This window comes from Lelliottia sp. RWM.1, assembly GCF_016859735.1.
Classification (GTDB): Bacteria; Pseudomonadota; Gammaproteobacteria; order Enterobacterales; family Enterobacteriaceae; genus Enterobacter.
Map to the genome: position 1 here is coordinate 1 of NZ_WLVC01000013.1, position 56,712 is coordinate 56,712.

A 56,712-nucleotide genomic window follows, 5' to 3' on the forward strand; every position below is an offset into this window, starting at 1 on the left:
TGCATTGGGGAAACATGGGACACAGTGCAATGAATTGATATAGAGCGATTTAGAAGTGATGGTGGTGGGGGAAGGATGACTCAGCGCGTTGCGCTTCGCCCTTCGGGTCGTTGCCTGCGGCAACGCTTTCTCGCTGCGCTCGAATCGAACCTTAGTCGAAGCTTCTCATCCTTCCCTGCATTGGGGAAACATGGGACACAGTGCAATGAATTGATATAGAGCGATTTAGAAGTGATGGTGGTGGGGGAAGGATTCGAACCTTCGAAGTCGATGACGGCAGATTTACAGTCTGCTCCCTTTGGCCGCTCGGGAACCCCACCAGGGGTAATTCAGATTTTCAGATGATGCTTAGAGATGGTGGTGGGGGAAGGATTCGAACCTTCGAAGTCGATGACGGCAGATTTACAGTCTGCTCCCTTTGGCCGCTCGGGAACCCCACCACGGGGTAATGCTTTTTAACTGGCCTGCTTCCTGCTGGAAGCGGGGCGCATCATATCAAATGACACGCCCCTGTAAAGCGTTACCATGATAAAAATAAACTGGTTGCCTGATTTTTACACGCAAAGGCGCAAAGCTAACCAATTCATTTCTCAGTCGATTAAAGAATGATCGTTCTGTTGCCGTAGACGAAGACGCGCTGTGCCAGCACCTGATACAGCGCGCGGCTCAATACGTTTTTCTCAACATCACGTCCGGCACGCATCATATCTTCGGCGGTATAAGTGTGATCGACATGAATAACGTCCTGCATGATGATTGGGCCTTCATCAAGATTGTCATTAACATAGTGCGCCGTTGCGCCGATGATCTTCACGCCACGTTCGTAGGCCTGGTGATAAGGCCGTGCACCAATAAAGGCTGGCAGGAACGAATGGTGAATATTGATGATTTTATTTGGGAAACGGGACACAAAGGATGGCGTCAGGACACGCATATATTTTGCCAGTACAACATAGTCCGGATTATGCGCTTCAATCGCTTGTGCCATCAGATCATCATGCTCTTCACGGGTATGACCTTCATGGCTGACCAGTTCAAACGGGATATCAAAGCGTTCAACCAGCGTGCGCAACGTATCGTGATTACCGATAACGGCGGCAATTTCAACATCCAGACCACCGTAATTAGCTTTCATCAAAAGATCGCCCAGGCAGTGGGCCTCTTTGGTGACCAGAATAACCACGCGGCGGCGGCCTGCAGGAGTCAGTTCGCGAACAGATCCCTCGGGCAGCGCACTATCGAGATCGGCAAGCAGAGTATTGTCGTTGAAAATACCTTCAAGCTCCGTACGCATGAAAAAACGGCCAGTACGGTGGTCAACGAACTCATTGTTCTGCACGATATTCAGTTCATGCTTGTAACAAATATTGGTAATTCGTGCGATAAGCCCTTTCTGGTCAGGGCAGATTGTGCGCAGAACTTTACGTTGTAGTGATTGCATCGCCGGGAAATCCTGTTTGAGTATTTGCGAAGTCTATGTTGTCGGACGTTACTGCCCGCAACACTTTTTAAATTTTTTACCTGAACCACACGGGCAGGGGTCATTACGACCAAATTGCGGACGCGTTCCGTCAATATAATACCACTGCCCGCTTTCCTTTAAGAACCGGGAGCGCTCGATGATGACTCCCGGTTTGTTCTGTTCAGTAAAACGCGCGACAAAACTGACATAACCTTCGGCATCATGACGGCCTTCCGCTGATTCAAAGAGGGTAAGACCTAGCCATTGCGTGTTGGCAAAACCGGCCTCAATCTCCTGGCGAAAATCCGCAGCATGGCAAGATGGATGCCAGCTCCTGATCAGGTAGTCTGCGTCTTTGATCACAAAAGCAGTATAACGTGAACGCATAAGGTGTGATGGGTCTGGAGCTACCTGCTCGCCAGAAAGATATCGCTGGCAACATAGGCTATACTCCAGAGCGCTACCACAAGGGCAGAGTTGAGACACAATTACTCTTCCTGGAACAAAAATAATGGCGTTTAAGCGCCTGGGTAGCACCATGTTAACTGAGCATTAGCGTTGACGCTATGTTGGGAATCCAGGGGAAGTAAAACAGGTCTAATGAGAAAGGTTAAAGTTGGTCTGGCGCTGGGCTCAGGTGCAGCCCGGGGATGGTCGCATATTGGCGTTATCAATGCCTTAAAAAAGTTAGGTATCGACGTTGATATCGTTGCAGGGTGTTCTATTGGTTCGCTGGTAGGGGCCGCATATGCCTGCGGAAAACTACCGGAGCTTGAAACATGGGTACGTTCCTTTAGTTACTGGGATGTGCTTCGGCTGATGGATCTCTCCTGGCAGCGCGGTGGCCTGTTACGCGGTGAACGCGTATTTAATCAATTCCGTCAGATTATGCCGCTTGATGACTTCAGCCATTGCCAAATGCCTTTCGGCGCGGTGGCGACAAACCTCAGTACGGGCAGAGAGTTGTGGTTTACCGAAGGGGATATTCACCTCGCTGTGCGTGCTTCCTGCAGTATGCCGGGTTTAATGGCTCCGGTCCCTCACAATGGCTACTGGTTAGTCGATGGTGGGGTGGTCAACCCAATTCCTATTTCTCTGACACGTGCCATGGGGGCGGATATTGTCATCGCTGTGGATCTCCAGCACGATGCTCACCTGATGCAACAAGATCTGATGCCCGTTAATCTGCAAAGTGATGAGGCTGAGAGTGAGAAACTGGCCTGGCATGAGCGCTTACGTGGACGAATTGGGCGTATAACCACGCGCCGTAGCGTGACCGCGCCGACCGCGATGGAAATTATGACGACCTCTATACAGGTGCTTGAAAATCGCCTGAAACGAAACCGTATGGCGGGAGACCCGCCAGACATTCTGATCCAACCGTACTGTCCGCAAATCGCAACGCTCGATTTTCATCGTGCGGAAGCAGCAATTACGGCAGGGGTGTTAGCTGTCGAAAAGAAAATGGATGAACTGTTACCGTTTGTGCGAATAGCAGATTAAACATCCTTTTTGATTACTTCAGCAAAGTCTGACAGGCGATAGTGCCGATCGCATGCCACTATGTAGTTATTGTCAGCCAGGGGAGGAACCATGACGCAACCATTGGCCGGAAAACAGATATTGATAGTGGAAGACGAGCCCGTTTTCCGCTCGCTGCTGGACTCGTGGTTATCCTCGCTGGGCGCGGTTACCTCTCTGGCCGAGGATGGTGTCGACGCGCTGGAAAAAATGACAAACTTCATACCCGATCTGATGATTTGTGATATTGCGATGCCGAGGATGAATGGCCTAAAACTGGTTGAACATCTGCGCAATGAAGGCGATCAAACTCCCATTCTGGTGATCTCTGCGACCGAGAATATGGCGGACATCGCCAAAGCCTTGCGTCTGGGGGTGCAGGATATTTTGCTTAAACCCGTTAAAGATCTGAGCCGATTGCGGGAAACCGTGTTGGCGTGCCTGTACCCCAATATGTTTAATTCTCGTGTCGAGGAAGAAGAGCGTCTTTTTCAGGACTGGGATGCGTTAGTCAGTAATCCGGCGGCTGCCGCAAAATTGTTACAAGAGCTTCAGCCACCAGTGCAACAACAGATTTCGCATTGCCGAATAAATTACCGGCAACTGGTCGCTGCGGATCAATCTGGACTGGTGCTGGATATTGCGCCTTTATCTGATACCGATCTTGCATTTTATTGTCTGGATGTGACGCGTGCGGGTGATAACGGTGTATTAGCGGCGTTATTACTCCGGGCGCTTTTTAATGGACTATTGCAGGAACAGCTATCGCACCAGGGTCAACGACTTCCTGAGTTGGGGAGTTTACTTAAACAGGTTAATCAGCTTTTTCGCCAGGCAAATCTGCCGGGGCAATTTCCGCTGCTGGTTGGTTATTATCACAGCGGTTTAAAAAACCTCATCCTCGTGTCTGCTGGTTTAAATGCTTCACTGAATACAGGGGAACACCATATACAGGTGAGTAATGGAGTGCCGTTAGGGACAATGGGTACGGCATATCTTAATCAAATAAGCCATCGTTGTGCCTCCTGGCAGTGCCAAATTTGGGGGGCGGGAGGGCGGTTACGCTTAATGTTGTCCACGGAATAAGCAGTTGAGATTTATTCTTCAGATTGCTTTTCCTGTGTTTTACAGGCAGTGCTACTATCACTGCCAGTTTCATACGTATTTATCCTAATTGATCGGCAACGCGTCCTTTTCAGACCCTGACTGTATGATGAGGCTGATATACTCAACGCGTTATTTATTGCATAAAAGTTCAAAACTTGAACAGCTCAGGAGAATTTCAATGGCTGCCCTAAATTCGAAAGTCAGAAAGGCCGTTATCCCGGTCGCGGGATTGGGAACCAGGATGCTGCCGGCAACAAAGGCAATCCCTAAAGAGATGCTGCCTTTGGTTGATAAGCCATTAATCCAGTATGTCGTCAATGAATGTATCGCCGCAGGCATTACCGAAATTGTGCTGGTGACACATTCATCCAAAAATTCTATCGAAAACCATTTCGATACCAGTTTTGAACTTGAAGCGATGCTGGAAAAACGTGTTAAGCGCCAACTGTTAGCCGAAGTTCAGTCTATTTGTCCTCCGCACGTTACCATTATGCAGGTACGTCAGGGGCTGGCTAAAGGTCTTGGCCACGCGGTATTGTGCGCGCACCCGGTTGTGGGTGATGAGCCTGTCGCGGTTATTCTGCCTGATGTTATCCTGGATGAGTTTGAGTCGGATCTGTCCCAGGACAACCTGGCTGATATGATTAGACGCTTTGATGAAACCGGCAGCAGCCAGATCATGGTTGAGCCTGTTGAAGATGTGACGGCTTACGGTGTTGTCGACTGCAAGGGCGTTAGCCTGAGTGCTGGCGAGAGCGTCCCAATGGTTGGGGTTGTTGAAAAACCGAAAGCCGACGTAGCGCCTTCAAATCTGGCTGTTGTGGGGCGTTATGTTCTGAGTGCTGAGATTTGGCCTCTGCTGGCGAAAACGCCTCCAGGAGCAGGTGATGAAATCCAATTGACCGATGCAATTGATATGCTGATCGAGAAAGAAACCGTCGAAGCCTATCATATGAAAGGTAAGAGTCACGATTGCGGCAATAAGCTTGGTTATATGCAGGCATTTGTTGAATACGGCATTCGCCACAATACCCTGGGTGAAGAATTTAAAGCCTGGTTGAAAGAAACGATGGGTATTACAAAATAATCTGTTGTTCAAACTGACATGACCGGTGTGGCATTGCCCACCGGTTTTTTTATGCCCACAACGACACATTATGATAAGCCAGAATGGTTTTGTCAGTTCCGGTAAATAGCTGTTTGTCGCAATATGGCTGAGTGTAAGAGGATGTTCAGTATAAATTGCAGACACAAAAAATCCCGCATTTAGCGGGATTTTTTAGAATCTATAATGATTAATCCTTGATCAGGAAATCATCCAGCTGTTTACCTTGCTCATCCATGGCTTTCTTGATAACAGCAGGAGTACGTCCCTGGCCAGTCCAGGTTTTAGTTTCGCCGTTCTCGTCAACGTAGCTATATTTAGCCGGACGAGCTGCACGTTTTGCTTTAGTGCCGGTTTTAGCTGCAGCCATGCTGTTCAGCAATTCGTTTGGATCGATACCATCAGCAATCAGCATTTCGCGATATTGCTGCAGTTTACGAGTGCGTTCTTCGATTTCAGCTGCAGCAGCGCTTTCTTCTTCACGACGTTCATTAACTACAACTTCTAATTTTTCCAGCATTTCTTCAAGCGTTTCAAGGGTACATTCTCTCGCCTGCGCACGAAGAGTACGGATGTTGTTCAGAATTTTAAGTGCTTCGCTCATTGTAGTAATCTCAAACTTATAATGGGGGGTGGTTTGTTGAAGTAATAATAGAGCGATAAATTGAGTTGTGCAATAGGTGAGAATGTAAGGAATTCAAAAAATACTGAATATTGGGCGCTATTATTAATTACGCTAACTTAAATTTCGATGGCTGTCTGGTCTGCACGTTATCACGCCAGGCGGTATAAACCTGTTGGCAGTATGTTTTTGTGACAACTCCCTCACGAATTATAGTTGCGTAGGATAAATATCAGCCTTTTGTATTACCTTGTTGGAGGGGATGAAAGTCAGAAATAGTTAATAAATAGTGAATTTTAATAGCCCTGAAATCCAGTATAAAAAGGAGTGTTATGTTTGGCTATGGACTTTCCCTTTTTGGGGCATCAAACGAGTTTACTGCATGTTTTAACGCATTATTTTCTGATGTGGATTGAACCCAGGATAACCATATGTCGCAGAGTATGTGCTGTCTGTCGCGGATAGCGAGACAAAATATGGTACAATGAATCATTGGGAATATTACACATTGATTAGGGTTTTACGGCCAATGGCAACTTTATTTCTACTATTCGGCAATGAATGCAGGGAAATCTACGGCGTTACTGCAGTCCTCTTACAATTATCAGGAAAGGGGCATGCGTAGTGTCGTATACACTGCTGAGATTGATGACCGCTTTGGCGCAGGTAAAGTGAGTTCGCGAATAGGTCTGTCATCGCCTGCAAAGCTGTATAACCCGCAAACCGACCTGTTCGAGGATATACGTGCAGAGCATGCTTCCCGGCCTGTACACTGCGTTCTGGTGGATGAAAGCCAGTTCCTGACGCGCCAACAGGTCCGTGCACTTTCTGACGTCGTCGATGATCTCGACATTCCTGTATTGTGTTACGGATTACGCACGGATTTTCGTGGCGAATTATTTGCCGGGAGTCAGTATTTGCTTGCGTGGTCGGATAAACTCGTCGAACTAAAAACGATTTGTTACTGCGGCCGTAAAGCCAGCATGGTGCTTCGTCTCGATCAATCAGGTAAGCCGTATGCGGATGGTGAACAAGTCGTTATAGGCGGAAATGAGCGGTATGTTTCTGTATGTCGTAAGCACTACAAAGAAGCGTTAGCTGTGGGGTCGTTGACGGCAATTCAGGACCATAATCGCTGTTAATTCGATACTGATATTTAATTGAATTCTGAACGCAGATATAAAAAAACCCGCCATTTGGCGGGTTTTTATTAGGCTGTCAATTAAGCGCTTTTCTTCGCTTTTTTGTCAGTTTTTGCTGCAGGTGCTTCAACTTTAGCAGCTACAACGTCGTTTTCTTTAAACTCACGACCGTAGTAGGTATCCAGCAGAATCTGTTTCAGCTCGGAGATCAGTGGGTAGCGCGGGTTAGCACCAGTACACTGATCATCGAAGGCATCTTCAGACAGCTTATCTACGTGAGCAAGGAAGTCTGCTTCCTGAACGCCTGCTTCGCGGATAGATTTAGGAATACCCAGTTCAGCTTTGATGCTGTCCAGCCATGCCAGCAATTTCTCGATTTTAGCAGCAGTACGGTCGCCCGCAGCGCTCAGACCCAGATGGTCTGCGATTTCAGCATAACGACGACGTGCCTGAGGGCGGTCATACTGGCTGAATGCAGTCTGCTTAGTTGGGTTGTCGTTGGCGTTATAACGGATAACGTTGCTGATCAACAGGGCGTTCGCCAGACCGTGAGGAATGTGGAACTGTGAACCCAGTTTGTGTGCCATAGAGTGGCAAACACCCAGGAATGCGTTAGCAAACGCGATACCTGCGATAGTTGCAGCACTGTGTACACGCTCACGCGCTACCGGGTTTTTAGCCCCTTCGTTATAAGACGCTGGCAGGTTTTCTTTCAGCAGTTTCAGTGCCTGCAGAGCCTGACCATCAGAGAATTCAGAAGCCAGGACGGAAACATACGCTTCAAGAGCATGAGTTACAGCATCCAGACCACCGAACGCACACAGCGATTTCGGCATATCCATCACCAGGTTGGCATCAACGATTGCCATATCTGGAGTCAGCGCATAGTCAGCCAGTGGGTATTTCTGACCTGTTGCATCGTCAGTTACAACCGCAAACGGTGTAACTTCTGAACCTGTACCGGAAGTGGTGGTCACTGCGATCATTTTCGCTTTTACACCCATTTTCGGGAACTTGTAGATACGTTTACGGATGTCCATAAAGCGCAGTGCCAGTTCTTCGAAGTGGGTTTCTGGGTGTTCGTACATGACCCACATGATTTTGGCTGCATCCATTGGGGAACCGCCACCCAGTGCGATGATCACATCCGGTTTGAAGGAGTTCGCCAGTTCAGCACCTTTACGTACAACCGTCAGCGTTGGGTCAGCTTCAACTTCGAAGAATACTTCGGTTTCCACACCAGCAGCTTTCAGAACTGAGGTGATCTGGTCTGCGTAGCCGTTGTTGAACAGGAAGCGGTCAGTCACGATGAGCGCACGTTTGTGGCCATCAGTAATCACTTCATCCAGCGCGATTGGCAGTGAGCCACGGCGGAAGTAGATAGATTTCGGAAGTTTGTGCCACAACATGTTTTCAGCTCGCTTAGCAACGGTTTTCTTGTTGATCAGGTGTTTAGGACCAACGTTTTCAGAGATGGAGTTACCACCCCATGAACCACAACCCAGAGTCAGGGAAGGTGCGAGTTTAAAGTTGTACAGGTCACCGATACCACCCTGAGACGCTGGGGTGTTAATCAGAATACGTGCGGTTTTCATCATCTGACCGAAATGAGCAACGCGTTCTGGCTGGTTGTCCTGGTCAGTGTACAGGCAAGAGGTGTGACCGATACCGCCCATCGCAACCAATTTTTCTGCTTTTACCACTGCATCTTCGAAATCTTTTGCACGGTACATTGCGAGAGTAGGGGACAGTTTTTCGTGAGCGAATGGTTCGCTCTCATCCACAACTTTCACTTCACCGATCAGGATTTTAGTTGTAGCAGGAACGGTAAAGCCGGCGAGCTCAGCGATTTTATACGCAGGCTGACCAACGATAGCGGCGTTCAATGCGCCATTTTTCAGGATGATGTCCTGAACGGCTTTCAGCTCTTTGCCCTGCAGCATGTAACCGCCGTGGCTTGCAAAGCGCTCACGTACTGCATCATATACGGAATCAACAACAACCACTGACTGCTCAGAAGCACAGATAACGCCGTTATCGAAGGTTTTAGACATCAGAACAGAAGCAACAGCGCGTTTGATATCAGCGGTTTCATCAATAACAACTGGGGTATTACCTGCGCCTACGCCGATGGCTGGTTTGCCGGAGCTGTATGCTGCTTTAACCATGCCAGGACCACCGGTCGCCAGGATCAGGTTAATGTCAGGGTGATGCATCAGTGCGTTGGACAATTCAACAGAAGGTTGATCAATCCAGCCAATCAGATCTTTTGGTGCACCAGCTGCGATAGCAGCCTGCAGAACGATATCTGCTGCTTTGTTGGTTGCATCTTTAGCACGTGGGTGCGGGGAGAAGATGATTGCGTTACGGGTTTTAAGGCTGATCAGCGATTTGAAGATAGCGGTAGAGGTTGGGTTGGTGGTCGGAACGATACCGCAGATAATGCCGATAGGTTCTGCAATGGTGATTGTCCCGAAGGTGTCGTCTTCAGACAGAACGCCACAGGTTTTCTCATCTTTATAGGCGTTGTAGATATACTCAGAAGCAAAGTGGTTTTTGATCACTTTATCTTCAACGATACCCATGCCGGATTCGGCAACGGCCATTTTAGCGAGAGGGATTCGAGCATCTGCAGCAGCCAGAGCGGCCGCGCGGAAGATTTTATCAACCTGTTCTTGGGTGAAATTGGCATATTCACGCTGGGCTTTTTTGACGCGCTCGACGAGTGCGTTCAGTTCAGCGATGTTGGTAACAGCCATAATGCTCTCCTGATAATGTTAAACTCTTTTAGTAAACCAGCGCTCAATAACGACAACAGTATAGTCAGAGTCGATTACCCTTGCGTAACACACATTAAAACAACGGGTTACTTTTCGTGCTTGTACACTAATTTACTAAAAGAGCCTGACCTTAGCATCATACCTTTTTGATGGTGATCTCCCTGGCGGCGTAATCAAGATTACTCACTTCTGAGTACGAAAATCATGATCTGCGTCAATTTCTCCCCAAGCTGATACCATTCAGCAGCGTTATTTCTTTGAGATTTTTCCAGTGTTAAATAATTAAGTAAGTATTGGAAGTGGCGCTATCATAGATACCACAAAAACTTAACATAGTGAAATGATAGCGTTTTGACATAGATTTCTGGTGAAGTGTGCTGATAAAAAGCGTATCTTCAGCGCGGTTTTATCATGACACAATTTATGTCCCTGGCCATGTGCATAGGCGGAGCTTAACGTGATTCAAACGCTCTTTGATTTCCCTACATATTTTAAGTTCTTTATTGGTCTGTTTGCACTGGTTAACCCAGTAGGCATCATTCCAGTCTTCATTAGTATGACCAGTTACCAGACAGCCGCTGCCAGGAATAAAACCAACCTGACGGCAAATCTGTCTGTGGGCATCATTTTGTTGACCTCTCTTTATCTTGGCGATGCGATTTTACAGATTTTCGGGATTTCAATTGATTCGTTTCGCATTGCTGGTGGGATCCTTGTCGTCACCATTGCGATGTCAATGATCAGCGGTAAGTTGGGTGAGGATAAGCAAAACAAGCAAGAGAAGTCAGAGACTGCGATTCGCGAAAGTATCGGGGTGGTCCCTTTAGCGCTGCCACTGATGGCCGGTCCAGGGGCGATCAGTTCTACCATTGTATGGGGCACGCGATACCACAATTTGATGCATCTTATTGGGTTCTCCGTAGCGATTGCGCTTTTTGCATTGTGCTGTTGGGGCGTTTTCCGCATTGCTCCCTGGCTTGTTCGTTTGCTTGGGCAAACAGGTATTAACGTGATAACACGTATCATGGGGCTGTTATTGATGGCTCTGGGGATCGAATTCATCGTCACCGGCATTAAAAGCATTTTCCCCGGGTTATTACACTGAACATTTCATTCGAAAGAACGGAGCCTGTGGCTCCGTTTTTTTACGTGATTATCAGCAAATCATATAAATAAAGTTGAAATGCACACAAGCCATAATAAATTCTACTAATAATATCCTTTACTTAAATTTCAATGAGTTAATATTTTGGGTGTCGTTGACCTGCACAGAAACCATGCAAACGGTCTGTTATTTTACTCACATGATACTCTGGGGCTTGCTGAGCGATAACCGAAATGATATTAGTAATTTCAACGTTCCGTTAGAAGAATGTGCTAAATAATAACCAGTTGTTAAATTTTCGTACAAAACCAGTCAATGATAGCGCAGCGACGCGCTTATAGGGATTTTTGTCTCTATCACATTGAATACCATAGGTTTCAATTGGTATCAGATGTGCGGCAAGGCTGCCCCCATAGAAACGACGATCGTCGTAAAAGAGAATTGCTTAACAAATTTGCAAAATGTATTGGCGCGAGATTACGCCATTTGATACTTTCCGGCCTTATATTTTGCGGCATTAAACAAGTAGATGAGAATTATTTTCATATAGAACTTGTCCCGAATATCCAGCACACGTCTCAAACAGGGGAGGCGTGTCAAGAATCGACGCAAGACGGCCATACGAGCGGTCAGTAATAATGAAGTCGGTGATAGCAAGAAGTAAAAAAAGAACCTGACAGCAGCAAAAAAAACTCCTGCGCTGTACAGGCCCCAACAGGGGATTACACAGCTGGCAAACGCCAGTAATTATAATGAGTGGAGTATCAACACAATGTCCATCATCACAAAAAAAAGTCTGATTGCCGCGGGAATTTTTACTGCGCTAATCGCGGGTAATATGGCAATGGCAGCCGATGTTCCTGCTGGCGTTACGCTGGCAGAAAAGCAAACCATGATTCGTAACAATGGCGCTGAACCGCAGTCGCTGGATCCAAACAAAATTGAAGGTGTTCCTGAAGCAAACATCAGCCGTGACCTGTTCGAAGGCCTGCTGATTACCTCTACCAAAGATGGTCACCCGATTCCAGGTGTTGCTGAAAGCTGGGATAACAAAGACTTCAAAGTATGGACATTCCACCTGCGTAAAGACGCAAAATGGTCCAACGGTGAACCTGTTACCGCACAAGATTTCGTTTATAGCTGGCAACGTCTGGTTGACCCAAAAACGGCTTCGCCTTACGCCAGCTATCCGCAGTACGGTCATATTCTGAACGTTGATGAAATTATCGACGGTAAAAAAGCGCCATCAGAACTTGGCGTCAAAGCAATTGATGACCACACTCTGGAAGTCACGCTGAGCGAGCCTGTTCCGTATTTCTACAAATTGCTGGTTAACCCGGCAATGTCTCCGGTTAACAAAACCGCCATCGAAAAATTCGGTGAGAAGTGGACTCAGCCAGCGAATATCGTGACTAACGGTGCATATAAGCTGACTGACTGGGTTGTTAACGAACGTATCATAATGGCGCGTAACACCAATTACTGGGATAACGCGAAAACTGTCGTAGACCAGATTACTTATCTGCCGATCTCCTCTGAAGTGACAGATGTAAACCGCTACCGCAGCGGTGAGATCGACATGACCTATAACAACCTGCCGATCGAACTCTTCCAGAAACTGAAGAAAGAGATCCCAACCGAAGTGCACGTCGACCCGTATCTGTGTACTTATTACTATGAAATCAACAACCAGAAAGCACCATTCACCGATGCACGCGTTCGTACTGCGCTGAAACTGGGTCTGGATCGCGATATCATCGTAAACAAAGTGAAAGCGCAAGGCGACCTGCCAGCATTCGGCTACACCCCGCCATATGCAGATGGTGCGAAACTGACCAAACCAGAGTGGTTCACCTGGACTCAGGAAAAACGTAACGAAGAAGCGAAAAAACTGCTGGCTGAAGCAGGCTACACAGCGGATAAACCACTGACCTTCAACCTGCTTTACAACACTTCTGACCTGCACAAAAAACTGGCTATCGCTGCCGCTTCTATCTGGAAGAAAAATCTGGGTGTGGACGTGAAACTGGTGAACCAGGAGTGGAAAACCTTCCTGGATACTCGTCATCAGGGAACTTATGACGTGGCGCGTGCCGGCTGGTGTGCTGACTACAACGAACCAACCTCCTTCCTGAATACCATGCTGTCAGACAGCTCAATGAACACTGCGCATTATAAGAGCCAGGCGTTCGATGCGATCATGAAAGAGTCGCTGAAAGCCACTGATGAAGCACAACGCTCCGCACTGTATGACAAAGCAGAACAACAGTTAGGCAAAGATTCTGCAATTGTACCGGTCTATTACTATGTTAACGCCCGCCTGGTGAAACCATGGGTTGGCGGTTATACCGGTAAAGATCCGATGGACAACATCTATACTAAAGATCTGTACATCATTAAGCATTAATGGCAATCCGTGGGGCAAAGTCATTTGCCCCACTGTGTCTTAATTCATCGCACTATATACACATTATTTTTCTGGTTCGCCTGAATAAGAATGTGTAAAAGGCACACGCCAGAAGGTACGGGCAATGTTGAAATTTATCCTACGTCGCTGTCTTGAAGCGATTCCGACGCTCTTTATTCTTATTACCATTTCGTTCTTCATGATGCGTCTTGCGCCAGGTAGTCCATTTACCAGTGAGCGTACGTTGCCGCCAGAAGTTATGGCCAACATCGAAGCGAAATATCACTTAAACGATCCAATCTCTACGCAGTACTTCAATTATCTGAAGCAACTTGCGCATGGCGATTTTGGACCGTCATTCAAATATAAAGACTATTCCGTTAACGACCTGGTGGCATCAAGCTTCCCGGTATCCGCTAAATTAGGTGCTGCGGCATTCTTCCTGGCTGTCGTTCTCGGTGTCGCTGCGGGCGTTATCGCTGCGCTTAAACAAAATACCAAATGGGATTATGCCGTGATGGGGGTCGCAATGACCGGGGTGGTTATACCCAGTTTCGTTGTCGCGCCATTGCTGGTGATGATATTTGCCATCACGCTGAAATGGCTGCCGGGAGGCGGCTGGAACGGCGGGGCATTGAAGTTCATGATTTTGCCCATGGTGGCATTATCGCTGGCGTATATCGCCAGTATTGCGCGTATCACGCGCGGTTCGATGATTGAAGTACTGCACTCCAACTTCATCCGTACTGCTCGCGCGAAAGGGCTGCCGATGCGCCGGATTATTTTCCGTCATGCTCTCAAGCCAGCACTGTTACCTGTACTGTCCTATATGGGACCGGCTTTCGTCGGTATCATTACAGGCTCTATGGTTATCGAAACAATCTATGGTTTGCCAGGAATTGGTCAACTGTTTGTCAACGGCGCGCTCAACCGCGATTATTCGCTGGTGCTGAGCCTTACCATTCTTGTGGGTGCGCTGACCATTCTCTTTAACGCGATTGTCGATGTGCTCTATGCCGTTATCGACCCGAAAATTCGTTACTAACTGGAGCACGCCATGATGTTGAGTAAGAAAAACAGCGAGGCGCTGGAAAACTTCAGTGAAAAACTCGAAGTTGAAGGCCGTAGCCTCTGGCAGGATGCGCGTCGTCGTTTCATGCATAACCGGGCGGCCGTAGCCAGTCTCATTGTGCTGGTTGTGATCGCCCTGTTTGTCGCCCTGGCTCCCGTGTTATCGCAGTTCACCTATTTCGATACCGACTGGGGGATGATGTCCAGTGCGCCGGATATGGCATCCGGACACTACTTTGGCACGGACTCTTCTGGACGTGATCTGTTGGTGCGTGTGGCAATCGGTGGACGTATTTCATTAATGGTGGGTATCGCCGCCGCGCTGGTGGCGGTGATTGTCGGAACGCTTTATGGTTCACTGTCCGGCTATCTTGGCGGTAAAGTCGACTCCGTCATGATGCGTTTGTTGGAGATCTTAAACTCCTTCCCGTTCATGTTCTTCGTTATCCTGCTGGTCACCTTCTTTGGTCAGAACATCTTGCTGATCTTCGTTGCCATTGGGATGGTTTCCTGGCTGGATATGGCACGTATCGTTCGTGGTCAAACCCTGAGCCTTAAACGTAAAGAGTTCATTGAAGCGGCGCAGGTTGGTGGTGTTTCTACCGCGAATATCGTGGTGCGCCACATTGTCCCTAACGTACTGGGTGTGGTGGTGGTGTATGCCTCACTGCTGGTTCCGAGCATGATCCTGTTCGAATCTTTCCTGAGCTTCCTGGGTCTGGGTACACAAGAGCCGCTGAGCAGTTGGGGAGCGCTTCTTAGCGATGGAGCGAACTCAATGGAAGTGTCTCCATGGCTGCTGCTTTACCCGGCGGGTTTCCTGGTTGTTACCCTGTTTTGTTTCAACTTTATCGGCGATGGCCTGCGTGATGCCCTCGACCCGAAAGACCGTTAAGGAGCGCCGTTATGACGATTATTGAAACGGCATCTGCGCCTCAGGCGCAACAGCAGGGCAAGGTTTTGCTGGACGTTAAGGACCTCCGTGTCACCTTTAAAACGCCAGATGGCGATGTTACTGCGGTAAACGACCTGAACTTTAACCTGCGTGCCGGTGAGACATTGGGGATCGTGGGTGAGTCGGGTTCCGGTAAATCCCAGACCGCATTTGCGCTGATGGGACTGCTGGCGCAAAACGGACGCATAGGTGGGTCTGCGACCTTCAACGGTAAAGAGATCCTTAATCTGCCGGAGCAGGAGCTGAACAAGCTTCGTGCCGAGCAGATTTCAATGATTTTCCAGGATCCGATGACCTCGCTGAACCCGTACATGCGTGTTGGCGAGCAGCTGATGGAAGTACTGATGCTGCATAAAGGCATGGGAAAAGCTGAAGCGTTTGAAGAGTCCGTTAAAATGCTGGATGCGGTGAAAATGCCAGAAGCGCGTAAGCGTATGCGCATGTTCCCGCATGAGTTTTCCGGTGGGATGCGCCAGCGCGTCATGATCGCGATGGCTTTGCTGTGTCGGCCAAAACTGCTGATTGCTGACGAACCGACCACGGCGCTGGACGTTACCGTTCAGGCGCAAATCATGACCTTGCTGAACGAGCTTAAGCGCGAATTCAACACGGCCATCATCATGATCACCCATGACCTGGGTGTAGTGGCGGGGATCTGTGACAAAGTACTGGTGATGTATGCGGGTCGTACCATGGAGTATGGCAAAGCGCGAGATGTCTTCTATCATCCTGCGCATCCATATTCTATCGGTCTGCTCAATGCCGTCCCGCGTCTGGATGCGGAAGGTGAATCCCTGTTGACCATCCCTGGAAACCCACCAAACCTGCTGCGTCTGCCGAAAGGGTGTCCGTTCCAGCCTCGTTGTCCGCATGCGATGGAAATCTGTAACAGTGCGCCACCGTTACAGGAGTTTGCACCAGGCCGTCTGCGCGCCTGCTTTAAGCCGCAGGAGGAACTGGTATGAACGCATTAGACGAAAAACGTAACGTCCTGCTCGAGATTTCCGATCTTAAGGTGCACTTCGACATTAAAGATGGCAAACAGTGGTTCTGGCAGCCGCCAAAGACACTGAAAGCGGTCGATGGCGTTACTCTGCGTCTGTACGAAGGGGAAACCTTGGGCGTAGTGGGAGAGTCTGGCTGTGGTAAGTCGACCTTTGCCCGCGCCATCATTGGCCTGGTAAAAGCCACCGACGGTAAAGTGGCCTGGCTGGGTAACGACCTGCTTGGCATGAAACCGGATGAATGGCGTGAGGTGCGAAGCGACATTCAGATGATTTTCCAGGATCCGCTGGCATCCCTAAACCCGCGTATGAACATCGGCGATATCATTGCCGAGCCACTGCGCACCTATCATCCGAAAATGCCGCGTCAGGAAGTGCGTGACCGTGTGAAAGCGATGATGATGAAAGTAGGGCTGCTGCCAAACCTCATCAACCGTTATCCACATGAATTCTCAGGTGGTCAGTGTCAGCGTATTGGTATTGCGCGTGCGTTGATTCTGGAGCCGAAGTTGATCATCTGTGATGAGCCCGTTTCCGCGCTCGACGTGTCGATTCAGGCGCAGGTGGTTAACCTGCTGCAGAAATTGCAGCGGGAAATGGGGTTATCGCTGATCTTCATTGCGCACGACCTGGCCGTGGTAAAACACATTTCTGACCGTGTGTTGGTGATGTATCTGGGGCATGCCGTCGAACTGGGCACGTATGATGAGGTGTACCATAATCCGCTGCACCCTTATACCAAAGCCCTGATGTCGGCTGTACCGGTTCCGGATCCAGACCTGGAGAAAAATAAAACGATCCAGCTTCTGGAAGGTGAATTGCCATCGCCAATTAACCCGCCTTCTGGCTGCGTCTTCCGGACGAGATGTCCGTTAGCGGGACCGGAATGCGCGCAAACGCGACCGGTTCTGGAAGGCAGTTTCCGCCATGCGGTTTCCTGCCTGAAGGTAGACCCGTTATAATCGCAAAGGCTGACATAATGTCAGCCCTTATTTTTTGCGAGGTTAATGTGTCGCACTTATTCACGTCAGCCCGTCGGCGGCTATACCAGTTGTTATTTGACCCGAAAACGTTATCCGGGCGTCGCTTCGAAGCCTTATGCGGTTTGTTCGCACTATTAAGCGTTGCGATTATCTTTGTCGAATCCGGTGCTGGGTTGCAGTATCACCTGACCTTTGATGAATGGCATGTTTTTGTCTGGCTGGAACTTATTGTCACGCTGGTCTTTACCCTTGAATATCTGCTCCGTGTTTTCTGCTGGCCTAATCCGGCGAAATACGTTTTTAGCTTTTGGGGTTTTATTGATTTAGCCACCATTTTGCCACTTTATGTTATGTGGCTTTGGCCGGAAATCAGCCTGGATTATGTTTTCGCCTGGCGAGCGATGCGTGCTGTTCGCGTATTACGTATTCTGAAGCTGTTGCGTTTTATGCCGTCATTACGGGTTTTCTGGAGTGCAATATTAAGTGCCCGTCACCAGCTGATTCTGTTCTACTCATTCATTGCCATCGTGATGATTGTTTTTGGCGCACTGATGTATTTGATTGAGGGGCCTAAGTACGGATTTACAACGCTGAATGCATCTGTCTATTGGGCAATCGTTACGGTAACAACGGTGGGATATGGTGATATTACACCGCACACACCGCTTGGACGTATTGTGGCGTCAGTGTTGATCCTGATTGGTTATTCGGTCATTGCGATCCCGACAGGATTGATTACAACGCACATGAGTTCGGCGTTTCAGAAACGGCAGTTAGATCGCCAGTGCTTAAAATGCCAGCAGAGAGGCCACGAACATAGTGCGCGCTATTGCAGCAGGTGTGGTAACGAACTCCCTGATTAAATAAAAAAGGCTGCATACGCAGCCTTTTTTATTATTCGCGCCAGAGAATATGGCACAGCTTGTGATCTTTCTCGCGACACAACAGGATGCGAGCAAAGATATCGTTGATTTCACCACCGTCGGTATCTGCCAGACCAATAACCACTTCAGCGAAGAAGTCAGGGTTCAGGTCATAATCAACATGTTCGTTCCAGTCTTCTGATGGATCGAACAATTCTGCGCCGCCGCGCTCTTCGAATTGCAGGTTAAAGAGAATCACGTCTGCGGGATCGAGGTTATCAACCGCCAGTTCGAGAAAAATATCGTAAGCCTGTTCAAGCGTTTCGTCTTCAGTCAGGCGATTATTCAGATCCATTTCCATGATGACTACCTGTTTAACATCGTTGGGCACGTTTTACAGCAACGGACTAAAGAAGTAAAACAGTCGTTCGGCAATTCTCTGCCACATTGGTCGTTTGACCCACAACCGGGCATCCAGCAGGCGAGAACGGGAAATATAATCGTCCTGAACCGCGGCCAGATCACCGCCAAATCCGGCATCATCAATGACCAGCGTGATTTCAAAATTGAGCCACAGACTGCGCATATCCAGGTTGACCGTCCCAACCAGACTGAGTTCGCCATCAACCAGCACGCTTTTGGTGTGCAAAAGCCCGCCTTCGAACTGATAAATCTTCACCCCGGCCGCCAACAGCTCGGTAAAGAAGGCCCGGCTTGCCCAACCGACAAGAACGGAGTCGTTCTTGCGCGGCATGATAATGCTGACATCGACACCGCGCTGTGCGGTAGTACAGATGGCGTGCAGAAGATCATCGCTCGGAACAAAATAGGGCGTGGTCATGATCAAATATTCGCGCGCCGAATAGGCTGCGGTCAGCAGGGCCTGATGAATAAGGTCTTCCGGAAAGCCAGGACCCGAGGCAATGGTATGGATCGTATGCCCGCTGGCCTCTTCAAACGGCATGATGTTGACATCGGGCGGTGGCGGCAGAATGCGTTTGCCGGTTTCGATTTCCCAGTCGCAGGAGTAGACGATACCCATGGAGGTTGCAACGGGGCCTTCCATGCGAGCCATGAGATCAATCCATTGCCCCACGCCTGAATCCTGTTTGAAGAAACGGGGATCGACCATATTCATACTGCCGGTGTAGGCAATATAGTTATCAATCAGGATCATTTTGCGGTGCTGGCGCAGATCCATTCGGCGCAAGAAGACACGCAGAAGGTTCACCTTGAGCGCCTCGACCACTTCGATACCCGCATTGCGCATCATTGCCGCCCAGGGGCTACGGAAAAATGCGACGCTGCCTGCGGAATCCAGCATCAGCCGACAATGAATTCCCCGACGCGCGGCGGCCATCAGCGATTCCGCCACCTGATCGGCCATACCGCCAGGCTGCCAGATATAGAACACCATCTCGATGTTATGTCGCGCCAGCTGAATATCGCGGATCAGCGCCTGCATGACATCGTCAGAGTCCGTCAGTAGCTGGAGCTGATTGCCTTTTACTCCGGCAATGCCCTGACGACGTTCACACAATTTGAACAACGAAGCCGCAACGCTGCTGTTCTCTTCGGCAAAGATATGTTTACAGGCTTTAAGATCGTTGAGCCATTTGGCGGTTGAAGGCCACATCGCGCGGGCGCGCTCAGCTCGCCTTTTTCCCAAATGCAGTTCGCCAAAGGAGAGATACGCAATAATCCCTACCAGTGGAAGAATGTAGATGATCAGAAGCCAGGCCATGGCGGAGGGTACGGCTCTGCGCTTCATCAGGATGCGTAACGTTACGCCCGCAATGAGCAGCCAGTATCCCAGAATGACCAGCCAACTCACCACGGTGTAGAAGGTTGTCATAAATAAAAAATCCTTTTGAAAGCGTATTGTTATGAGTGTACGCATCAGGATTCATCTGGCAAATAAAAACGGTAGATAAAAGCGCTGGTCTGCCGCCGCGCAGGGTTTATAATGACGGCTCTGTTAGAGATAGAGTTGTAGACATGAAGCGCAGTAGAACAGAAGTAGGGCGCTGGCGCATGTTGCGACAGGTGAGTCGTCGCAAGGCTCGTTGGCTGGAAGCACAATCCCGCCGCAATATGCGTATTCACGCCATCAGAAAATGTGGAATGAGCAGACACCGTAACGCGTTACTGTTTGCCGTCCAGGATCTCTGAGAACCCCGTGGGCACCGTTAAGGTGCCCGATGTTTATCTCTTGATTATCAAACACCGCGCTATCCCTCCAGCACAGATCCTCTATATCGATTGAGGGTTATCACGGCGTATGACAAGTTATTATTGAGTGGATACTGCCATTGCAGCGGTATTTACGTATTGATTTAGCAAAAGGAGGAAGAGGTGTTTACGGAGTTTGGTGTGCTTAACTTTTGGACATATGTTGTCGGTGCATTTTTTATCGTCTTAGTGCCAGGTCCGAATACCTTGTTTGTTCTCAAAACGGGTATTGGGCATGGCGTTAAAAAAGGGTATCTGGCCGCCACGGGTGTTTTTATTGGCGATGCGGTGCTGATGTTTTTGGCCTGGGCTGGTGTCGCCGCACTGATTCAGACCACCCCGGTCTTATTCAATATTGTTCGCTACCTCGGTGCGTTTTATTTGCTGTGGCTGGGTGGCAAAATGTTGTGGTCGGTTATTACCCGTCAGAATAACGCACATGAAAACGGCACTGAGCCAGCGAGCATGATCATGAAACGCTCGCTGGTATTAAGCCTGACCAACCCAAAAGCGATCCTCTTTTATGTCTCGTTTTTTGTGCAGTTCATTGATGTACGAGCGGAAAATACGGGCGCATCGTTCCTGATCCTTGCGACCACGCTTGAACTGATTAGCTTTATGTATATGAGCTTCCTGATTTTCTCCGGTGCATTTGTCACCCGTTATCTGAAAACCAAAAAGAAACTGGCGAAGCTGGGGAATGGCTTGATAGGACTGCTGTTTGTAGGATTTGCCGCGCGCCTGGCGTCGCTGCACTGAGTAAAAGGCTCCTGAGGGAGCCTTTTTCACATCAGAATACTTTCTTAAACGGTCGTACTGTGACTTTAGCGTAAACGCCTGCTGCGACATACGGATCCGCTTCAGCCCAGGCCTGCGCGGCTTCCAGGGAGTCAAATTCAGCAATCACTGTTGAACCTGCAAAACCTGCCGCGCCTGGATCGTTGCTGTCTACTGCTGGCATTGGGCCTGCGGTTAACAAACGGCCTTCATCATGTAACAGCTGTAAACGAGCCAGGTGGGCTGGGCGTACAGAAAGACGTTTTTCCAGGGAATTTGCGATATCTTCGGCGTAAATGACATAAAGCACGGAGTAGCTCCTTAACCTTTAAAAGTGTCATTTACGTTATGTGAAAGCACAATTGACTGCAATGTAAAGATAACGAGAATGTTAAAACCTTAGTGCTGGCGCGCCTTTTTTGGCCGGTTATGCGCTTAAATTGCGTGAAGATAAAGTGTCTTATTGAATATGATTGCTATTTGCATTTAAAATCAGGATCCGGTTTTTTAACGTTAATGATTATGACTTCGATGACCCTTGATTTACCTCGCCGCTTTCCCTGGCCGACATTGCTCTCCGTTGTCATTCACGGTGCTGTCGTGGCGGGTCTGCTCTATACCTCGGTTCATCAGGTTATTGAAATGCCAGCGCCCGCGCAGCCAATTTCTGTGACCATGGTAACGCCTGCGGAGCTTGAGCCACCGCAAGTCGCGCCGCCACCGCCACAGCCGGTTGTGGAGCCAGAACCAGAGCCTGAACCGATCCCGGAGCCGCCGAAAGAGGCGCCAGTGGTGATTCACAAGCCTGAGCCAAAGCCCAAACCAAAACCGAAACCAAAACCGGTGAAAAAGGTTGAAGAGCGTCCAAAAGAAGAGCGACCTGTAGAGCCTCGTGCCACTCAGGCTGTTGAGAATACGGCTCCGGCGCGTCCGGTGATGAACAGTTCACCGACAACCGCAAAACCAACCGTAACCGCACCTTCAGGTCCGCGTGCATTGAGCCGTAACCAACCGCAGTACCCGGCGCGAGCCCAGGCGTTGCGTATTGAAGGCCGTGTTCGTGTGAAATTTGACGTCACAGCGGATGGCCGTGTTGATAATGTGGAAGTCTTGTCCGCGCAGCCTTCCAACATGTTTGAGCGTGAAGTTAAAACTGCCATGCGCAAATGGCGTTATGAGTCCGGTAAGCCTGGCAATGGGCTCATTGTGAATATTGTCTTCCGCCTTAACGGCGGGGCACAGATGGAATAAAGGAAAAAGCCTCCGCAAGGAGGCTTTTTTTTACCTGAAGGATCAGGCCTGAGGAAGTTGGCGCGGTTTCCCTTGCCCATCGACGGCGACATAAATAAACAGCGCTTCAGTGGCTTTGTAACGCTGACCAATAGGTTCAGAGGCGACTTTTTTTACCCAGACTTCAATATTGATGGAAATCGAGGTGTTGCCGCGTTTCATACAGCGTGCATAGCAGCAGACGACATCACCGACCGCAACCGGCCGAAGGAAGGTCATACCATCAACTCTGACGGTTACGACACGCCCGTGCGCAATCTCTTTTGCGAGGATCGCACCACCCATATCCATTTGTGCCATCAGCCATCCACCAAAAATATCGCCATTGGCGTTGGTGTCAGCAGGCATTGCCAGTGTGCGTAAGACCAGTTCGCCCTGAGGGGCGTCATTTGTTGTCATTATTGATTTAACTCGTAACGGAAGACTTCAGGCGGGATGCTACTATGATTTTCGTCTGGTGAGAATAGGCCAGAACGCCCGCAGAGTGCGCGTTCCGGCCATAAAGATCAGTTCTTGTCGTCCTGAGGCGGCATATGGCGATAAATATAGACGCCGCTCAGGAGCGTGAAGATGAGCGTCAACGCCGTCAGGCCGAAGACTTTGAAGTTGACCCAAATATTTTGTGGTAACCAGAAGGCAATATAGATATTTGCCAGGCCACAGAGTATGAAAAACACAGCCCAGGCGACGTTCAGGCGGGACCACACTTCCTGAGGCAGAGTGAGTTCTTTCCCAAGCATGCGCTGGATCAGCGGTTTTTTCATGACCCACTGACTGATAAGCAGTGCACCGGCAAAAAGGGTGTAGATAACGGTCACCTTCCATTTAATGAACTCATCATTATGGAAGAAGAGGGTCAGTCCACCAAAAACGGCAACCAGCAGAAACGTAATCAGCGCCATTTTTTCGACTTTACGATAGCGCACCCAACTGTAAATCAATACCACTGCCGTGGCGATGATCAGCGCAGTGGTCGCAGCATAAATGTCGTACAACTTATAAAATGCGAAAAACACAACAAGGGGTAAAAAATCAAGAAACTGCTTCATTCTACGATTCCATCTTCTGCGTTGAGCCGGGCGCGAGGACGCGCCCAACCTTCAGGACACTACTGACGAATTAACATATACAGGCGGAACAAGTAGACCAGCAGGACTGCTGAAATCAAGTTGCTCAGCGTATTTGCCACGACTGCACCTACATTGGGTGTTAAGACAGCAAAATTTGGCGCAAACAGCAGCAAAAGCGTTTTGGCAAGCAACCAACTGATAACCGCAGGAGCAACCAGACGCATATTAGACCATGCCAGCTTTGCGCTGTTACGCATTGCCGCAAAGATCCCCATTTTATCCTGCACAACCATAATCGGGGCGAAAGAGAGCACCACCGCCAGTAGTACGCCAGGAACAACAATTAACATAATCCCCATCTGTACCAGCATGGTGGTCAGGAAAATGAGGATAAAGAGCTTAGGAAGCAGCGGCGCGCTAGCACCGATAGCGCGCAGAGCGCTGACACGGTGTCCAGCAGAAACCAGCTGAATCATCAGCAGTACGCCACCTGCGAGAATTGCATTACCGATTAATCCCGAGAAAGTCGAAGCTGCGGACGCGCGTAGCAAGATTTGTTGCTGGTCTGGCGTCATGTTTTGCACCAGTTCAAATAACCCAACACTGCCTGCAAGATGATCACCCTGGCTCAGGCTGGCAATTTGTTCTTCACTCGGTGAAAACGCATGGCCAAGTACCACCGTGATAAACGCACATAGCAATGCGATCAGTAAAAAGGTAATGAACTGATTGCGGAAAAAATTTCCCGTGTCACGGTAGACAGACTTCGCCGTGATAGACATGCACTCTCCTTGAGTATTGCAGGTGTTAATTAGCAGGCGATTGTACACCGGATAACTCCGCGGTGGCAGCATCACGGCTTGTATGGAAAAGCATATCTTTGTAAAGCGACGGTAATCTGATGCTTTCCCGAGCAGGATTATAGGCATCGTTTGCCCACTCATCGTCATGTCACATCAATGGTTCCCAAAAAACATCCTGCAGTTCGCCTTGCCTGGAGACAAGAGACTTTCTTTAAGAATGGTTAAATCTGTAAAAATTGACCTGAATTCAACTTGCTGCTTTTTGATTAGTTGTAAAAAATTAATCCAGATCAATGAATGTTAACTTACTGGTTTTTATGTGATCTGTGTTAGATCACTTATTACTCATTTGTGAGTATATTCACCTCCGCTATGAAAACCACAACGATGGAGCGGATATGAAAAAATTAGCGGTGGCAGCCCTTGTCTTAAGCAGTCTCTCTGGCGGTGCGTACGCGCATGAAGCAGGTGAGTTCTTTATTCGTGCCGGTTCGGCAACGGTGCGACCAACTGAAGGTTCCGATAACGTATTGGGGCTCGGCGGCTTTAACGTCAGCAATAACACGCAGTTGGGGATGACGTTTACCTATATGGCAACAGATAACATCGGTGTTGAGCTGCTGGCGGCGACACCTTTCCGAAACCATGTAGGAACCGGCCCGACGGGTAATATCGCGACGGTTAACCTTTTGCCGCCAACCTTAATGGCGCAATGGTATTTCGGTGATGCCAGCAGCAAAGTGCGCCCATATATTGGCGCGGGTGTTAACTACACCATGTTCTTCAATGAGAAGTTTAACGATACCGGCAAAGATGCCGGGCTTTCTGACCTCAGCCTGAAAAACTCCTGGGGTGTAGCGGGGCAAGCCGGTCTGGATTATCTGATTAACCGCGACTGGCTGATTAACATGTCCGTCTGGTACATGGATGTTGATACCGACGTGCGGTTCAAAGCGGGTGGGGAACAGCAGAGTATCCATACACGACTGGACCCATGGGTGTTTATGTTCTCTGCGGGTTATCGTTTCTAAAACGCATCAGCAAAACGCCTAAAAAGCTGGTCATTACATGGCCAGCTTTTTTTATGCTTTATCGTGCGTTTCATGGTGTGAGCCGTTATTGCCTGACAGATGTGTTCCGTACGCAATATTGGAGGAGGTCTTTACGGTCCTGATGATGACATCTGCCAGAATGATCTAACCGTGGTCAACACAATGACAAAAATAACCGGGAAGAGTCTGTACATTTTACAGGCAATGTCACCAATAATGATTACGAATCAGGAGATACTTAAGATACAGATCTTAATTTAGCTGGATTTTCTGACAGGGAGTTAACGATGCACATGAATCCACTCTTACTGATTATTATCTCCATCATCGTCGTAATGGCTATTTTAGCGCTGATCAATGAAGGGGAAGGTCTCGCCTGGCTCAACATACTCTGGTCTCAGTAATCCGGTATCACAGTGGTGTAATTCGGCTCTCTAAATCAGGGGGAAAACGCTGTCCCATTGCCTCTTTGCTTTGGCTTTCTGGGGAATATATCACACCTAAAGTGTGCCAACCGGGTACGACGGTTACCTCTTTAAAACGTTTTACCAGTATGTCGGGTATGGCAACTCAGCATCACGCTATCGGACCATATACATTTACTTCTGACAACATGCGAGGCCGGAAGGTCAATGAAAATGGCGAAGATGACTAACAGGATAAAGAGGATCAGCGGCAGAGCTATGGCGGTTTTCACGATCTTAACCCGAGAGGTGAACTGTACCGGATAATCTACTATCTGAATGTGACGACTTGAATAACGCGGAGATGGATGAACAGATAAACTGTTCGCAATAAAAAAGGCCGCATTCTGTGACCTCTCATAAAGCAAAATATTACCGATCTTATTATATCCACTCTTTCTGTATGTGTTTGTCATCCGCTCCGTTTCAGAACATAAGAACCGTTACAGAAACGGTTGTGAATGCAATCAGGAGCAACACCATAACCACGATTGCGAACGTCGTTGAATCCTGGATGTAAGTCTTTTCGTCTCCCTTTACCGGGCCAACGAGCATGATCCAGATGAAAATGAATGTAAATGAGATGATGGCGACCGAAATAAAAAACAGACTTTCTCTCAATCCACTCCCTCGCATTATGGGATCAATCCATACCCCTGTTTATGACACTGATATAAGAGATGATAGCGTGTGTCGCACGCGGGTGCTACTTGTACTAATGCTATTCTGCCGTGCGCAGTTTTTGGCGTAATGGCCTCAGAGTTGTCACTGGTCGCTCATCAGGTGGGTCAACAGAGTCAGGGATAACACCGATGCCAGCCCCATTAACACATCAATGTGGGAGATATCAATTGAAAAGAGACAAAGATTGAATGATATTAATATAACATCATGTTGAGGATTAACTGAAATGGATCGTCTGCTTAATATTGGTTTTATAAAAATCGGTTACTGGACGTTGCGGGATGGCGAGTTGCATTATGTAATGACGGAATCATTCAATGATGTCTGTAACAATCTTTATGCGTTTACCTGTGATGGCGAAGTAAAGTATATCGGGAAAACGACAAGATTACTGAAAACAAGAATGTATAATTATAAAAAGCCAGGTCTATCTCAGTCTACCAATATCAAGAATAACGAAAATATTCGTGAGGCATTACGTCAGGATATCGCGGTGGATATACTGGTATTGCCAGATAATGGTCTGATGCATTATGGACAGTTTCATCTCAATCTTGCGGCCGGGCTTGAAGATAGTATTATCAAAGTAATAAACCCCGTGTGGAATGGAGGATCAAAAATTACAGCAGGTGATCCCGTACTTAACGCAGATGTGAGCGAGTGTATTTTCGATGATAACGTGCAAATCGAGGGTGAGCACAGTGCGTATAAAAACCACACATTTAACATGGCGCCAACCTACTGGAAACGGGGATTCTTTAATGTCTCGGTTTCATCATCTGATGAGTTTTCCCATGATGGTGATACGCTTACCATCGTAAATGATGATGGTTCAGTCATACTGACTGCCATTATCAATCGAACAGCGAATAAATCGGGCACACCAAGGATAATGGGTGGCGTTGGATTAAAGAATTTCTTTCAGAAATACTACACCATCGATCAGACTGTCAGTTACAGAATGCTTTCAAAAAACACACTACAATTGAATTAAACACCAGACTGTTCTCCAGGATGGTGTCAGATTGTCACTGGTAGAGAGAATGATCCGTCTGCTCTCTTTATATACGGGCATAAACAGTGTTCCCGTAATAATGACATCTTGCACTAAGGGAAATACGCTCATTATGGTTAATCACGTGAGTTTAAGAACGGCAGAGAATGACCGGCACATTATTGAAAATCTCTTCCGATATTATGTTTATGATCTTGCTGAATATGGCAAGTGGCGGTGCGGGCAGGATGGACAATATCTATTTAATTCCTCTCTGCTTGATCCCCACTGGAGTCGGGACGATCACTGGCCTTATCTGATTTACGATGAGGATGAACTGGCAGGGTTCTGCTTGTTGCGACGTTACCCGTTTGATGTCCGAACCTATGATGTCGACCAGTTCTTCGTTCTTCGCAAGTTTAAAGGGATGGGCGTCGGCAAAGAAGCGTTTCGTCTTGCTGTGACAGAAAGACCTGGTTACTGGCAAACAAGGGTTATGCTGGAAAATACGGCGGCGTTGCGTTTCTGGCGCTCAGCCATTGCCTCTGTCAGTGGGGGCGAGTTCAGGGAAGTCATTCGTAAAGATGATGACCTGGACATGCATTTTATTACATATCAAATCAAATAAATGAACGGTTATCCCGACGGTGGCTGTTCCGGTAAGTTAGCCACGCCAGGATGATTTTTTGATTTTGTTGTATTAATGCAGGAGAGGTTTTTCTCTATCATAAATTTGTCGGTGAAAGACTGAAGTCTCCGGCACTGGCAAAGCTTGCCCGAAAGACCTGTGTTTCGCCTTTGACGATCGTTGAGGCTTGCTCGCTGAGGCCGCCAGTGCAAGCACCTTTAGGGTCTGCACTCACAATATGACGCCCAGGACTAACATACGCCGTGACTTTCTCCTCTGATTCCAGATTGGCGAGATGATTGCCATCGATAGCGATAAGCACCGTACAGAGGCTGCCCATCTTACCTGCATCGCGTTTGATAATAATGGTTCCGGCGTTGGCATCAGCTTGCGAGTAAGCGGTTGTCAGACGCTGCGGGGCTGTGACCTCTTTCGCCTGATTTGTCGGTACTGGTGTGTTTGAGCAGGCGGCGACTGCCAGAGTGACCAACATGATTAAAAGTGGTTTCATTTCATGGTTATCCTGATGATAGGAACAGACACGTTTCGTGTGAGAGATAATATTGCCTGCCTGGATTTTAGTCATGCCCGGCATCTGACTAATCCCAAAAATAGATTACCTTATTATCATTACGAATTTGCGATGAACCCGAAGTGCGTTATCACTATCATTTTCTGAGAACCGCGGGTGTGAAGTGAATACAGGTGCATTGCATAAAATAGCGTTAGATTTACCCGGTGTCTGGAAATCGTTAATAGTGGGCAATGTGGGTAACGCAAACATTAAATTAATCAGGATGGGAGGAGATGGCATTCCTGATGAAACTCATGCCGGATTTGATGAATTGCTGGTGGTTATCGATGGTGAGATGTCGTTAGTTGTTGACGGGGAGTCCTTTTACCTCAAAAGTGGCGATTTTTATCTTATACCCAGAGGCGCTACGCACAGTGTTCCAGCGGGTAGTCTTGGCTCGTTATTACTGATAGATGCTGATAGTTGATTTTTTGAAATGCAAGACAAGAAAATTCTGAATGGAGTGTACGTATATATGCCAGGGTTTTGGGGAAGTCATTTTGTTTGAAATACTAAACACGGAGAGGCGTTCCTCCATTCATCTACACTTTCATACTTATATTTGGTAGGGATGTTCTGGTTGCAATTTTAAAGTTCTAAAATAGAGTGAAAGAATATAGAGAGTATCGAAAAAAGTGTGATCCAGGTCAATGTTAGCGGCGTGTGATTCATTAAGCATTACCACACGCAAATAGAGATAATTCTTTGGTGGTATAACATGGCAGTGAAAGATTTCTTCGTACAAACAGCACCTGGTCGCCGTCGTTATGGCGTTGCTTTTTTTGTCGGTATCATCGCCGGCGTAATGTCTGCGTTTGTGAAATGGGGGGCGGAAGTTCCTCTGCCACCAAGAACCTTCTCGGGTGGTCGAGATGAGTTTAATCCTCCATACCTCTTCCTGCGCGACTACCTCGGTATAGATCCAACGCATACCGTCTATACGTTTTCAGAACATATTATTAATCCGGTAATGGTGACGCACATTATTTTCTCTTTGGTCTTCGCCATCGGATATTGTGTTGTTGCAGAAGTATTTCCTAAGGTTAAATTGTGGCAGGGTGTCTGGGCCGGTATTGTTGCTACCATTGCCGTACACTGGATATCCTTCCCATTACTTAACTTAACGCCTTCATTATTTAATATTCCGGCAGATGAATACATTTCTGAATTGATCGGTCATATTTTCTGGTTCTGGGCTATCGAAATGATTCGTCGTGATCTGAGAAACCGCATCACGCATGAACCTGATGCTGAAGTACCGCTGGATGCAACGTTCCGGTAAAGAACCGGGTGGTTAGTAGCCTAAAACGGCTTAATTCGTCAAAAGCCTCGAATCTGTCGAGGCTTTTGTCTCTATGACGCGTCATTATCGACAGGCTGTTATATCAGGGCACTTTTTTAGTTTATTCCCAGCTCAGGCATATGTTCCAGCGCATACATCAGTACCGTTTCCCCGTCCAGTGACGCATACGGGTAGCTCTCTATAATGACGATGGGCTGCTCTTTGCCAATCTCCTGTAACAGTTCATCAAGCTTATATTGGATGTGTGGTGCAACCAGAAAGCCATCAAACGCGGGGGCGACGCTGGCGAAATTATCCAGCCCCACGGCACTCACCACGAGCGGATAGCCACGTTCATCGGCAACGTGCTGCATTTTCTTTGCAAGTGCAGTCGCGGTATTGCCGAAAAGACAACAAATCAGTATTTTTTTCATCGGTATATCCTCCTGGAAACTCCTCATACACTATGCCTGTGAGGACGATGAAAATGCGAACTACGGCGGTTTTTTAGACGATATTGTGCAGGGCAGGCATGCGCCCTGGAGTAGGGCGCAAAGCAAGGTTATTTCTGAATTAAGTAGCGAATGGTTGGGCCGTCCTGTTGAATATCCAGCACGGTATAACCATGGTTTTGCGCATCCAGCGGAATGTTGTTAATCGACTGCGGGCAGTCGCTCACCACTTCCAGTATTTCACCTTTCTTTAGCTGGGGCAGCGCTTCCAGCGTAGCCACTGCGGGATAGGGGCAAGGCTCACCTACCATATCCAGACGATAGTCAGGAACGATCGTTTTCATGCGACATTCTCCTGTGTGTCAGTTTTGAGGGCAGCACGGCGAAAAAAGCGTTTTTCCTGCGCGATAACCAGCAAGAAGGCAACCAGCAACAGCGCGTAAGTGACGAGTAGACCGCCCAGTGGGCCAAAGGTGTTAAGAAGGTTGACCTTATCCCAGTTGGTGGCGAGAACGGGCGACAGATCATCCCAGAAATACGCCAGAATCGTCGAGCCTATGACGTTACCGAAACCTACCCACCAGTAATGAACCTGGCCTTCAACGGCGCGGTACATCCAGCCCGTTTCACACCCGCCAGCCAGAACAATCCCGAAACCGAACAGTAGTCCGCCAATAACAGCATTCGGGCCCGCCCACATGATTTTGGGTTCAACGCCGAGTTGAACGTAACTGAAAATGCCGATCGCGCTCACGGCCATCCCGGCAATGATGGCTTTTGCCATCATGGTGCGCCCGGTGATCCACATATCGCGAAACGCAGAGGTAAAACAGATTTGTGCCCGCTCAATCAGTAAGCCAAATCCTACGCCGAACAGCATTGCCAGGCCGAGTTTAGGCTGATTCATTGCGGTGCAGATGCCCCAGGCAATCATGGCGATGAAAATCAGCATCCCCATCCGGAAACGGCGACGAGCCTGATCCGGCTTTTGCGTTAACGGTGAAGCCGCGCTGACTTTGACCATTTTTACCGGAATACGAAAGAGGGGCAGCAGCGTAAAGCGTGCGCCAAAGTATGAGCCTATCGCCGTTGCCACAGCAAAGAACCACGCATGCAGAGAAAACTGAGGGATACCGGTAAAGAATGCGGCCAGATTACAGCCCATCGCCAGGCGTGCGCCAAAGCCAGCAATGATGCCGCCGACGACAGCCTGTGCGATGCGAACACGGCTTTTTGGCATTCGAAGCTTCACGTTGTTTGCCCACAGGGCAGCGGCAAAACAGCCGCCAAACATACCGATGATCATCATGCCATCGATACGCGTGAGCGGTGTGCCATCCAGGTGAATAAGCTTAAAGTATCCCCATTCTTCAGTATGGACGCCTGCCAGCTGTAAAAGCTGACCACCCCAGCGGGTAAATTCACCGGTGACGGCCCAGAAGGTTCCGGTAATACCAAAATAATAGGTCGAAAGGATCCCCGCAGCGATAACGGCCGGAACCGGCGACCAGAACTTAACAAGGTAAGTTTGTTTGAAATGTTGCCATGTCATGAGCAAACCTCTGAACTCAGAAGGAAAAAGATGGCTGATAAGCCGAAAAAAGAGTCAGGGATCATACGCCGACAGGCCTGTTTGAAAAGCCTGGAACGCCAAAAGTATCGATACGATCAATTTTGACCTCCCCACAAAGACTGCTCTGTTCCGTCATAAAAGCCCTTTATAATGGTGAGTTTGCTGGCTTTTTATTGAGGATACTATGACACCACAGGCTGTTCTTTTTCTGGCGATTGCCATTGGGATGGAAGTCATTGCGACCACAGCGCTAAAGCTCTCGGATAGTTTCACGCGTCTGCTGCCGAGTATTATTGCGGTTCTGGGATACTGCATTGCCTTCTGGTGTTTGACCATTCCCATGAAAACCATCCCTACCGGTATTATTTACGCTATCTGGTCAGGGGCCGGAATTGTGTTAATTGGTGCTGTAGGCTGGCTGTTTTTGGGCCAAAAACTCGATTTCCCCGCCATCCTGGGCATGATGATGATCATTGGCGGGGTGGTGGTGATTAACCTGTTTTCGAAAAGTGTGGTGCACTGAATTACGGCATCACAAACACGGTTCTCTGTCTACTGTCGTCGCGCGCCCAGGCGTCGGCGACATCTTCCAGCCGCGCAGGTGTTGTGGCAATGGTAAAGCCACCCGGTACGGCCGCCTGCAACATTTCAGCCGTTGCCTGGAGAAGGTCTGCCATGGAAAGGCTGCCAATCCCGCTGCCCATTAACTGAATGGGAGATGAACGAAGTACTGCGCCGGGCAGCGTAATTTCGCCTTCCGATAACGCCCCAACCTGCACAAAACGTACAGGAGAGACTCCGGGAGTGTGTTTAGCTAGCGCCGCCAGCAGGGCGCTTGCGCTGTTACCCCACAGATAGTCAACGACCACGTCAATCCCATTTGCGGCGAGACGCGATAATTGTTGTGTGATAGACGTTGCATCATCGTTTAACAGTACGCTCTCGTCGGCTTGCAGTTGGGCTAATACCTGCAGATTCCGTCCTGTGACGATCACTTTTCCCGCCCCCAGATACCGTGCGATTTGCACGGCGAGTTGTCCGGCGCTTCCCGTTGCACCGTTGACGAGCACCGTTTCGCCCGCCTGAAGTTGCGCCCGTTTCACAAGAGCCGCCCAGGCAGACATGCCGGGGTTTGCCATCGCCGCTGCTGTGGCTGCATCCAGATTTTCAGGAAGAGGAACACAGTGCTCGATAGCGACAGGGACATACTCTGCCATGCTGCCCCAGGGGGAAGGCGGGAACGCGAAATAAACACGCTGACCGTCTGCAGTGATCCCGGTTCCATCAATACCGGTAATAAACGGTAGCGCTCCATCAAAACTGTAGTGTTTGCCGGACGCGCGGCTTTTCACAACATGGCTTATCGCCGAGGCCTGGACATGAACAATATGTTGTCCCGGCTGTGGTGCTGGGCTGGCGGTTTCGGTATACACCGGGCCCTGATTAAGATCGAATACGATTGCAGCTTTCATGAGATATCCTCCAGGATAGAATATGTGTAAAATGCACATAACTGATATCAGCACTATACGCCGCAGGAAAATATATGCAACATGCACATAAATATGACGTCACCGATTTTCACGGTGCATTACTGGATATCATCAGCGTAATGAATCAACCCAAACGGGATGAGATGTTGCTCTCTGAAGCGGGAGTACACCTGGATCAGGCGCTTTTCCCGCTTCTTATTGCGCTGGACCGCTATGGTCCGGTAGGGGTGGTTGAACTGGCTGACGGGCTGGGACGCGACTACACCACGGTGAGCCGGCAGGTTAAACGGCTGGAGTCACATGGGCTGGCCGTGAAACAGGCGCACGAGAAAGATAAACGCATTACCAGCGTTACGATTTCCCCGGAAGGAAAAGCACTCACCATGAGAATTGCGGATGCGCGCATGACGCTGATGAATCAGATTTTCAGCAACTGGAAGGCGCAGGACGTCAACGATCTGTTCAGACTGGTTCGCCAGTATGCCGACAGCATCAAAGGAGAGTAACCGTCTGGCGGGCTCGCCAGACGGTCAGAGGGGTCAGGCTTGACGTGTTGCGGCTTTCATGACGGTGGCGAAGGCTTTCAGTTCAGACAGCATCAGCTCCGGTTGATCAACGTTCTTCTCGATGATTTTCACGATAGCAGAGCCGGAAATTGCCCCTGCGGCTTTGGCATCGATTGCTGCCTTTACCTGCTCAGGCGAAGAGATACCGAACCCTTGCAGCGGTGGGGCTGCATGGTATTCCGCCAGTTTCTCCACCAGATGGTGCAGCGGCAGGGCCGCTTTGTTCTCCGCCCCGGTCACGCCAGCCCGGGAGAGCAGGTAGGTATACCCGCGCCCAAATGACGCAATCTGGCGCAGCAGTTCATCATCCGCATTTGGCGGGCAGATGAAAATTGGCGCAACGTTATGGCGCATTGCAGCCTGACGGAACGGAGCGGATTCTTCAATCGGTACGTCGGCAACCAGCACAGAATCTACGCCGACGCGTGCGCACTCGGCATAAAACTCATCAATACCGCGGTTAAAAACCAGGTTGGCGTACATCAGAAGACCTATCGGGATCGTCGGGTGCTTCTGGCGAATAGCGGCCAGCATCTCAAAACATTGCGTCGGGGTGACACCCGCCGCAAACGCACGCAGGGTCGCATTCTGAATGGTCGGGCCATCAGCCAGTGGGTCAGAGAACGGGATACCTAATTCCAGTGCATCGGCTCCCGCTTCAATCAGCGTATCGATAATTTTCAGGGATTGCTCTGGGCCTGGGTCGCCAAGCGTCACGAAAGGAACGAATGCGCCTTCCTGGCGGGCTTTCAATTGTGCAAATGCGTTATCATAGCGTTCCATCAGATTTCCCCTCGTGCTTTCAAAATATCGTGAACGGTGAAGATATCTTTGTCACCGCGACCGGAAAGGTTAACCACCAGCAATTGCTCTTTTTCCGGATTTTCTTTGATCATTTTCAGCGCATGCGCCAGGGCGTGAGAGGACTCCAGCGCCGGGATGATCCCTTCGTGGCGACACAGTGTTTTAAAGGCTTCCAGCGCTTCGTCATCGGTGATGGAGACGTAATCCGCGCGACCAATACTGTTCAGGTAGGCATGTTGCGGTCCAACGGATGGGAAATCGAGGCCGGCAGAGATGGAATATGACTCTTCAATCTGGCCTTCGTCGGTCTGCATCATCGGTGACTTCATACCGAAATAGATCCCAACGCGACCATGTTTGAGGGGCGCACCATGTTCACCGGTTTCGATGCCGTGACCAGCAGGCTCAACACCGATCAGGCCCACACGAGTATCATCGATGAAATCGGCAAACATGCCGATGGCGTTCGAGCCGCCACCCACGCAGGCAATGACTGCATCAGGCAGACGACCTTCTTTTTCCAGAATCTGTGCTTTTGTCTCTTCACCGATCATACGCTGGAATTCACGCACGATAGTCGGGAACGGGTGTGGGCCCGCAGCGGTTCCGAGCATGTAGTGCGCGGTGTCATAGCTGCCAGACCAGTCGCGCAGCGCTTCGTTACAGGCATCTTTCAATGTGGCGGAGCCGCTGTGTACCGGGATCACTTCTGCACCCATCAGACGCATACGGAAGACGTTTGGAGACTGACGTTCTACGTCCTTAGCGCCCATGTAAATGCGGCATTTCAGGCCGAGCAGGGCACTGGCAAGTGCAGATGCCACACCGTGCTGGCCCGCACCGGTTTCTGCGATGATTTCGGTTTTCCCCATGCGTTTGGCAAGCAGCGCTTGGCCCAATACCTGGTTGGTTTTGTGCGCACCCCCATGCAGTAAATCTTCACGTTTGAGGTACAGCGTGGTTTTCGTGCCTTCGGTCAGGTTGCGGCATTTGGTCAGTGCCGTCGGGCGGCCTGCGTAGTTTTTCAGCAGGTCGGTAAACTCAGCCTGGAATGCCGGATCTTTCTGCGCACTCACGAACGCCTCTTCCAGCTGGCGCAGGGCAGGCATCAGGATTTGCGGGACGTACATCCCGCCGAACTCACCAAAATAGGGATTAAGTAATGTTGTCATCTTCTCTTCCTTAATATGCACGCAGCGTCTTAAACACCGAGGCCAGCTTGCCGGCATCTTTGATTCCCGGCTGGGACTCTACGCCTGAATTGAAATCGAGGCCTGCGCAGCCGGTTTTGGCGGCTTCTACGCAGTTATCCGGGCTCAGTCCGCCCGCGAGCAGAACATTGTCCAGTACTTCACCGTTAAGCAATGCCCAGTCAAACCGCTGGCCTGTACCGCCCTTGCCGTTGTCGAGCACGTATTTATCAACATGATTCAGATTACGGGCTGGCAGTGTTTCGCCTACGCTCTGCGCTTTCCAGATTTGCACCTGTGGGGCGAGAGCTGTACGCAACGCGTTGATATAGTTCTGATCTTCATCACCGTGCAGTTGTACGGCGCTCAGGGATAAGGCTTCCGCTTTGGCGGTAATCTCGTCGATAGCCGCGTGACGGAACACGCCCACATAACTCAGTGGTGCGGCAGCGATCACCGCGCGTGCCTGGTCTTCGGTGACTGCGCGAGGAGACGATTCCACAAAGATCAGACCACCGTAAATAGCGCCCGCTTCATAGGCCGCGAGGGCATCTTGTTCACGGGTCAGGCCGCACACTTTGTTCTCACCCAACAGCACCCGACGTACGGCAGCATTGAGATCGTCATAGGCCATCATGGCTGAACCAATCAGGAAACCATTGGCAAAGTGGCTCAACTCACGTACCTGAGCGTAGCGGTTAATCCCGGACTCGCTGATCACCGTCACACCGGAACCCAGACGCGGGGCAAGCTGACGTGTGCGGTTAAGGTCGATGGAGAGATCGCGCAGGTCGCGATTATTGATACCAACGACTTTTGCCTTCAGGGCGATAGCACGCTCCAGCTCTTCTTCGTTGCTGACCTCGGTCAACACACCCATGTTCAGACTGTGCGCAACCGCCGAAAGTTGGCGATACTGTTCGTCATCAAGCACTGACAGCATCAGCAGGCAGGCGTCAGCCTGGTAAAAACGCGCCAGCCATATCTGATACGGGTCGATAATAAAGTCTTTGCACAGAATCGGTTGTGGTGCGATCTGGCTGACAATCGGCAGAAAATCGAAACTGCCCTGGAAGTATTTTTCATCCGTCAGCACAGAGATGGCTGACGCATGGTGTTTGTAGATACCAGCAATACGTGCCGGGTCGAAATCGTCACGGATAACCCCTTTTGACGGGGAGGCTTTTTTACACTCCAGGATAAACACGGTACGCGCACCCTGCAGGGCGTCATAAAAACGACGGCTGCTCGGAATAACATCATTCTGAAAACTGGCGAGCGGTTGTTGTTGTTTACGTGCTTCAACCCAGATGGCCTTATCGGCGACGATTTTTGCTAAAACGGTCTGCATTATTTACCCTCTTGCCGCAAGTGCGGTAACGCGATCGTAGGCTGCACCGGATCGCAGTACGGCGATAACTTTTTGTGCGTTGGCCTGCAGGTCTTCCTCACCGTGCAAACGCATCAGCATGGCGACGTTGGCGGCAACAGCAGCCTCATGGGCGGCTTCACCTTTACCTTGTAGTAAGCGGGTGAGAATGTCACGGTTTTCTTCGGGTGTTCCGCCAGCCAGCGCGTCTTTATGGTATGGCGCTAAGCCGAAATCTGACGCTTCAAGCTGATAGCTCTGAATCTCCCCATCACGCAGTTCTGCGACCAGGGTCGGCGCGTGGAGGGAAACCTCATCCATACCACCGCTGTGCACCACTGCGGCACGCTGATAACCCAGAACACGCAAGGTTTCAGCAATCGGCAGCACCAGTTCCGGGCTGTAAACACCGATCAGCGCCAGCGGAGGATGCGCCGGGTTAATCAATGGCCCCAGTACGTTAAACAGCGTACGGGTCTTAAGCTGCTGGCGTACCGGCATTGCGTGGCGGAATCCCGTGTGGTATTTCGGCGCGAACAGGAAGCACACCCCTAAATCATCCAGAGCTTCGCGTGAGCGCTCGGCTTTCATGTCCAGGTTAATGCCGAAGGCAGCCAGCAGGTCGGAAGAACCGGAGCGGCTGGAAACACTGCGGTTTCCGTGTTTTGCCACTTTCATACCACATGCTGCGGCAACAAAGGCACTGGCGGTAGAAATGTTGATACTGTTGCTACCATCACCACCGGTTCCGACGATATCGGCAAAGGGGTAATCCGGACGCGGGAACGGTGCGGCATTCTCCAGTAATGCGGTGGCGGCCCCGGCAATTTCCTGTGGGCTTTCACCACGTACTTTCATGCTGACCAGTGCGGCTGCAAGCTGTTCAGGTTTCAGTTCACCGCGAACAACGGCCGAGAAGAGTTGATGGCTCTCCTGCTGGCTCAGCGTCTGCGCCTGATACAGCTTCTCCAGAATCGGTTGCAGAGTGTTGGTCTGCTCCAGTTTTTGTAACGCCCAGTTGAGGGTTTGTTCCAGCAAACGAGCGCCATTAGAGGTCAGGATCGATTCTGGATGGAATTGCATGCCACAGACACGATCCGCATCGTGACGAACAGCCATTACCATGCCTTCAAAGGAGGCGTTAATGGTCAGCCCCGCCGGGATATTGCTGCCGACCAGTGAGTGGTAACGCGCAACAGGCAGCGGGTTTGGCAGCCCCGCGAACATCGCTTGTCCATCATGTTCAATGCTGGAGGCTTTACCGTGCAGGATCTCACCCGCCTGGCCGACATATCCGCCGTATGCTTCCACAATCGCCTGATGCCCCAGACAGATACCGATAATCGGTAATTTTCCGCGCATACGGGTCAGTAATTCAGGCATGCAGCCCGCTTCGCTTGGTGCACCAGGGCCCGGAGAGAGCATCAGTACCGGATTTTGCATGGTTTCCAGACGTTCAATCAACGTCTGAGCCGGAACATGGTTGCGGTAGATAACGACGTTGTGACCATTTGCACGCAGCTGATCTGCCAGGTTGTATGTAAAAGAGTCGATGTTATCGAGCAGCAGAATGTCAGCCATCAGAAAATCTCCTGTGCATGGTGTGCGGTTGCGATGGCGCGCAATACCGCGCGAGCTTTACTGCGTGTTTCGTCAGCTTCGGACTGCGGAACAGAATCAAGAACAATGCCCGCACCGGCCTGGACGGTGGCAATGCCATCTTCCACGTAGGCAGAACGAATCACGATGCAGGTATCGAGGTCACCGTGGGCGGTAAAATAGCCCACTGCGCCGCCGTAACTGCCGCGACGGCGACCTTCTGCTCCGGCAATCAGCTGCATTGCGCGTACTTTTGGTGCGCCGCTCAGCGTGCCCATATTCATGCAGGCACGGTAGGCGTGAAGCACATCCAGGTCGTGGCGGAGTTCACCGACTACGCGGGATACCAGGTGCATCACAAATGAATAACGGTCTACTTTGGTTAAATCCGCGACATAACGGCTACCAGGGGTGCAAATGCGTGCCAGGTCGTTACGTGCCAGGTCGACCAGCATCAAATGTTCGGACATCTCTTTATGGTCGGTGCGCATTTCCAGTTCGATACGGCTGTCGAGATCGCGATCCAGTGTTCCATCTGTGCGACGGCCACGAGGACGCGTCCCGGCGATAGGGTAAATTTCAATCTGGCGGCTGGTGGCATCATATTTCAGCGAGCTTTCCGGGGATGCGCCAAACAGGGTGAAATCGTTGTCCTGCATAAAGAACATGTAAGGGCTTGGGTTGCTCTTTTTCAGAACATCGTAAGCGGCCAGCGGCGACGGGCAAGGCAGCGAGAAACGGCGAGAAGGAACCACCTGGAAAATTTCACCAGCACGAATCGCTTTTTGCATCTGACGCACGATTGCACCGTACTGATCGTCAGTCTGACTCACGTCACACTGCATCTGCTCAACGCGTTGAACAGGCAAGGCCGGAGGTTCTTCGGTCATTTGCTGCTGCAGTTGCGTGATACGATGCTCAAGCCGTTTTTTCTCCGATGCTGACGGTGTAAACAGGCTGGCCTGGATGCGGGTGTATTTTTTCTGATGGTCGATCACCAACAAGGTTTCGGCCAGATAGAAGCAGTAATCCGGGCAACGGTTGCCTTGTTCGGTTTCCGGTAAATCCTCGAAACCCGCCACCAGGTCATAAGCAAACAACCCACCGAAGAACATGGCTTCGCGTTCATCTTCAGGAACTGACACCAGCGTTTGCAGCAGACGGAAAGCATCGAAAACAGACAGCGAACACAGACGCGCATCCTCATCCAGCAACTGGCTGACCGGAGGGAAGTGCAGTGTGCGCATGTCAGGATGGTGTTCATTCTCAATGCCGGCAGGCAATGCTGCATCCAGCAGCGGCAGCAGTGCAGCGCCATTTTCCGATAATGCTTTAATGGTGACAGTGTCACCTAGCGCAGTAATACGCAGCGCACTGTCAACCAGCAGCAGGCTTTTCAGATCGTCTTTACTGTCGATATCAGCAGATTCCAGAAGTAAGGTTGCCGGACGCGCGCCGCAGACCTGGTGAAACAGCGCGGTTGGGTTGTGGCGATAGGCCGCCTCGCAGGTCAGCAATTCGAGGGTAGGTTTGGCTGTTTGCATTGTGTTGTTCTCATTTATTCTGTTCAAAAAAAAGCCCGCTTGGGAGCGGGCCTGGTATCTGAATGCGTTATGCATACGTGTGACACTGCCCGATAATCAGGAAGTGCGCCACCATCCGTGCAGAGCGTTATGTGTTGTCATTTTCAGATACCTTTCTCGTGTGAACTTACGTACTAGTTAACTAGTTCAGCGGTCTGTTGTCAACCCTTGATTTCAGAATTTCGCAGCAAGTCGTTATCATAGGGTTTTAGGATGTCTCTAACCTGTGATGGGAACCGCTTTGAGCGAAACAACTTACGCCGTGATTTATGATTTACACAGCCATACACAGGCCTCAGATGGCCTGTTAACGCCTGAAGCACTGGTTCATCGAGCCGTTGAGATGCGTGTCGGCACGCTTGCCATCACCGATCATGATACAACGGATGCTATTCCGGCGGCTCGGGCTGAGATTGCCCGCAGTGGATTGCCGTTAAATCTGGTGTCTGGCGTAGAAATCTCCACCGTCTGGGAGAACCATGAAATTCATATTGTCGGTCTGAACATTGATACAGAACACCCGGCAATGCGCGCTTTTTTACAACAGCAAAAAGAACGTCGTAATTTACGAGCTGAACTGATTGGGGAGCGGCTGGAAAAAGCCCATATTCCTGGTGCATGGGAAGGGGCGCTGCAATTGGCCAATGGTGGGGCCGTAACGCGTGGACACTTCGCCCGTTTTCTGGTGGCTGCGGGTAAAGCGAATAATATGGCGGACGTCTTTAAAAAGTATCTGGCGCGGGGGAAAACCGGATACGTTCCTCCACAGTGGTGTACAATAGAACAAGCTATTGATGTGATTCATCATTCTGGTGGTAAAGCGGTGCTGGCCCATCCGGGACGGTATAATCTTTCTGCTAAATGGCTGAAAAGGCTGCTGGCGCACTTTGCCGAATGCGGTGGTGAGGCAATGGAAGTTGCCCAATGCCAGCAAGCCCCCAATGAGCGAGCACAGCTTGCGGCATACGCCCGTCAGTTTGGTCTTCTTGCTTCACAAGGGTCGGATTTTCATCAACCTTGTGCGTGGATAGAACTGGGGCGCAAGCTCTGGCTTCCTGCAGGTGTTGAGCCTGTCTGGCAGCTCTGGGAACAGCCACAGCAACTTGAAGAGAGGGAAGTATGAGTCAGTTTTTCTATATTCATCCGGATAACCCGCAACCGCGTTTGATTAATCAGGCCGTTGAGATTGTCCGTAAAGGTGGCGTTATCGTCTACCCGACCGATTCTGGTTATGCGCTGGGCTGCAAAATCGAAGATAAAGGCGCAATGGAGCGTATCTGCCGCATTCGACAACTGCCGGATGGGCATAACTTTACGCTGATGTGTCGCGATCTTTCGGAGCTCTCCACATATGCCTATGTTGATAACGTGGCGTTTCGCTTGATCAAAAACAACACGCCTGGCAATTACACTTTCATCCTGAAAGGGACGAAAGAAGTGCCGCGCCGTCTGTTACAGGAAAAGCGCAAAACGATTGGTATGCGTGTGCCATCAAACCCGATTGCCCAGGCACTGCTCGAAACACTTGGCGAACCGATGCTCTCGACCTCGCTGATGCTGCCGGGCAGTGAGTTTACTGAGTCCGATCCTGAGGAAATTAAAGATCGTCTGGAGAAGCTGGTGGATTTGATTATTCACGGGGGGTATCTCGGTCAGCAACCAACAACCGTGGTCGATCTGACAGAAGATGCGCCTGAAGTCATTCGTGAGGGCGTGGGCGATGTTAAACCCTTCCTGTAACACCTGCCGGGGAAGATAAACTCGATTTAACCGACTGCGTTGCTTTGCGTTTGCAATATTTCTAAACGCAAAGCAACGTGTTATCACTTGCCTCTTTTCCTCTGCGTCTGTAAGACGCTTTCCCTTTCGTCATCGCAATCACAATACGTGTCATGGCCAGCAACAGGCGGTATGGTATTACTGCTTTTATTTTTTACATATATGAATTAACATATGTGTAAGATTTTCACTGGAACTGTTTTATATGCAGCCTGTTCAACTTTTTAAACTCCTTGCGGATGAAACGCGCACGACAATTATTCTGCTTTTACGGGAAGCTGGCGAGCTCTGCGTGTGCGAACTCTGTGCGATTACCGGTCAATCTCAGCCGAAAATCTCCCGGCACATTGCTTTACTGCGTGACGCTGGGCTGGTTCTGGACCGTCGCGAAGGAAAATGGATCTATTACCGGCTTTCTCCGCATATGCCCGCGTGGGCAGCATCTGTCATCGACAGTGCATGGAGCAGTCATCGGAATGAAGTACGCGCATCGTTAAAGAACGTCAGTGCCGAAACCTGCTGCTGAATGACAAAACATATACGCTAAATCAAATGTAAATAGTAAGGCAGGAGACCGGGATGTTATTGGCAGGCGCTATTTTTGTATTCACCATCGTGTTTGTCATCTGGCAACCTCGAGGCCTTAGCATTGGCTGGTCGGCCTCATTGGGTGCTGTTCTGGCTCTGGTCTCAGGGGTTATTCAGATCAACGATATTCCCGTTGTCTGGCACATTGTCTGGAATGCGACTGCGGCTTTTATCGCCGTCATCATTATCAGCCTGTTGTTGGATGAATCAGGTTTTTTTGAGTGGTGTGCATTGCATGTGGCCCGGTGGGGAAGGGGGAGCGGGAGGCGCTTATTTTCATACATTATCTTGCTGGGCGCTGCCGTTTCCGCGCTTTTCGCCAATGACGGCGCTGCACTGATCCTGACACCGATTGTGATAGCCATGCTGTTGGCGTTGGGCTTTAGCCAGGCAACGACCCTGGCGTTTGTCATGGCGGCAGGATTTATTGCTGATACGGCCAGTTTGCCGCTTATCGTCTCGAACCTTGTGAACATTGTTTCTGCTGACTTTTTCAAACTGGGGTTTAGCGATTACGCTTCGGTGATGGTTCCGGTCAATCTTGCTGCTATTGCGACAACACTCGCGGTTCTGCATCTCTTCTTTCGCCGTGACATTCCAGCCGTCTACGAGCGCTCGCGGCTGAAAATACCGGCAGACGCCATAAAAGATAGCGCAACGTTCAGGACCGGGTGGATAGTACTCCTTCTGTTGCTGACGGGCTTTTTTGTTCTGGAGCCGATGGGGATCCCGGTGAGCGCTATTGCTGCAGCAGGGGCTTTCATTCTCTTTCTGGTGGCGAAACGCGGTCATGCAATTAACACAGGTAAAGTACTCCGTGGCGCGCCCTGGCAGATTGTCATTTTCTCGTTAGGGATGTACCTGGTGGTTTATGGTCTGCGCAATGCAGGACTGACCGACTCCCTTTCTGGCATGCTGAATCAGCTTGCGAGTAAAGGGATTTGGACTGCGGCACTGGGAACCGGCTTTCTGACAGCATTCCTGTCATCTGTCATGAACAACATGCCTACCGTACTGATTGGTGCGCTCTCAATTGAGGGCAGTACCGCTTCCGGCATAATTAAGGAAGCCATGATCTTTGCCAATGTGATTGGCTGCGATCTGGGCCCCAAAATCACGCCAATAGGTAGCCTTGCCACATTACTTTGGTTGCATGTTCTTGCTCAGAAAAACGTCAAAATAAGTTGGGGTTATTATTTCCGGGTTGGCGTTGTTATGACGATACCTGTGTTGTTTGTTACCCTCTGCGCGCTGGTTCTCCGCCTGTCGATTTCCCTCTGATACGAGAAACGTTATGACTGATATCACCATTTACCACAATCCAGCCTGCGGAACCTCCCGTAATACGTTGGCGTTGATTCGCAATAGCGGTGTTGAACCTACGGTGATCCTTTATCTGGAAACGCCACCGGATCGGGATACGCTCAGGAAATTGATCAGCGCCATGGGGATCAGCCCACGCGCGCTGTTGCGCCAGAACGTGGAACCCTACGTCGAGCTTGGTTTAGCCGAGGAGCGGTTTAGTGATGAAGAACTTATTGAAGCGATGTTGAGCCATCCGATTCTGATTAACCGTCCTATAGTGGTGACACCATTAGGGACAATGTTATGCAGACCCTCCGAAGTCGTCCTCGATATTTTGCCTGATCATCAACGGGGGGCGTTTGAAAAAGAAGACGGTGAAAAGGTCGTTGACGATGCTGGCAACCGACTGATTTCAAAATAATCAGTAGAGATTAGATGTCTTCAGCACAGGGCGCGCGCGTGAATAACTGAGCGGGCGAAACTTGTTGAATCATTTAGGCTAAAATTCATGTAGTATGTGCGCCCACGATTCATAACGTGTGGCGTATGGTTTGCCGCACGTATGTAACATGCAAGAGTTATATAGCAGTGAGTTACGTTAATATTTTTCCAACTCATTGTTTTTGAAAGTATATAAGACGCCTGTGAAGGCGACATCTGAGGAAGCTCAATGAGCGAGAAATTACAGAAAGTGCTGGCGCGCGCCGGCCACGGTTCACGCCGTGAAATTGAAGCAATTATTGAAGCCGGTCGCGTGAGTGTGGACGGTAAAATCGCCACGCTGGGCGATCGCGTTGAAATCTTGCCTGGACTGAAAATCCGTATTGATGGACATCTCATCTCGGTTAAAGAATCCGCTGAGCAGATCTGCCGCGTATTGGCGTATTACAAGCCTGAAGGTGAACTCTGTACCCGTAATGATCCCGAAGGTCGCCCGACAGTGTTTGACCGTTTGCCGAAACTACGTGGTGCTCGCTGGATTGCCGTGGGCCGTCTGGATGTAAATACTTGTGGGCTGCTGCTGTTTACCACCGATGGCGAACTGGCAAACCGTTTGATGCACCCAAGCCGTGAAGTTGAACGTGAATATGCTGTGCGTGTCTTCGGCCAGGTCGATGAAAACAAACTGCGTGACCTGTCACGTGGTGTCCAGCTTGAAGATGGTCCTGCAGCGTTTAAAACGATCAAATTTACCGGCGGTGAAGGCATTAACCAGTGGTACAACGTCACGCTGACCGAAGGACGCAACCGCGAAGTACGTCGTTTGTGGGAAGCCGTGGGCGTGCAGGTGAGCCGACTGATCCGCGTTCGTTATGGCGATATCCTCTTACCGAAAGGTTTGCCGCGAGGCGGTTATACCGAGCTGGATTTAGAGCAGACCAACTACCTGCGTGAACTGGTTGAACTGACGCCGGAAACCGCCTCTAAAGTGGCGGTTGAGAAAGACCGCCGTCGCATGAAGGCGAATCAAATCCGCCGCGCAGTGAAACGCCATAGCCAGGTGAGCACTAATCGTCGCTCGGGCAGCCGTAATAACAACGGTTAAAATGAAAAACCCGGTTATTTCGACCGGGTTTTTTAGTAATCAATACCAATTTGCGCTTTGATACCTGCATCAAACGCGTGCTTAACCGGACGCAATTCGCTTACGGTATCCGCAATCTCCAGAATGTCCCGATGGCAGCCCCGTCCTGTCACAATTACCGTCTGATGAACCGGACGACGCTGCAATGCCTCCAGTACGTCATTTAGCGGCAGGTAGTCATAGGCCACCATATAGGTAATCTCATCCAGCAGGACCATGTTTAAGGCCGGATCAGCCAGCATTCGTTTCGCATGTTCCCAGACCGCAAGACAGGCCGCGGTGTCGGTTTCACGGTTTTGCGTGTCCCAGGTGAAGCCTGTCGCCATCACCTGAAATTCCACGCCGTGCGGTTCCAGCAGGTTTCGCTCACCGTTTGGCCATTCACCTTTGATGAACTGGATGACACCCACTTTCTGACTGTGACCCACGGCTCGCGTGGCTGTACCAAATGCCGCTGTTGTTTTCCCTTTACCATTGCCGGTAAAAACAATGATGATCCCACGCTCATCCGTGGCTGCAGCGACGCGGGCGTCGACCTGTTCCTTCAGACGTTGCTGGCGTTGCTGATGACGTTCTTCACTCATTGTGAAATCCCCGGTTTACGACCTGGTTGGGCATCAAATGTCATGCCCGTTTTACGGCGGCTGTCGTCGCCCATTAGCCAAAGATAGAGCGGCATAATCTCTGCCGGAGTTTTGAGTTTTTGCGGGTCTTCCTCAGGGAATGCACTGGCACGCATTTTAGTGCGTGTTCCGCCGGGATTAATGCAATTTACCCGAAGATGGCGACTTTGATACTCCTCTGCCAGGACTTGCATCATGCCTTCTGTGGCGAATTTGGATACCGCGTAGGCTCCCCAGTTCGCGCGCCCTTCGCGGCCAACGCTGGATGAGGTAAAGACCAGGGAACCAGAATCTGAGTTAAGTAATAAAGGAAGCAATGCCTGTGTCAGGAAGAATGTTCCGTTAATGTTGACCTGCATAACGTGCTGCCAGATTATGGGATCTTGTTCATCCATCGGCCGAACCTCGCCAAGAAGCCCGGCATTATGCAGAACGCCATCAAGGCGGGGGTAATGCGCGGCGATACGCTGTGCAAGCTCCTGACATGATTCCGGCGTGCAGGTTAACAAATCGAGCGTATACCACGATGCGGGCGCGCCGCCTGCATTTTCGACTTCTTGCACCACATCCCGCAGTTTTTGCTCATTACGACCAAGCAGGATAACGCTGGCCCCGTAGCGTGTGTATGTGAGGGCGGCCTCACGACCGATGCCATCGCTGGCCCCTGTCACAAGAATGATCCGGTTTTGCAGTAGATTTTTTTGCGGTTGATAGTGCACGGTGACTCCTCTGGAACACTGCGCATAAATTGCGCCTGCTTTTTATCACTTTTCGGCTTTATGCCCGAAATAGCGCGAGAATTCAATCAGTCTACAGGAGGCTTCGCTGCAAAATTAACAATTTGCAAATATTTCAACCACAATCAGGGATTCCGGAAGGCGGTGCGCACAGGTATTGTCACGAATGAGACGCCTGGCTATCGCTGTTGTACACTGGCGTGAAAGAATCGTGGTTAAATCAAGGTGGAACGCATGGAATTACTTTCTGAATATGGGTTATTTTTGGCCAAAATCGCGACGATAGTCATTGCTATCGCGGTGATCGCTGTTCTGGTTGCCAATCTGACGCAACGTAAGCGTCAGCGTGGTGAGTTACGTATTACCCGCCTAAGTGAGCAATATAAGGAGATGCAGGAAGAGATGTCCCTGGCGTTGCTCGATAGCCATCAACAGAAAATATGGCTGAAAGCACAAAAGAAAAAGCTCAAGCAGGACGCTAAGGCGGCTAAGGCAAAAGCAAAATTACACACTACGCAGGATGATGTTAAACCACGTGTCTATGTTCTGGATTTTAAAGGCAGTATGGATGCGCATGAAGTGACCTCTTTGCGCGAGGAAGTGACTGCCGTGCTGGCTGTTGTGAAACCCGAGGATCAGGTTGTCTTGCGTCTCGAAAGCCCTGGTGGTGTTGTGCATGGCTACGGACTGGCAGCATCGCAATTACAGCGTTTGCGGGAGAAACAGGTCCCACTGACGGTTGCCGTAGATAAAGTGGCGGCGAGTGGTGGTTATATGATGGCCTGTGTCGCCGACAAAATTGTGGCTGCACCGTTTTCTATTATTGGTTCCATCGGCGTGGTCGCGCAGATCCCTAACTTCAATCGATTCCTGAAAAACAAAGAGATCGATATTGAATTGCATACTGCAGGGCAGTACAAACGCACGTTGACGCTGCTGGGTGAGAATACCGATGAAGGTCGTCAAAAATTCCGCGAAGACCTTAACGAAACGCACCACCTCTTTAAAGATTTTGTTCAGCGCATGCGACCTGCTCTTGATATTGAGAGCGTGGCGACCGGTGAACACTGGTACGGGGTGCAGGCGCAGGAGAAAGGGCTGGTGGATGATGTCGGAACGAGTGACGATCTGCTGCTGAACCTGATGGAAGGCCGTGAACTGGTCGGTGTGCGATTTACGCAACGTAAGAGAATGCTCGACCGCTTTACTAACAGCGCGGCAGAGAGTGCCGATAAACTGTTGCTGCGCTGGTTACAGCGCGGTCAGAAACCACTGTTGTAAACAAAAACGCGAGGCTTGAGCCTCGCGTTTTGCATTAATCGACCAGGTGATACTTCTCTGAAAGCGTATGCGCCAGGTATTTAAACATGTTAAACACCGCGGTGCTTTTCGGGGTGGGTAATCCTTGTTCGTCAAGATAGTATTCGCCGCTGAAAATCAGCACACCGTTGCGTTGCTCAACGCCAGTCGCTTCGATTCCCGCCAGGGTATCTTCATGGCTGCGAATCAACTTGTTCGCTTCAATGAGCAGAGAAGCTCGGTCAATAGGTTGGGTTGTTTTCTGCATAATCCACTCCTTAAACAGTGACAATAGTCTACGCCGGGGGCGCTTTATGGGCAAATATTCCCTGTTATGCAAAGGGGTAAGTGCTGAGGGTGAGGCTGGCGTGATTTGCTTTTGCATGCTAATAAAGTTGCGTAACGAATTTTATCAGGTACAGTGTGCGCTTTCGTCATTCTGGCAATAGAATTGCTTGACATTCGACCTGAGAGTCGTCACGCAGTCACTTTGATGTGAAAAAAAGCCCGATAACTCAATTACCTGGATGGAGTCTTTTTGACGTCCGGTAAGTTCAAGGGGTTGATATCCCCTGGCGCAGTCGCTATATCAATGGCTCGTCGTCAGCGGAAGGGAAATCAACGTGCGGCGTATTCCTGGAAGAATTAAATTAGGTAAAGGTGAATATGGGTAAAGCTCTCGTCATCGTTGAGTCCCCGGCAAAAGCCAAAACGATCAATAAGTATCTGGGTAGTGACTACGTGGTTAAATCCAGTGTTGGTCATATCCGCGATTTGCCGACCAGTGGCTCAGCCAGCAAAAAGAGCGCAGACTCTACCTCCACCAAAGGGGCTAAAAAGCCTAAAAAGGATGAACGTAGCGCGCTTGTCAACCGCATGGGTGTTAACCCATGGCACAACTGGGACGCACAGTACGAAGTGCTGCCCGGCAAAGAGAAAGTCGTTAACGAGCTGAAGCAGCTTGCTGAGAAAGCAGACCACATCTATCTCGCAACCGACCTTGACCGCGAAGGGGAGGCCATTGCATGGCACCTGCGGGAAGTGATCGGCGGCGATGAGAAACGCTACAGCCGTGTTGTCTTCAACGAAATTACCAAGAATGCCATTCGCCAGGCGTTTGAAAAGCCTGGCGAACTGAATATCGACCGTGTAAATGCACAGCAGGCACGCCGCTTTATGGACCGTGTCGTTGGCTATATGGTCTCTCCGCTCCTGTGGAAAAAAATTGCACGTGGTCTCTCTGCGGGACGTGTCCAGTCCGTCGCGGTGCGTCTTGTTGTTGAACGCGAACGCGAGATCAAAGCGTTTGTGCCGGAAGAGTTTTGGGAAATTGATGCCAATGTCACCACGCCTGGTGGTGATGCTCTGCCGTTACAGGTCAGTCATCAGAACGATAAACCATTCCGACCTGAAAATCGCGACCAGACAATGGCCGCTGTGGCGCTGCTGGAAAAAGCACGTTATCAGGTACTGGATCGTGAAGATAAGCCGACCAGCAGCAAACCGGGTGCACCGTTTATCACGTCAACATTGCAGCAGGCGGCGAGTACGCGTCTGGGCTATGGCGTGAAGAAAACCATGATGATGGCACAGCGCTTATATGAAGCGGGTTACATCACTTACATGCGTACCGACTCAACAAACCTGAGTCAGGACGCTGTCAACATGGTACGCGATTACATTGGCGACAATTTTGGTAAAAAGTACTTGCCTGAAAACGCCAACCAGTACGCCAGCAAAGAGAACTCTCAGGAAGCGCATGAAGCGATTCGTCCTTCTGATGTTGCGGTGTTAGCTGAATCGCTCAAAGACATGGAAGCCGATGCACAGAAGCTGTATCAGTTGATTTGGCGTCAGTTTGTGGCGTGTCAGATGACACCGGCGAAATATGATTCCACCACGCTGACCGTTGGGGCAGGTGATTTCCGTCTGAAAGCGCGTGGTCGTATTCTGCGCTTTGATGGCTGGACGAAAGTTATGCCTGCACTGCGTAAAGGCGATGAAGACCGAACTTTACCAGCGGTAAATAAAGGCGATCAGCTGTCGCTGGTTGAACTGCTTCCAGCGCAGCATTTCACCAAACCGCCTGCACGTTTTAGTGAAGCGTCGTTGGTCAAAGAACTGGAAAAGCGTGGGATTGGTCGTCCGTCAACCTATGCATCCATCATCTCAACTATTCAGGATCGTGGATACGTCCGTGTCGAAAGCCGTCGTTTCTATGCTGAGAAAATGGGTGAGATTGTTACCGACCGTCTGGAAGCAAACTTCCGCGAGTTGATGAACTACGATTTCACCGCGCAAATGGAAGACAGCCTGGACCAGGTTGCCAGCCACCAGGCGGAATGGAAAAAGGTACTCGACAGTTTCTTTAGCGACTTTACCAGCCAACTGGATAAAGCTGAGAAAGATCCTGAAGAGGGCGGTATGCTGCCAAACCAGATGGTGTTGACCAGCATTGATTGCCCGACCTGTGGCCGCAAGATGGGGATCCGTACTGCAACTACAGGTGTTTTCCTGGGGTGTTCTGGCTATGCGCTCTCGCCTAAAGAGCGTTGCAAAACCACCATCAACCTTGTGCCTGAGAACGAAGTTCTCAATATCCTGGAAGGTGATGACGCTGAAACCAACGCCCTGCGCGCTAAGCGTCGTTGCCAGAAATGTGGTACGGCGATGGACAGTTACCTGATCGATCCAAAACGTAAATTGCACGTCTGTGGTAATAACCCGACCTGTGATGGTTATGAGATTGAAGAAGGTGAGTTCCGCATTAAAGGCTATGATGGCCCGATTGTTGAGTGCGAAAAGTGTGGCTCTGAAATGCACCTGAGAATGGGGCGTTTCGGAAAGTACATGGCATGCACCAACGACGAGTGTAAGAATACGCGTAAAATCCTGCGTAACGGTGAAGTTGCGCCGCCGAAGGAAGATCCGGTTCCGCTGCCTGAGTTGCCGTGTGAAAAATCAGATGCGTATTTTGTCCTGCGTGATGGTGCAGCCGGCGTTTTCCTGGCAGCGAACACCTTCCCGAAATCGCGCGAAACGCGTGCACCTTTGGTTGAAGAGCTGTATCGGTTCCGCGATCGTATGCCAGAGAAACTGCGTTATCTGGCTGATGCACCTCAGCAAGACCCCGAAGGCAACAAGACTGTCGTACGCTTTAGCCGTAAAACAAAGCAGCAATATGTTGCAGCGGAGAAAGAGGGCAAAGCAACAGGCTGGTCAGCATTCTTCGTCGACGGTAAATGGGTTGAAGGCAAGAAATAATCTACACTTACCGTAACTTACCTCTGAAAGGGCCGAATTTTCGGCCCTTTTTTATTACTACGTTATTATTTTTTGTTCCGTACTATACAGTCAGGCTATAAATGATATAGTGGTTATAGTTAACCCTTTTCTTATTATCAAATCGTCTTAAGCGATTGACCGCGTGCGCTAAATCGGATGGTCTGGCATGAAACTACAGCAGCTTCGCTATATCGTTGAGGTGGTAAACCACAACCTTAACGTCTCTTCTACCGCTGAAGGTCTATACACCTCGCAACCCGGCATCAGTAAGCAGGTTCGCATGCTGGAGGATGAATTAGGCATTCAGATCTTTGCCCGTAGTGGTAAGCACCTTACGCAAGTTACCCCTGCCGGACAGGAAATTATTCGTATCGCGCGAGAAGTGCTCTCAAAAGTTGATGCGATCAAATCCGTAGCGGGCGAACACACCTGGCCGGATAAAGGCTCATTGTATATCGCCACCACCCACACGCAGGCGCGTTACGCCTTGCCTGGCGTGATCAAAGGCTTCATTGAGCGCTATCCGCGCGTTTCTCTGCATATGCATCAAGGCTCTCCGACGCAAATCGCTGAGGCGGTTTCGAAAGGTAATGCCGATTTTGCCATTGCGACAGAGGCGCTTCATCTTTATGACGATCTGGTGATGCTACCGTGTTACCACTGGAATCGCTCTATCGTCGTGACACCAGAACACCCTCTGGCAGGGAAGGGATCGGTCACGATTGAGGAACTGGCGCAGTATCCGCTGGTAACTTACACCTTCGGGTTTACCGGGCGTTCGGAACTGGATACGGCCTTTAACCGCGCAGGATTAACCCCGCGAATTGTCTTTACCGCCACCGATGCTGATGTCATTAAAACATACGTGCGTCTTGGGCTTGGGGTTGGGGTTATCGCCAGTATGGCGGTTGACCCTGTTTCCGACCCGGATTTAGTCAGGCTGGATGCGCATGATGTTTTCAGCCATAGCACAACCAAAATTGGTTTCCGCCGTAGCACCTTCTTGCGCAGTTATATGTATGATTTTATTCAACGCTTTGCTCCGCATTTAACTCGTGATGTGGTCGATACTGCCGTTGCATTGCGTTCTAATGAAGACATTGAAGAGATGTTTAAAGACATTAAACTGCCAGCCAAATAATCACTCCCGGTATCTTTCCCTTACGGAAAGATACCGAAATATCCTCTTAAACCTAAATTAGAATTATCATCATCTGCACATGACTGCCATATAATGTCATAGCCCTTTTACTCTATAAGGCTATACTGTCGCAAATTTGCGACAAAAGTAGAAAGTAAATTCAGACTCCGCAAATAATTCGTTTCAATTATTTATTTCTGGTCAAAAGATTGAATATTTCATTCGAGGGAAGGCGTAAATTAGCTAGCTTTTCGGCTAAAGTTTCTTTAGGATTTATCTCAGTCCATAATTACTTGTGCCACTGTCTGGTATCGAAATGATAAGTGATGTCGATTGTATGAGGTTAGCAATGCCGTCAGGAAGTGAAGACCCGCAACGGGATCCTGCGATTAAACGTAAAGCCTGGCTTGCGGTGTTTCTTGTCTCTGCCCTGTTTTGGGTGATAGTGGCACTACTGGTCTGGAAATATTGGGGATAAGTATGGCTGTTCAGGTACGTTCAGAAACAGTAAAGCAAGTGTCTCAGCACAACGAGCATAACCATGACGTTCGTGAAAAGTCTGTTGCAAGTGTACCGGCCTCATGGAAACTGACACCACAACAGCAGGCATTTATTGATGTCTTCGCAGATGATGAACCTAAAAAACAATAACGTCGTGAATTTGGCTTTTCCTGTAATAGCTGTAAGAACGTTCCTGCGCTTTTGTACTCTTTAATAAATACACATTATCAATATAGAAATGTGCATCCCTCAACAAGCTAAATAAATACATGTCTGGTGTTACATTGAAGAATAACGTGTCAGCTCTCAAATACTGGTCCTGGATCGGTGCTTTTGCACTCTCGTTCTTGTTCTGGTGTCAGCTTTTCTGGCTGACCCTCAACTGAATCATAAAACCTCGCTACGGCGGGGTTTTTTACATTTCTCTCGCAGTTAAATACCCAGAGGAATTTATCAATTTGGGTTGTTATCAAAACGTTACGACGTCTTTGTGTTATCTTTAATTACGGCCCTGATAATTATCAGGGTATCTCTGTGATTATGGAGGCGCTTATGTCGTTAACCCTACGCGAAGCCAGTAAGGATACGCTGCAGGCAAAGAATAAGACCTGGCATTTCTTCAGCTTACCGCTGGCCGCCGATCAACTTGGGGACATTTCCCGATTACCCAAGTCTCTGAAAGTACTGCTTGAAAATCTCTTGCGTTGGCAGGATGAGGAATCGGTTACTGCCGATGATATTCGGGCTCTGGCGGGGTGGCTGGAACATGCCCATGCCGACAGAGAGATTGCCTATCGGCCTGCTCGCGTATTAATGCAGGACTTTACTGGCGTTCCCGCCGTTGTTGACCTCGCTGCAATGCGTGAAGCCGTTAAACGCCTGGGGGGCGATACCGCGAAAGTAAACCCGCTTTCGCCAGTCGATCTTGTCATTGACCACTCTGTTACCGTTGACCATTTCGGTGATGAAGAGGCGTTTAACGAGAATGTTCGCCTCGAAATGGAGAGAAACCATGAACGATATGTGTTCCTGAAATGGGGACAACAAGCATTTAGCCGCTTCAGCGTTGTTCCCCCAGGAACGGGGATCTGCCATCAGGTCAACCTTGAGTATCTGGGGAAAACTGTCTGGGGCGAATTGCAGGATGACGCGTGGGTGGCATATCCGGATACGCTTGTGGGGACCGATTCACACACCACGATGATCAATGGTCTGGGCGTATTGGGGTGGGGAGTAGGCGGCATTGAGGCTGAAGCCGCCATGCTTGGCCAACCGGTGTCGATGCTCATTCCGGACGTCGTCGGTTTCAAACTCAAAGGAAAACTGCCGGAAGGTATTACGGCTACTGATCTGGTACTGACGGTAACCCAGATGCTGCGTAAGCATGGTGTGGTGGGCAAGTTTGTCGAATTTTATGGGGACGGTCTTGATTCGCTGCCATTAGCTGATCGCGCGACGATCGCCAATATGTCGCCAGAATATGGTGCGACCTGCGGCTTTTTCCCGGTAGATAATGCAACGCTTGAGTATTTGCGTCTTAGTGGGCGTAGTGAGGAGCAGGTAGCGTTGGTTGAAACCTACACCAAAGCGCAGGGCATGTGGCGTAATCCGGGCGACGAACCTGTCTTTACCAGTACGCTGGAGCTGGATATGGGAAGCGTAGAGCCAAGCCTTGCGGGACCAAAACGTCCGCAGGATCGCGTTGCGCTGAACAATGTACCTAAGGCATTTGCGGCCAGTAATGAACTGGAGCTTAATGCTTCGAAAAAAGATCATCGCCCTGTCGATTATGTTATGAACGGGCATCAGTATCAGTTGCCTGATGGCGCGGTTGTTATTGCGGCGATCACCTCATGCACCAACACCTCGAATCCTGGTGTGCTAATGGCGGCAGGATTGCTGGCGAAAAAGGCGGTGGAAAAAGGGCTTAAGCCCCAACCGTGGGTAAAAGCATCGCTTGCGCCAGGGTCGAAAGTCGTTTCCGATTACCTTGCTCGGGCGAAACTTACGCCGTTTCTGGATGCGCTGGGGTTTAACCTGGTGGGTTATGGCTGCACAACCTGCATTGGCAATTCAGGGCCGTTACCGGAGCCTATCGAGCTGGCCATTAAACAGGGCGATCTGACGGTTGGCGCTGTTTTGTCAGGTAACCGAAATTTTGAAGGGCGTATTCACCCGCTGGTGAAAACTAACTGGCTGGCCTCGCCGCCACTGGTGGTGGCTTACGCGCTGGCCGGGAACATGAACATCAACCTGGTTTCAGACCCCATTGGGTATGACCGAAATAACGATCCTGTATATCTCAAAGATATCTGGCCCTCATCGTATGAAATTGCACGCGCTGTTGAGAAGGTATCTACCGAGATGTTCCACAAAGAGTATGCCGAAGTGTTTGAAGGGACTCCAGAATGGAAAGCGATCGATGTTGTGGGGTCCGACACCTATGGCTGGCAGGATGATTCAACCTATATTCGGCTTTCACCGTTCTTTGACGACATGCAGGCGCAGCCAAAACCGCTGGAAGATATCCGCAGTGCGAGGATTCTGGCCATGCTGGGGGATTCGGTGACCACAGACCATATTTCTCCCGCTGGGAGTATTAAGGCCGACAGCCCGGCGGGACGTTATCTGCAGGGGCGCGGTGTGGAGAGACGTGATTTTAACTCCTACGGTTCACGCCGTGGGAACCATGAAGTGATGATGCGTGGTACTTTTGCCAATATCCGTATCCGTAATGAAATGGTTCCAGGAATAGAAGGCGGCATGACCCGTTTTCTGCCAGGCAAGGATGTGGTGTCTATCTATGACGCGGCCGTAAGCTATCAACAGGAAGGTACACCCCTGGCGGTAATTGCCGGGAAAGAGTACGGATCGGGTTCCAGTCGCGACTGGGCAGCCAAAGGGCCACGGCTTCTTGGCGTGCGCGTGGTGATTGCTGAATCGTTTGAACGTATTCACCGTTCGAACTTGATTGGCATGGGGATTTTGCCGCTGGAGTTTCCGCAAGGCGTCACGCGTAAAACACTGGGGCTGAACGGGGAGGAGCTGATAGATATCAGTGGTCTGCAAACGTTGCAACCAGGCAAAACTGTGCCGGTGAAATTAACGCGTGCTGACGGGAAAACGGAAATACTGGAATGTCGCTGTCGCATTGATACATCAACGGAACTGACGTACTACCAGAACGACGGCATTTTGCATTACATGATTCGCAAGATGCTGGATTGATGAGATGTGCCCGGCGCGCAATGGCGTTGCCGGGC

At 49.9% G+C, this 56,712-nt stretch carries 56 protein-coding genes, 2 tRNA genes, 1 other RNA gene, 2 pseudogenes and 1 other annotated feature; of the genes and pseudogenes, 34 read left to right on the plus strand and 27 right to left on the minus strand.

All coding sequences use genetic code 11. From position 1 onward, the window contains the following. Positions 1-59: 59 nt before the first annotated feature. The 5 genes from GF617_RS11765 to GF617_RS11785 form a co-directional block, all read right to left on the minus strand. A non-coding RNA gene (locus GF617_RS11765) (RtT sRNA) lies at positions 60-190 on the minus strand. Between the two features lie 45 nt (positions 191-235). Continuing rightward, a tRNA-Tyr gene (locus tag GF617_RS11770) sits at positions 236-320 on the minus strand. A 35-nt stretch (positions 321-355) separates the two neighbouring features. Beyond that, positions 356-440, minus strand: a tRNA-Tyr gene (locus GF617_RS11775). Positions 441-598: 158 nt separating this feature from the next. Further along, positions 599-1,441 (minus strand): formyltetrahydrofolate deformylase, encoded by an 843-nt coding sequence (gene purU, locus GF617_RS11780; RefSeq protein ID WP_181619691.1) that lies wholly within the window; start codon positions 1,439-1,441, stop codon positions 599-601. Positions 1,442-1,489: 48 nt separating this feature from the next. Further along, complete coding sequence (locus tag GF617_RS11785; protein WP_181619690.1) at positions 1,490-1,948, minus strand: YchJ family protein; 459 nt, start codon at positions 1,946-1,948, stop codon at positions 1,490-1,492. A gap of 114 nt (positions 1,949-2,062) precedes the next feature. Here GF617_RS11785 and rssA point away from each other — a divergent pair, with 114 nt between their 5' ends. The 3 genes from rssA to galU all read left to right on the plus strand — a co-directional run bounded on the left by rssA (position 2,063) and on the right by galU (position 5,177). Then, complete coding sequence (gene rssA / locus GF617_RS11790; protein WP_181619689.1) at positions 2,063-2,965, plus strand: patatin-like phospholipase RssA; 903 nt, start codon at positions 2,063-2,065, stop codon at positions 2,963-2,965. 90 nt (positions 2,966-3,055) lie between these two features. Beyond that, positions 3,056-4,069, plus strand: coding sequence for a two-component system response regulator RssB (rssB, locus tag GF617_RS11795; protein WP_181619688.1), 1,014 nt, complete (start codon positions 3,056-3,058; stop codon positions 4,067-4,069). 199 nt (positions 4,070-4,268) lie between these two features. Then, entirely contained in the window at positions 4,269-5,177 is a 909-nt protein-coding gene (galU, locus tag GF617_RS11800) for a UTP--glucose-1-phosphate uridylyltransferase GalU (RefSeq protein WP_181619687.1), read from the plus strand. Between the two features lie 208 nt (positions 5,178-5,385). On the opposite strand, the gene hns is transcribed toward galU, so the two are convergent. Next, positions 5,386-5,799: a histone-like nucleoid-structuring protein H-NS gene (hns, locus tag GF617_RS11805; protein WP_008502781.1), complete on the minus strand. Its 414-nt coding sequence runs from the start codon at positions 5,797-5,799 to the stop codon at positions 5,386-5,388. Between the two features lie 551 nt (positions 5,800-6,350). Between hns and tdk the strand changes: the two are divergent. Beyond that, positions 6,351-6,959: pseudogene (gene tdk, locus GF617_RS11810) on the plus strand (thymidine kinase); the annotation flags it as partial. An 80-nt stretch (positions 6,960-7,039) separates the two neighbouring features. Here the strand turns inward: tdk and adhE are convergent. Next, positions 7,040-9,718, minus strand: a complete 2,679-nt coding sequence (gene adhE / locus GF617_RS11815) for a bifunctional acetaldehyde-CoA/alcohol dehydrogenase (protein ID WP_181619685.1) — start codon at positions 9,716-9,718, stop codon at positions 7,040-7,042. 478 nt (positions 9,719-10,196) lie between these two features. Between adhE and GF617_RS11820 the strand changes: the two genes are divergently transcribed. The 7 genes from GF617_RS11820 to GF617_RS11850 all read left to right on the plus strand — a co-directional run bounded on the left by GF617_RS11820 (position 10,197) and on the right by GF617_RS11850 (position 18,127). Next, positions 10,197-10,844: a YchE family NAAT transporter gene (locus tag GF617_RS11820; RefSeq protein WP_181619684.1), complete on the plus strand. Its 648-nt coding sequence runs from the start codon at positions 10,197-10,199 to the stop codon at positions 10,842-10,844. 772 nt (positions 10,845-11,616) lie between these two features. Further along, a complete protein-coding gene (gene oppA / locus GF617_RS11825) occupies positions 11,617-13,251 on the plus strand; it encodes an oligopeptide ABC transporter substrate-binding protein OppA (protein WP_203451726.1) in 1,635 nt (544 codons plus the stop codon). Positions 13,252-13,375: 124 nt separating this feature from the next. Next, a complete protein-coding gene (gene oppB / locus GF617_RS11830) occupies positions 13,376-14,296 on the plus strand; it encodes an oligopeptide ABC transporter permease OppB (RefSeq protein ID WP_181619682.1) in 921 nt (306 codons plus the stop codon). A gap of 12 nt (positions 14,297-14,308) precedes the next feature. Further along, a complete protein-coding gene (gene oppC / locus GF617_RS11835) occupies positions 14,309-15,217 on the plus strand; it encodes an oligopeptide ABC transporter permease OppC (protein ID WP_181619681.1) in 909 nt (302 codons plus the stop codon). An 11-nt stretch (positions 15,218-15,228) separates the two neighbouring features. After that, positions 15,229-16,242 (plus strand): ABC transporter ATP-binding protein, encoded by a 1,014-nt coding sequence (locus GF617_RS11840; RefSeq protein ID WP_181619680.1) that lies wholly within the window; start codon positions 15,229-15,231, stop codon positions 16,240-16,242. Then, positions 16,239-17,243 carry a murein tripeptide/oligopeptide ABC transporter ATP binding protein OppF gene (oppF, locus tag GF617_RS11845; protein ID WP_181619679.1) on the plus strand — a complete coding sequence of 335 codons (1,005 nt, stop codon included), beginning with the start codon at positions 16,239-16,241 and terminating at the stop codon, positions 17,241-17,243. The genes GF617_RS11840 and oppF overlap by 4 nt, the downstream gene beginning before the upstream one ends. A gap of 17 nt (positions 17,244-17,260) precedes the next feature. Further along, positions 17,261-18,127: an ion transporter gene (locus GF617_RS11850; RefSeq protein WP_181619678.1), complete on the plus strand. Its 867-nt coding sequence runs from the start codon at positions 17,261-17,263 to the stop codon at positions 18,125-18,127. Positions 18,128-18,158: 31 nt separating this feature from the next. On the opposite strand, the gene GF617_RS11855 is transcribed toward GF617_RS11850, so the two are convergent. Continuing rightward, positions 18,159-18,488: an HI1450 family dsDNA-mimic protein gene (locus GF617_RS11855; RefSeq protein WP_181619677.1), complete on the minus strand. Its 330-nt coding sequence runs from the start codon at positions 18,486-18,488 to the stop codon at positions 18,159-18,161. Between the two features lie 33 nt (positions 18,489-18,521). Then, a complete protein-coding gene (cls, locus tag GF617_RS11860) occupies positions 18,522-19,982 on the minus strand; it encodes a cardiolipin synthase (RefSeq protein WP_203451727.1) in 1,461 nt (486 codons plus the stop codon). A gap of 143 nt (positions 19,983-20,125) precedes the next feature. Between cls and GF617_RS11865 the strand changes: the two genes are divergently transcribed. Both GF617_RS11865 and leuE read left to right on the plus strand, forming a co-directional pair. Beyond that, positions 20,126-20,299, plus strand: a complete 174-nt coding sequence (locus tag GF617_RS11865) for a YciY family protein (RefSeq protein ID WP_181619675.1) — start codon at positions 20,126-20,128, stop codon at positions 20,297-20,299. 183 nt (positions 20,300-20,482) lie between these two features. Further along, a complete protein-coding gene (gene leuE / locus GF617_RS11870; RefSeq protein ID WP_181619674.1) occupies positions 20,483-21,118 on the plus strand; it encodes a leucine efflux protein LeuE in 636 nt (211 codons plus the stop codon). Positions 21,119-21,149: 31 nt separating this feature from the next. Here leuE and GF617_RS11875 read toward each other — a convergent pair whose 3' ends face one another. Next, positions 21,150-21,446, minus strand: a complete 297-nt coding sequence (locus GF617_RS11875; RefSeq protein ID WP_181619673.1) for a YciI family protein — start codon at positions 21,444-21,446, stop codon at positions 21,150-21,152. Between the two features lie 221 nt (positions 21,447-21,667). Here GF617_RS11875 and tonB point away from each other — a divergent pair, with 221 nt between their 5' ends. After that, entirely contained in the window at positions 21,668-22,387 is a 720-nt protein-coding gene (gene tonB / locus GF617_RS11880; RefSeq protein ID WP_203451758.1) for a TonB system transport protein TonB, read from the plus strand. A gap of 42 nt (positions 22,388-22,429) precedes the next feature. On the opposite strand, the gene yciA is transcribed toward tonB, so the two are convergent. The 4 genes and pseudogenes from yciA to GF617_RS27110 form a co-directional block, all read right to left on the minus strand. Then, positions 22,430-22,825: an acyl-CoA thioester hydrolase YciA gene (gene yciA / locus GF617_RS11885; RefSeq protein WP_181619672.1), complete on the minus strand. Its 396-nt coding sequence runs from the start codon at positions 22,823-22,825 to the stop codon at positions 22,430-22,432. A gap of 107 nt (positions 22,826-22,932) precedes the next feature. Continuing rightward, complete coding sequence (locus GF617_RS11890; RefSeq protein ID WP_203451728.1) at positions 22,933-23,475, minus strand: septation protein A; 543 nt, start codon at positions 23,473-23,475, stop codon at positions 22,933-22,935. Between the two features lie 59 nt (positions 23,476-23,534). Beyond that, positions 23,535-24,278: a YciC family protein gene (locus GF617_RS11895; protein WP_181619670.1), complete on the minus strand. Its 744-nt coding sequence runs from the start codon at positions 24,276-24,278 to the stop codon at positions 23,535-23,537. A gap of 25 nt (positions 24,279-24,303) precedes the next feature. Then, positions 24,304-24,429 (minus strand): annotated as a pseudogene (locus GF617_RS27110) (YkgJ family cysteine cluster protein); the annotation flags it as partial. A 268-nt stretch (positions 24,430-24,697) separates the two neighbouring features. Between GF617_RS27110 and ompW the strand changes: the two are divergent. The 3 genes from ompW (at position 24,698) to GF617_RS11910 (ending at position 28,121) form a co-directional block, all read left to right on the plus strand. Then, positions 24,698-25,330, plus strand: coding sequence for an outer membrane protein OmpW (gene ompW, locus GF617_RS11900; RefSeq protein WP_181619669.1), 633 nt, complete (start codon positions 24,698-24,700; stop codon positions 25,328-25,330). A gap of 1,395 nt (positions 25,331-26,725) precedes the next feature. Beyond that, complete coding sequence (locus GF617_RS11905) at positions 26,726-27,493, plus strand: GIY-YIG nuclease family protein (protein ID WP_203451729.1); 768 nt, start codon at positions 26,726-26,728, stop codon at positions 27,491-27,493. A gap of 49 nt (positions 27,494-27,542) precedes the next feature. Next, positions 27,543-28,121 carry a GNAT family N-acetyltransferase gene (locus GF617_RS11910; protein ID WP_239006443.1) on the plus strand — a complete coding sequence of 193 codons (579 nt, stop codon included), beginning with the start codon at positions 27,543-27,545 and terminating at the stop codon, positions 28,119-28,121. Between the two features lie 97 nt (positions 28,122-28,218). On the opposite strand, the gene GF617_RS11915 is transcribed toward GF617_RS11910, so the two are convergent. Next, positions 28,219-28,632: a hypothetical protein gene (locus GF617_RS11915; RefSeq protein ID WP_181619667.1), complete on the minus strand. Its 414-nt coding sequence runs from the start codon at positions 28,630-28,632 to the stop codon at positions 28,219-28,221. 184 nt (positions 28,633-28,816) lie between these two features. Between GF617_RS11915 and GF617_RS11920 the strand changes: the two genes are divergently transcribed. After that, positions 28,817-29,122 carry a cupin domain-containing protein gene (locus tag GF617_RS11920; protein WP_309228241.1) on the plus strand — a complete coding sequence of 102 codons (306 nt, stop codon included), beginning with the start codon at positions 28,817-28,819 and terminating at the stop codon, positions 29,120-29,122. A 291-nt stretch (positions 29,123-29,413) separates the two neighbouring features. Next, entirely contained in the window at positions 29,414-29,977 is a 564-nt protein-coding gene (locus GF617_RS11925) for a DUF1440 domain-containing protein (RefSeq protein WP_181619666.1), read from the plus strand. Positions 29,978-30,093: 116 nt separating this feature from the next. On the opposite strand, the gene GF617_RS11930 is transcribed toward GF617_RS11925, so the two are convergent. The 3 genes from GF617_RS11930 to yedE form a co-directional block, all read right to left on the minus strand. Continuing rightward, a complete protein-coding gene (locus GF617_RS11930) occupies positions 30,094-30,411 on the minus strand; it encodes a PTS sugar transporter subunit IIB (protein WP_181619665.1) in 318 nt (105 codons plus the stop codon). Positions 30,412-30,539: 128 nt separating this feature from the next. Beyond that, positions 30,540-30,773 (minus strand): sulfurtransferase-like selenium metabolism protein YedF, encoded by a 234-nt coding sequence (gene yedF, locus GF617_RS11935; protein ID WP_049841022.1) that lies wholly within the window; start codon positions 30,771-30,773, stop codon positions 30,540-30,542. Continuing rightward, on the minus strand, positions 30,770-31,981 hold the full coding sequence (yedE, locus tag GF617_RS11940; RefSeq protein WP_203451730.1) for a selenium metabolism membrane protein YedE/FdhT: 1,212 nt from the start codon (positions 31,979-31,981) through the stop codon (positions 30,770-30,772). The genes yedF and yedE overlap by 4 nt, the downstream gene beginning before the upstream one ends. 205 nt (positions 31,982-32,186) lie before the next feature. Between yedE and GF617_RS11945 the strand changes: the two genes are divergently transcribed. Next, positions 32,187-32,525 (plus strand): SMR family transporter, encoded by a 339-nt coding sequence (locus tag GF617_RS11945; protein ID WP_181619663.1) that lies wholly within the window; start codon positions 32,187-32,189, stop codon positions 32,523-32,525. Between the two features lies 1 nt (position 32,526). Here GF617_RS11945 and GF617_RS11950 read toward each other — a convergent pair whose 3' ends face one another. Next, positions 32,527-33,474, minus strand: a complete 948-nt coding sequence (locus tag GF617_RS11950) for a zinc-binding alcohol dehydrogenase family protein (protein WP_203451731.1) — start codon at positions 33,472-33,474, stop codon at positions 32,527-32,529. Positions 33,475-33,548: 74 nt separating this feature from the next. Here GF617_RS11950 and GF617_RS11955 point away from each other — a divergent pair, with 74 nt between their 5' ends. Continuing rightward, positions 33,549-34,001: a MarR family winged helix-turn-helix transcriptional regulator gene (locus tag GF617_RS11955; RefSeq protein WP_203451732.1), complete on the plus strand. Its 453-nt coding sequence runs from the start codon at positions 33,549-33,551 to the stop codon at positions 33,999-34,001. A 33-nt stretch (positions 34,002-34,034) separates the two neighbouring features. On the opposite strand, the gene trpA is transcribed toward GF617_RS11955, so the two are convergent. The 5 genes from trpA to GF617_RS11980 are packed head-to-tail and all read right to left on the minus strand — an operon-like array spanning position 34,035 to position 40,567. Beyond that, positions 34,035-34,844, minus strand: coding sequence for a tryptophan synthase subunit alpha (trpA, locus tag GF617_RS11960; RefSeq protein ID WP_203451733.1), 810 nt, complete (start codon positions 34,842-34,844; stop codon positions 34,035-34,037). Then, the gene (gene trpB / locus GF617_RS11965; protein ID WP_181619659.1) at positions 34,844-36,037 is read right to left on the minus strand and encodes a tryptophan synthase subunit beta; all 1,194 of its coding nucleotides are present in this window, start codon (positions 36,035-36,037) and stop codon (positions 34,844-34,846) included. The genes trpA and trpB overlap by 1 nt, the downstream gene beginning before the upstream one ends. Before the next feature lie 10 nt (positions 36,038-36,047). Beyond that, a complete protein-coding gene (trpCF, locus tag GF617_RS11970) occupies positions 36,048-37,406 on the minus strand; it encodes a bifunctional indole-3-glycerol-phosphate synthase TrpC/phosphoribosylanthranilate isomerase TrpF (protein ID WP_181619658.1) in 1,359 nt (452 codons plus the stop codon). 3 nt (positions 37,407-37,409) lie between these two features. Beyond that, positions 37,410-39,005: a bifunctional anthranilate synthase glutamate amidotransferase component TrpG/anthranilate phosphoribosyltransferase TrpD gene (trpD, locus tag GF617_RS11975; protein WP_181619657.1), complete on the minus strand. Its 1,596-nt coding sequence runs from the start codon at positions 39,003-39,005 to the stop codon at positions 37,410-37,412. Then, the gene (locus tag GF617_RS11980) at positions 39,005-40,567 is read right to left on the minus strand and encodes an anthranilate synthase component 1 (protein ID WP_203451734.1); all 1,563 of its coding nucleotides are present in this window, start codon (positions 40,565-40,567) and stop codon (positions 39,005-39,007) included. Before GF617_RS11980 ends, trpD begins: the two co-directional genes overlap by 1 nt. Before the next feature lie 25 nt (positions 40,568-40,592). Further along, positions 40,593-40,687, minus strand: a sequence feature (Trp leader region). 148 nt (positions 40,688-40,835) lie between these two features. On the opposite strand from GF617_RS11980, the gene rnm reads away from it, so the two are divergent. The 6 genes from rnm to rluB all read left to right on the plus strand — a co-directional run bounded on the left by rnm (position 40,836) and on the right by rluB (position 45,824). Continuing rightward, complete coding sequence (gene rnm / locus GF617_RS11985) at positions 40,836-41,729, plus strand: RNase AM (protein ID WP_203451760.1); 894 nt, start codon at positions 40,836-40,838, stop codon at positions 41,727-41,729. After that, a complete protein-coding gene (locus GF617_RS11990) occupies positions 41,726-42,346 on the plus strand; it encodes an L-threonylcarbamoyladenylate synthase (protein WP_181619655.1) in 621 nt (206 codons plus the stop codon). Before rnm ends, GF617_RS11990 begins: the two co-directional genes overlap by 4 nt. Before the next feature lie 244 nt (positions 42,347-42,590). Then, on the plus strand, positions 42,591-42,911 hold the full coding sequence (locus GF617_RS11995) for a metalloregulator ArsR/SmtB family transcription factor (protein ID WP_203451735.1): 321 nt from the start codon (positions 42,591-42,593) through the stop codon (positions 42,909-42,911). Between the two features lie 53 nt (positions 42,912-42,964). After that, positions 42,965-44,254 carry an arsenic transporter gene (locus GF617_RS12000; RefSeq protein WP_181619653.1) on the plus strand — a complete coding sequence of 430 codons (1,290 nt, stop codon included), beginning with the start codon at positions 42,965-42,967 and terminating at the stop codon, positions 44,252-44,254. A gap of 13 nt (positions 44,255-44,267) precedes the next feature. Beyond that, a complete protein-coding gene (arsC, locus tag GF617_RS12005; protein WP_181619652.1) occupies positions 44,268-44,699 on the plus strand; it encodes a glutaredoxin-dependent arsenate reductase in 432 nt (143 codons plus the stop codon). 249 nt (positions 44,700-44,948) lie between these two features. Then, positions 44,949-45,824, plus strand: coding sequence for a 23S rRNA pseudouridine(2605) synthase RluB (gene rluB, locus GF617_RS12010; protein WP_181619651.1), 876 nt, complete (start codon positions 44,949-44,951; stop codon positions 45,822-45,824). A 32-nt stretch (positions 45,825-45,856) separates the two neighbouring features. Here rluB and cobO read toward each other — a convergent pair whose 3' ends face one another. Next, positions 45,857-46,447 (minus strand): cob(I)yrinic acid a,c-diamide adenosyltransferase, encoded by a 591-nt coding sequence (gene cobO / locus GF617_RS12015; RefSeq protein ID WP_203451736.1) that lies wholly within the window; start codon positions 46,445-46,447, stop codon positions 45,857-45,859. Next, positions 46,444-47,205, minus strand: a complete 762-nt coding sequence (locus tag GF617_RS12020; protein ID WP_203451737.1) for a YciK family oxidoreductase — start codon at positions 47,203-47,205, stop codon at positions 46,444-46,446. The genes cobO and GF617_RS12020 overlap by 4 nt, the downstream gene beginning before the upstream one ends. Before the next feature lie 252 nt (positions 47,206-47,457). Between GF617_RS12020 and sohB the strand changes: the two genes are divergently transcribed. Then, the gene (gene sohB / locus GF617_RS12025) at positions 47,458-48,504 is read left to right on the plus strand and encodes a protease SohB (protein WP_181619648.1); all 1,047 of its coding nucleotides are present in this window, start codon (positions 47,458-47,460) and stop codon (positions 48,502-48,504) included. Between the two features lie 34 nt (positions 48,505-48,538). Here sohB and GF617_RS12030 read toward each other — a convergent pair whose 3' ends face one another. Further along, the gene (locus GF617_RS12030; RefSeq protein WP_181619647.1) at positions 48,539-48,790 is read right to left on the minus strand and encodes a YciN family protein; all 252 of its coding nucleotides are present in this window, start codon (positions 48,788-48,790) and stop codon (positions 48,539-48,541) included. Positions 48,791-49,188: 398 nt separating this feature from the next. Between GF617_RS12030 and topA the strand changes: the two genes are divergently transcribed. The 6 genes from topA to acnA all read left to right on the plus strand — a co-directional run bounded on the left by topA (position 49,189) and on the right by acnA (position 56,677). After that, on the plus strand, positions 49,189-51,786 hold the full coding sequence (gene topA / locus GF617_RS12035; RefSeq protein ID WP_181619646.1) for a type I DNA topoisomerase: 2,598 nt from the start codon (positions 49,189-49,191) through the stop codon (positions 51,784-51,786). 187 nt (positions 51,787-51,973) lie between these two features. Beyond that, positions 51,974-52,948 (plus strand): HTH-type transcriptional regulator CysB, encoded by a 975-nt coding sequence (gene cysB, locus GF617_RS12040; protein ID WP_181619645.1) that lies wholly within the window; start codon positions 51,974-51,976, stop codon positions 52,946-52,948. A gap of 337 nt (positions 52,949-53,285) precedes the next feature. After that, positions 53,286-53,426 (plus strand): YmiA family putative membrane protein, encoded by a 141-nt coding sequence (locus GF617_RS12045; protein WP_220131474.1) that lies wholly within the window; start codon positions 53,286-53,288, stop codon positions 53,424-53,426. Between the two features lie 2 nt (positions 53,427-53,428). Then, on the plus strand, positions 53,429-53,599 hold the full coding sequence (locus GF617_RS12050) for a hypothetical protein (protein ID WP_181619643.1): 171 nt from the start codon (positions 53,429-53,431) through the stop codon (positions 53,597-53,599). A 119-nt stretch (positions 53,600-53,718) separates the two neighbouring features. Further along, positions 53,719-53,835 carry a small membrane protein YmiC gene (gene ymiC, locus GF617_RS27115; RefSeq protein WP_239006444.1) on the plus strand — a complete coding sequence of 39 codons (117 nt, stop codon included), beginning with the start codon at positions 53,719-53,721 and terminating at the stop codon, positions 53,833-53,835. A 166-nt stretch (positions 53,836-54,001) separates the two neighbouring features. Further along, positions 54,002-56,677: an aconitate hydratase AcnA gene (gene acnA / locus GF617_RS12055; RefSeq protein WP_203451738.1), complete on the plus strand. Its 2,676-nt coding sequence runs from the start codon at positions 54,002-54,004 to the stop codon at positions 56,675-56,677. The last annotated feature ends 35 nt before the right edge of the window (positions 56,678-56,712 follow it).

Bases quoted from the DNA above. Each gene is read 5' to 3' on its own strand.
- purU (WP_181619691.1), bottom strand. From the start codon at position 1,441: ATGCAATCACTACAACGTAAAGTTCTGCGCACAATCTGCCCTGACCAG.
- rssA (WP_181619689.1), top strand. From the start codon at position 2,063: ATGAGAAAGGTTAAAGTTGGTCTGGCGCTGGGCTCAGGTGCAGCCCGG.
- rssB (WP_181619688.1), top strand. From the start codon at position 3,056: ATGACGCAACCATTGGCCGGAAAACAGATATTGATAGTGGAAGACGAG.
- galU (WP_181619687.1), top strand. From the start codon at position 4,269: ATGGCTGCCCTAAATTCGAAAGTCAGAAAGGCCGTTATCCCGGTCGCG.
- hns (WP_008502781.1), bottom strand. From the start codon at position 5,799: ATGAGCGAAGCACTTAAAATTCTGAACAACATCCGTACTCTTCGTGCG.
- adhE (WP_181619685.1), bottom strand. From the start codon at position 9,718: ATGGCTGTTACCAACATCGCTGAACTGAACGCACTCGTCGAGCGCGTC.
- oppA (WP_203451726.1), top strand. From the start codon at position 11,617: ATGTCCATCATCACAAAAAAAAGTCTGATTGCCGCGGGAATTTTTACT.
- oppB (WP_181619682.1), top strand. From the start codon at position 13,376: ATGTTGAAATTTATCCTACGTCGCTGTCTTGAAGCGATTCCGACGCTC.
- oppC (WP_181619681.1), top strand. From the start codon at position 14,309: ATGATGTTGAGTAAGAAAAACAGCGAGGCGCTGGAAAACTTCAGTGAA.
- GF617_RS11840 (WP_181619680.1), top strand. From the start codon at position 15,229: ATGACGATTATTGAAACGGCATCTGCGCCTCAGGCGCAACAGCAGGGC.
- oppF (WP_181619679.1), top strand. From the start codon at position 16,239: ATGAACGCATTAGACGAAAAACGTAACGTCCTGCTCGAGATTTCCGAT.
- GF617_RS11850 (WP_181619678.1), top strand. From the start codon at position 17,261: ATGTCAGCCCTTATTTTTTGCGAGGTTAATGTGTCGCACTTATTCACG.
- GF617_RS11855 (WP_181619677.1), bottom strand. From the start codon at position 18,488: ATGGAAATGGATCTGAATAATCGCCTGACTGAAGACGAAACGCTTGAA.
- cls (WP_203451727.1), bottom strand. From the start codon at position 19,982: ATGACAACCTTCTACACCGTGGTGAGTTGGCTGGTCATTCTGGGATAC.
- GF617_RS11865 (WP_181619675.1), top strand. From the start codon at position 20,126: ATGAAGCGCAGTAGAACAGAAGTAGGGCGCTGGCGCATGTTGCGACAG.
- tonB (WP_203451758.1), top strand. From the start codon at position 21,668: ATGACCCTTGATTTACCTCGCCGCTTTCCCTGGCCGACATTGCTCTCC.
- yciA (WP_181619672.1), bottom strand. From the start codon at position 22,825: ATGACAACAAATGACGCCCCTCAGGGCGAACTGGTCTTACGCACACTG.
- GF617_RS11890 (WP_203451728.1), bottom strand. From the start codon at position 23,475: ATGAAGCAGTTTCTTGATTTTTTACCCCTTGTTGTGTTTTTCGCATTT.
- GF617_RS11895 (WP_181619670.1), bottom strand. From the start codon at position 24,278: ATGTCTATCACGGCGAAGTCTGTCTACCGTGACACGGGAAATTTTTTC.
- ompW (WP_181619669.1), top strand. From the start codon at position 24,698: ATGAAAAAATTAGCGGTGGCAGCCCTTGTCTTAAGCAGTCTCTCTGGC.
- GF617_RS11905 (WP_203451729.1), top strand. From the start codon at position 26,726: ATGGATCGTCTGCTTAATATTGGTTTTATAAAAATCGGTTACTGGACG.
- GF617_RS11910 (WP_239006443.1), top strand. From the start codon at position 27,543: ATGATCCGTCTGCTCTCTTTATATACGGGCATAAACAGTGTTCCCGTA.
- GF617_RS11915 (WP_181619667.1), bottom strand. From the start codon at position 28,632: ATGAAACCACTTTTAATCATGTTGGTCACTCTGGCAGTCGCCGCCTGC.
- GF617_RS11925 (WP_181619666.1), top strand. From the start codon at position 29,414: ATGGCAGTGAAAGATTTCTTCGTACAAACAGCACCTGGTCGCCGTCGT.
- GF617_RS11930 (WP_181619665.1), bottom strand. From the start codon at position 30,411: ATGAAAAAAATACTGATTTGTTGTCTTTTCGGCAATACCGCGACTGCA.
- yedF (WP_049841022.1), bottom strand. From the start codon at position 30,773: ATGAAAACGATCGTTCCTGACTATCGTCTGGATATGGTAGGTGAGCCT.
- yedE (WP_203451730.1), bottom strand. From the start codon at position 31,981: ATGACATGGCAACATTTCAAACAAACTTACCTTGTTAAGTTCTGGTCG.
- GF617_RS11945 (WP_181619663.1), top strand. From the start codon at position 32,187: ATGACACCACAGGCTGTTCTTTTTCTGGCGATTGCCATTGGGATGGAA.
- GF617_RS11950 (WP_203451731.1), bottom strand. From the start codon at position 33,474: ATGAAAGCTGCAATCGTATTCGATCTTAATCAGGGCCCGGTGTATACC.
- GF617_RS11955 (WP_203451732.1), top strand. From the start codon at position 33,549: ATGCAACATGCACATAAATATGACGTCACCGATTTTCACGGTGCATTA.
- trpA (WP_203451733.1), bottom strand. From the start codon at position 34,844: ATGGAACGCTATGATAACGCATTTGCACAATTGAAAGCCCGCCAGGAA.
- trpB (WP_181619659.1), bottom strand. From the start codon at position 36,037: ATGACAACATTACTTAATCCCTATTTTGGTGAGTTCGGCGGGATGTAC.
- trpCF (WP_181619658.1), bottom strand. From the start codon at position 37,406: ATGCAGACCGTTTTAGCAAAAATCGTCGCCGATAAGGCCATCTGGGTT.
- trpD (WP_181619657.1), bottom strand. From the start codon at position 39,005: ATGGCTGACATTCTGCTGCTCGATAACATCGACTCTTTTACATACAAC.
- GF617_RS11980 (WP_203451734.1), bottom strand. From the start codon at position 40,567: ATGCAAACAGCCAAACCTACCCTCGAATTGCTGACCTGCGAGGCGGCC.
- rnm (WP_203451760.1), top strand. From the start codon at position 40,836: ATGGGAACCGCTTTGAGCGAAACAACTTACGCCGTGATTTATGATTTA.
- GF617_RS11990 (WP_181619655.1), top strand. From the start codon at position 41,726: ATGAGTCAGTTTTTCTATATTCATCCGGATAACCCGCAACCGCGTTTG.
- GF617_RS11995 (WP_203451735.1), top strand. From the start codon at position 42,591: ATGCAGCCTGTTCAACTTTTTAAACTCCTTGCGGATGAAACGCGCACG.
- GF617_RS12000 (WP_181619653.1), top strand. From the start codon at position 42,965: ATGTTATTGGCAGGCGCTATTTTTGTATTCACCATCGTGTTTGTCATC.
- arsC (WP_181619652.1), top strand. From the start codon at position 44,268: ATGACTGATATCACCATTTACCACAATCCAGCCTGCGGAACCTCCCGT.
- rluB (WP_181619651.1), top strand. From the start codon at position 44,949: ATGAGCGAGAAATTACAGAAAGTGCTGGCGCGCGCCGGCCACGGTTCA.
- cobO (WP_203451736.1), bottom strand. From the start codon at position 46,447: ATGAGTGAAGAACGTCATCAGCAACGCCAGCAACGTCTGAAGGAACAG.
- sohB (WP_181619648.1), top strand. From the start codon at position 47,458: ATGGAATTACTTTCTGAATATGGGTTATTTTTGGCCAAAATCGCGACG.
- GF617_RS12030 (WP_181619647.1), bottom strand. From the start codon at position 48,790: ATGCAGAAAACAACCCAACCTATTGACCGAGCTTCTCTGCTCATTGAA.
- topA (WP_181619646.1), top strand. From the start codon at position 49,189: ATGGGTAAAGCTCTCGTCATCGTTGAGTCCCCGGCAAAAGCCAAAACG.
- cysB (WP_181619645.1), top strand. From the start codon at position 51,974: ATGAAACTACAGCAGCTTCGCTATATCGTTGAGGTGGTAAACCACAAC.
- GF617_RS12045 (WP_220131474.1), top strand. From the start codon at position 53,286: ATGAGGTTAGCAATGCCGTCAGGAAGTGAAGACCCGCAACGGGATCCT.
- GF617_RS12050 (WP_181619643.1), top strand. From the start codon at position 53,429: ATGGCTGTTCAGGTACGTTCAGAAACAGTAAAGCAAGTGTCTCAGCAC.
- ymiC (WP_239006444.1), top strand. From the start codon at position 53,719: ATGTCTGGTGTTACATTGAAGAATAACGTGTCAGCTCTCAAATACTGG.
- acnA (WP_203451738.1), top strand. From the start codon at position 54,002: ATGTCGTTAACCCTACGCGAAGCCAGTAAGGATACGCTGCAGGCAAAG.